Genomic DNA, 55,595 nt, shown 5'->3' on the forward strand with positions numbered 1-55,595 from the left:
CCGAGGTGCCCTGCGAAGCGACGCCGACATGGCCCTCCCTGACCTCGGCCTCGAGGCCGTTGGCGGACAACCATTTGCCGATATGGACGGAGCGACCGATGGTTTCGTGGCCATGGTCCGAGCCGACCACGAGCAGCGTGTCGAACCGGTCCTCGTGGGCCTCGATGGTCTCGATGACCTGCGCCACCAGTCCATCCGTGACTTCCAGGGCACGGATATGCTCGGGCGAACCCAGCGGATCGTGATGCAGGGTGAGATCGGGATTGGCGAGCCACAGGATGGCCAGCCTGAAATCCGCCGACGGGACGACCTCTTCGCAGAAGCGCCGGGTCATCTCGATGTCGCCGTCGAGATCGTGGCTCACGTCGAGATGGGCGGCGCCCGTCAACGGCGCGCCGCCAGCGCCGAAGGACCCGGCGCGATGAAGGACCGTCCCGAAATGATCGGGGTCGAGGAAATAGGCCGCGCCCGGCGAGACATTCGAATAGGCGACCTGCCCGCCCGACGACGCCAGCCGCTCGGCCATCGTCGGGACCCGCAAGGTTCGGCCGGTCACGCGGCGCATGGTCTGCCGGAAGGACGGCGCGCCGACATTGTGGACGACGACCTTTCCATCCTCGACCAGCGCCATCTGGTTGCCTTCGAGGCCGTGGCGGCCGGGAAAGCAGCCCGTCGCGATCGAGGCCGCAGAGACACGCGTGACCGAGGGGAACACGGCGCGATGGTCGTTGGCGCGGCGATGACGGGCCAGCAGGCGCGCTAGGGTCGGCGTGCGGGCCTCGCTGATCCATTCGGCGCCGAGGCCATCGCACACGATCAGGATCGCCCTTTGGGGCCGGGAACCGTTCATGAGGCCATGATAGACCATGCCCGCCCTCAGGGAATCGTCATTCCGGCTGGATGCCTGCCTGCGAAACGATGCGATCGCTCTTGGCCACCTCGTCGCGCACGAACTGGCGGAACTGATCGGCGGTGGAACCGACCGGCACCGCGCCCTGGTCGCGCAGCGCCGCCTGAACGTCGGCGGCTGCAAGCGCGCCAACGAGGCCCTCGCGCAGCCGCTCCACGATCTCCTTCGGCGTACCCTTCGGCACGGCGACGCCGACCCATGTGTTGAACTCGTAGCCGGCGAAGCCCAGCTCGGCCATCGTCGGCACGTCGGGCAAGGCTTCCGATCTCTGCGCGGACGTCACGGCGAGTGCGCGCAGCTTGCCCGATCGCACCAGCGGCACGGCCGGCGGCACGCTGCTCACCGCCATGTTGATGTGGCCGCCGACGGCGTCCTGCACCAACGGGCCCGAGCCCTTGTAGGGGATGTGCACGAACTTGGCCTTCGCCATGCTCGACAGCAGTTCGGCCGCGAGATGCTGCGGGCTGCCGCTGCCGATCGAGCCGTAGCTCACCGCATCGGGCTTGGCCTTCGCGACCTCGATAAGGTCCTTCAGCGACTGCGTCGAGGATGCCGGCGCCACGAACACCAGCGGGAAGGTCGCGACCAGCATCACCGGCTCGAAGTCGGTGCGCGGGTCGTAGGTCATGTTCTTGAACAAGCTGGCGTTGATCGCCATCTCGCTCGCCGCGCCGAACAGGACCGTGTAGCCATCGGCCGGCGCTTTCGCGACTCCCGCCGCGCCGATCATGCCGGTGGCGCCGGGCTTGTTCTCGATCACCACCGACTGGCCGAGAGATTCGGTTAGACGCTGCGCCATCGCGCGCCCGGTGATGTCGGTGCCGCCGCCCGGCGGATAGGGAATGACCAGCCGCACCGGCTTGGTCGGATAGGTGTCGGCCCGCACGGACAGGGGCGTCGAGAAGGCCAGGAGAAGGGCCGCAAGCGAGTCACGGCGCGAGAAGGGTCGCTGGGGGGTGTCGCTTTTCATGCCGGCCTTATCCCGGCAACTGGTGACGCCCCTATTACAGTTTAGACATAGCGCCGAATGAAGCCGCCGCCCAGGACGCGGCTGCCCGTCGCAGCGTCGTAGACCACGCAGGCCTGCCCGGGTGACACGCCGATCTCGGGCTCGAAGAAGCGCACCACCGCGCCCTCACCCGTCAGCTCGATTTCCGCCGGGCGCAGCGCCTGGCTCGATCGCACGCGGACCTGAACCGGCAGAGGTCCCTCGGTGGGAGCATCGAGCCAGTTCACGTCGTAGAGCTTGATCTCATCGCGGCCGAGCGCGGCCCGGGGGCCGACCACGACGCGGCGCGTCTCGGGCTCAAGCCGTACGACATAGAGAGGGTCGTTTGCGGTGCCGTCGCGCTCGCCCAGCGCCAGACCGCGCCGCTGCCCGACGGTGTAGCGCACGATGCCCTCGTGGCGGCCGACCACGTTGCCAGCCATGTCGACGATCTCGCCGGGCTCAACGGCTTCCGGCCGGAGCTTTTGGACGACCGACGCGTAGTTGCCGTTGGGCACGAAGCAGATGTCCTGGCTGTCGGGCTTGTCGGCGACGGCTAGATCGAAGCGCCCCGCCAGCGCGCGCGTCTCGCTCTTGGGCAGGTCGCCCAGGGGGAAGCGCAGGAAGTCGAGCTGGTCACGCGTAGTGCCGAACAGGAAGTAGCTCTGGTCGCGCGCCGGATCGGTGCCGCGATGAAGCTCGGGCCCCGCCTCGCCCATCACGCGGCGGACATAGTGCCCGGTTGCCAGCGCCTCGGCACCAAGCTCCCGCGCGGTCTTCAGCAGGTCCCGGAACTTCACCGTGCGATTGCAGGCAATGCACGGCACCGGCGTCTCGCCGCGCGCATAGGCATCGGCGAACGAGTCCATCACCTCGGTGCGGAAGCGGCTCTCATAGTCGAGGACGTAGTGCGGGATCGACAGGCGCTCGGCGACATTCCGCGCGTCCTGGATGTCCTGGCCGGCGCAGCAAGCGCCAGACTTTCCGATGGCGACCCCGTGATCGTAGAGCTGCAGGGTGACGCCCACGACGTCGTAGCCCTGCTCCTTCAGGAGCGCTGCCGTCACCGACGAATCGACGCCGCCCGACATGGCGACCACCACGCGGGTGTCGCCGGGCGCCTTGTCGATGCCGAGGGAATTGAAGCTCATGGCGGGGCCTATATAAGCCGCGCCTCCCGGTCTCGCCAGCCGGCTAGTCGCGGCGGTAGCCGTTATCGCGGACGACCTTGGCGACGCCGTTGCGGTCGTAAACGATGGAAACCCGGTCGCCCATCTGGACGTCACCGTCGTCAGCCTGCGCCACGGTCACGCGCTGGCCGTCGTCGCGCTGGACGGTCACTTCGATGCCACGACGAGGGGTTTGCTGGTCGATCGCCGTGCCGGCGATACCGCCTGCGACGGCCCCTAAAAGACCGCCAACCACCGCGCCACCCGCAGAGTTCGTGATGGCCCCGCCCGCGACTGCGCCGCCGACGGCACCGATGCCGCCACCGATCAGCGTGCCGTCGTTCATGCCGCGACCACCGCGCACCGGGACTTCCCGGATGGAAACCACCCGGCCGTTCTCGCCGCGGTAGCTCGAGCCCTGCGAGGACGTGTTGACCACGCCCGGCTGGTATCCGGGCTGGTTATTACAGGCGCTGAGCCCGATCGCGAGAAATGCCGGGACAAGAAGGCCGACGCGCAAATTGCCAAACATCTGAAGGAAAACCTTTCGCACGCTTAGATCAATTCAAACTACTGGGTTCAGTCCGGGTTTCGCGACGTTTCTCGCACGACGTGTGCAACGCCACGGCCATCCTGGACGATCTGCACCCGGTCACCAAGTTGGACGTCGCCGTCGTCGCGCTGCGCCACCGTCACGCTTTGCCCGTCGTCGCGCTGGACCGTGACCTCGATGCCGCGCCCGCCGCTGCGCTGGCCATCGGCGATATTGCCCGCGATCGCACCGCCCACTGCGCCCAGGAGAAGGCCCACGACACCGCCGCCCACGGTCTGGCTGGTGATCGCGCCGATCGTCGCGCCCACGCCGCCACCGATGATGCCGCCCATCAGCGTGCCGTTGCCCATGCCGCTACCACCGCCACTGCCCGGTCCGGCCAGCCCAACCTCGCGGATGGAAACGACACGGCCTTGCCCGACTGGCGCGCTGTAGGCGACCTGGGTTGGACCGCCCGCAGGCGATCCCGCGTAAGGGCCGCTTGCGACCGGCGCTGTCGAACTCACAATGCCCGGCTGTACCGCATTCGACGCGCAGGCACTCAACCCTGCTGCCAGCACCAGCGGCAACAGCAGACGACGCACTCTCGTCGCGATCATGATGGGACCCCTCCCGGATGATCGTATATTGCCCATATTTCCGGCCAAATTACGGCGTCTGGCAAGCGCCCGGGCTAGTCGCGCTCGTCGATCCAGGCCGCCTGGATGGCCTCGAGGATCTTCTCGTTCGAGCGTGCCGCGTCGTCCTCGAAATCCGGCAGTTCCATCACCCAGCGATGCAGGTCGGTGAAGCGCAGGTTGACGTTGTCGACGTCGGGATGGCGCTCCTCGAGTTCGATCGCGATGTCCTGAACGTCGGTCCAGCGCAGCTTGCGGGCCATCGGCCTCTCCTACTTGTCGACGCTCATGTTGCGGGTCGCCGCCGGCAGTTTCACGACCAGCCCATCGAGCGCCTCCGTCATGCGGATCTGGCAGCCCAGGCGCGACGTGTGTGTGAGACCGAACGCAAGGTCGAGCATGTCTTCCTCGTCGTCGCTGGCCGGCGCGAGCTTCTCGAACCAGACGGCCTCGACCACGACGTGACAGGTCGAACAGGCCAGCGAGCCTTCGCAGGCACCTTCGATATCGACATGATTGTGATGCGCGATCTCGAGCAGAGAGAGGCCGATCGGGGCATCGACTTCCTTGCGCGTCCCGTCCCTCAGAATGAACGTCATCTTCGGCATCGCTTGCTCTCGCTCTTCTACTCGCCGACCCGGTTTTCCAGGTCGCCCATCGACATGCCCGACAGCGCCTCGCGGATGCCGCGGTCCATGCGCCGCTCCGCGAAGGGCTTGGAAAGCGCCTCGAGCGCTTCGGCTGCCGCATTGATCTCGTCCCGGCTCTCGCCGGCCATTGTCGTTTCCAGCCGCGCGCGCGCCGCATCGATCGCCGCGCGCTCCTCGTCCGACAGCAGCTTGCCGTCCTTGACGAGCGCCGCGTCCAGCGCGAGCAGGCCGCGACGCGCCTCGACCCGCGCTTCGGTCAGCAGCCGCAGGTTCATGTCGGCCTCGGCATTGTCCATGCTGTCGTAGAGCATGTCGGCCATGTCCTCATGGCTCAATCCGTAGGACGGTTTCACCTCGACCCGCTGCGCCACGCCGGTCGTGCGCTCCTCGGCCGAGACCGTCAGCAACCCGTCGGCGTCGACGGCGAAGCTCACGCGAATGCGCGCGGCGCCAGCTGTCATCGGCGGGATACCCAGCAATTCGAAACGCGCCAGGCTGCGGCAGTCGGCGACCATCTCGCGCTCGCCCTGGACGACATGGATCGCCATCGCGTCCTGGCCGTCCTGGTAAGTGGTGAAGTCCTGCGCGAGCTGCGCGGGGATCGGCGTGTTGCGCGGCACGATCTTCTCGACGATGCCGCCCATGGTTTCGAGGCCGAGCGACAGCGGCGTCACGTCGAGCAGCAACGTGTCTCCGCCGCCGGTCAGCGCCTCCGCCTGCAGCGCGGCGCCCAGCGCCACCACCTCGTCGGGATCGATGTCCGTGAGCGGCGGCTTGCCGACCATCTCGGCGACTTTGGCACGCACCAACGGCACGCGCGTCGAGCCGCCTACCAGCACCACGCCTTCGATATCTCCTGCGATCATGTCGGCGTCGGCCAGCACGTTGCGGCTGATGTCTAGCGTGCGCGCGACGTAGGCGCCGATCATGGCGTCGAACTCGGCAACAGTGAGCGCGTGGAAGGACGGAACGCCCGCGATTTCCAAGCGACCCGAAGTCTGGTCGCGGTCGGAAAGCTGTTCCTTCATCTGGCGGGCCAGCGCGAGGGCTGCCTTCACGGCCGCCCCGTCGACTTGGTCACCAAGACCGTCGCGCTTGCGTTCGGCCAGCATGCGTTCGGCGACGGCGCGATCGAAATCGTCGCCGCCCAGCGCCGTGTCGCCACCGGTCGCCAGCACCTGAAACACACCCTTCTCCAGGCGCAGCAACGAGAAGTCGAAAGTACCGCCACCCAGATCGTAGACCGCGTAGAGCCCCTCGGAGCCCTTATCGAGACCATAAGCCAGCGCAGCCGCCGTAGGCTCATTCACCAGCCGCAGCACTTCGAGCCCCGCCACGCGCGCGGCATCGCGGGTCGCGGTGCGGGCCGCATCGTCGAAATAGGCCGGCACGGTGATGACCGCGCGTTCGACCGGCTTCTCCAGTGCCGCCTCGGCGCGGGTGCGCAATGCCTTCAGAATCTCGGCGGAAATCTCGACCGGCGAGCGCGCCTTGCCGCCGATCCGCAACTTGACCATGTCGGTCTGACCGGTGCCCGGCTCGACTTCGTAGGGCAGCACGCCGGCCACGGCATGAAGATCGGCGGCGCCCCGACCCATCAGCCGCTTGATCGAGGCCACGACATTGCGCGGCTCGCTGGCCGCGAATGGGCGCGCATCGTCGCCTACCACCACGCCACCCGCCACCGGATAGGCCACCACCGACGGCACGAGCGCCTTGCCCGTCTCGTCGTGCAGCGCCGCCGGCTTGCCGTCGCGTGCGATGGCGACCACGGAGTTGGTCGTGCCGAGATCGATGCCGACCGCCAGCGAGCCCTCGCCGGCATGCGGCAGGGGCGTTTCGCCCGGCTCGTGGATCTCCAGCAAGGTCATGCGCTCGACCGATCAAGATTCATACGTCGTGCCCGCGCTTCCTCGGCGAATTTATCGAGGTAACGCAGGCGAAGGAGCGCCTTTCTGATGGCGGCCCTGTCGTTTGCCAAGAACAAACTAGCGAGCCCCGCCAGCGCTTTCTGCACGTCCCGGCGCGCTTCTGCAGCCAGACCGTCGACCGCTTCCGGGGTTGTGGCCTCATGCAGCGCCTCGCGCGCCTCCATGGCTTCCATCAGCAGTTCCGGATCGTCGATCGTCTTGCCGTCACCCGGCATCTCCACCCCGGCCCGCTCCGCCATGTAGAAGGCGCGGTTCAGCGGATCCTTCAGGGTGCGATAGGCTTCATTCAGAGATGCGGCCTCGGCCGAGGCTTTCGCCCGCTCGGCGGGTGGCTTGGAGACGAAGCGGTCGGGGTGCCACTGGCGCTGGAGCGCGAAATAGGCCCGGTCGAGCGCGGCGGCATCGAGATCGAGCGCCGCCGGCAGTCCCAGCCGCGCGAAATGATCCATGATCGGTCTTCAGACGTGGAAGGATTCGCCGCAGCCGCAGCGGCCCTTCTCGTTCGGATTCCGGAACACGAAGCCCGACTTCAGCTTCTCTTCCTCGTAGTCCATCTCGGTGCCGATCAGGAACAGCGAGGCCTTCGGGTCGACCAGCAGCTTGACCTCGCCGGCCTGGATGACCTCGTCCATCGGCTCCTGCTTGTCGGCGAACTCCAGCGTGTAGCTGAGACCCGAGCAGCCCTTGGTGCGCACGCCGATCCGGATGCCCGCCGTCGGCTTGCCGCGGCCATCGATCATCGTCTTGATCCGCTCGGCCGCAAGCGGCGTCACCGTCATCAGCTGCGGACGCGGACGGCGCGGGCGCGGCGCGGCCGGCGCTGCTGAGGGCGCCGTCGGCTTCGGGGTCTCGGTGGTCGTGGTCATACGCTGGCTCCGGAGTGCGCTACTCGGCCTTCTTGGTCGCCTTGGCGCGATAGTCGGCGATCGCCGCCTTGATCGCATCCTCGGCGAGGACCGAGCAGTGGATCTTTACCGGCGGCAGCGCCAGGTGCTTGGCAATGTCGGTGTTCTTGATGGTCTCGGCCTCGTCGATCGTCTTGCCCTTCACCCACTCGGTGACGAGCGAACTGGAGGCAATCGCCGAGCCGCAGCCGAAGGTCTTGAACTTGGCGTCCTCGATCAGGCCATCGGCGCCGACCTTGATCTGCAGCTTCATCACGTCGCCGCAGGCCGGCGCGCCGACCAGACCGGTACCGACATCCTCGGCAGTCTTGTCGAACGAGCCGATGTTGCGGGGGTTCTCGTAGTGATCGATCAGCTTTTCACTGTAAGCCATGACACTCTCCTCAAACTTTTAAGCGGCGCCCTTAGTGGGCAGCCCACTCGATGGACTTAATATCGATGCCTTCCTGGGCCATTTCCCAGAGCGGGCTCATCTCGCGCAGCTTGGTCACGTGGCGGACCAGCTCGTCGACCGCCGTGTCGATCTCGTGCTCCGTCGTGAACCGGCCAAGGCCGATGCGCAGCGACGTATGGGCCATGTCTTCCTCGACGCCAAGGGCCCGCAGCACGTAGCTGGGCTCCAGCGAGGCCGAGGTGCAGGCCGAGCCGGACGAGACCGCCAGGTTCTTGATGCCCATCATCAGCGACTCGCCTTCTACATACGCGAAGCTGATGTTGAGGTTGCCCGGGATGCGCTGCTCCAGGTCGCCGTTGACGACGATGTCCGTGAGCTTGGCGCGCAGCCCGCTCAGCATGCGCTCCTGCAGCTTCTTCAGTCGCTTGGCCTCGGCATCCATCTCCTTCATGCAGAGCTCGGCGGCCTCGCCCAGGCCGACGCAGAGCGGCGTCGGCAGGGTGCCGGACCGGAAGCCACGCTCCTGCCCGCCGCCGACGATCATCGGCACAAGGCGCACGCGCGGCTTGCGGCGGACGTACAGCGCGCCGATGCCCTTGGGCCCGTAGATCTTGTGACCCGAGATGCTCATCAGGTCGACGTTCAGCGCCTCGACATCGAGCGGGATCTTGCCGGCGGCCTGGGCCGCGTCGGTGTGGAAGAAGACCTTCTTCTCACGGCAGATCTTGCCGATCTCGGCCAGCGGCTGGATGACGCCGATCTCGTTGTTCACGGCCATCACCGAGACGAGCACCGTCTTGTCGGTGATCGCCGCGCGCAGCACCTCGAGATCGAGCAGCCCGTCCTGCTTCACCGGCAGGTAGGTCACTTCGAAGCCCTGCTGCTCGAGATGGCGGCAGGTATCGAGCACGCACTTGTGCTCGGTCATCGTCGTGATGATGTGGTTCTTCCGGTCCTTGTAGAACTCGGCCACGCCGCGGATCGCGAGGTTGTTCGACTCGGTGGCGCCGGAGGTGAAGATCACTTCCTTCTCGTCGGCGCCGATCAGCTTGGCGACCTGGGCGCGCGCCTTCTCGGTGCCTTCCTCGGCTTCCCAACCATAAGCATGGCTGCGCGAGCCCGAATTGCCGAACTTGTGGGTAAAATAGGGCATCATCGCCTCGAGAACCCGCGGGTCCATCGGCGTGGTGGCCTGATAATCCAGGTAGATCGGCTGGTCGTTGCGCCGGATTTGGGTAATGGCTGTCATGCTAACCCCTTGAAACTCCTACGCTGCCCTAGCCCTAGACTCGGTGTGGGAAATATCCGACTGTCGTACTCGGATATATAGGTTCTGCCATGCGGTGATCAAGCGTTCGATGTCGACTGCTTGCGTATTCCAGCCCAGGCTTATCCTGATCGCCGAAGCCGCTTCTGCGTCGGGTGCGCCCATTGCCGTGAGAACCGGCGATCGCTGTACCTTACCCGACGAACAGGCCGCCCCCGCGCTGATGCAGACACCAGCAAGATCGAGCGCCATCACCTGAGTTTCGGCAGGAACGCCCAGCATCGAAACGCATGTCGTATTGCCCACCCGCGGCACCCTCGCGCCGAAGATCGTCGAGGCAGGAGAAATCTGGACGAGAGAAAGTTCGAGCTGGTCGCGCAATCCCGTCACATCGAGCCCACGGGAGGCTTCGACAGCGGCGGCGCCGAAGCCCGCGATACCGGCAACGTTCTCTGTGCCCGCGCGACGATTGGATTCCTGTCCGCCTCCCGCCCGGTCTGGCGAGAATGGCGCACCGTGGCGCACCAACAGGGCGCCGACGCCTGTCGGACCGCCGAGCTTGTGCGCGGACAGGCTGAGATAGTCGACGCCGAAACCATGGAAGTCGACCGGCACCTTGCCGGCGCCCTGGACGGCATCGCAGTGAACCAACGCGCCCGCCGCCTTCGCCAGACGCACGACCTCGGCGACGGGCTGCAGCACGCCGGTCTCGTTATTGGCCAGCATCACCGATACCAGAGCCGGTTCAGCCGACGCTGCGAGCGCGGCTTCGAGAGCCGCCAGGTCGAGAACGCCATTGCCGTCGACGGGAAGCACTTCGGCTTGCGGCACGACGCGGCGCACGCTGTCATGCTCGACAGCCGACACCAGAATCCGCCGACGCCCGGCACCCGACAAAGCCAGGTTGTTGGCCTCGGTGCCGCCCGACGTGAAGATCGTCTCGGTAGGCTTGGCCCCCGCGAGCGAGGCAACCTCGCGACGCGCCTTGTCGACGAACGCCCGCGCCTTGCGGCCGGCCGAATGAACTGACGAAGGATTGCCGCCTGCCCACAACGCCTCGACCATGACATCGAACGCCGCCGGCCGCAGCGGGCTGGTGGCGTTGTGGTCGAGGTAGGCGGTGGCGGACATGGAGGCGATCCGGACCTAGCTGGCAGCGGCCATCGAGTCGGAATTCGCTGCCGCGGGCGCCTCGAGGAAGCGCGGCGCGAGCTTGCGCTCCAGCACGTCGAGCAAGGTCACCGAGCTCAGGAACAGGTGGATCTGGTTTCCGAGCTCTTCCCACAGGTCGTGGGTCAGGCACTTGCTGCGGTCGGCCCGGCAGCCGGTCGCGCCCATTTCGGTGCAGCGCGTGGCGCTGATCGGCTCGTCGACCGCCAGGATGATTTCCGAGACCCGGGTATCGGCCGAGCCCCTGGCGAGGCGATAGCCGCCGCCCGGACCGCGGACACTCTTCACGAGACCGGCGCGCCGCAGACGGGCGAAAAGCTGCTCGAGATATGACAGGGAGATTTCCTGACGGGTGGCGATATCCGACAGGGAAACAGGCTTGGCTTGCGCGTGGCGAGCCAGATCAACCATCGCCATGACGGCGTAACGTCCCTTGGTGCTGAGCTTCACAGCATCCTCCTCACGGCCGGAATCGGCCTGTCTTCACTACGGAAACGCCTAAAGTTCTTGTAAACCAAGGCGTTACTACGATATGCCAGCGCCCCAGACAGGGGTTCTGGATAAAACCAACTGCGTTGCTCGGATTTAATTAATCCCAGTAGGTTGGTCAAGTATCAAGAATCCACCCCAAAACCTTTGCCAAATCGGTTACGACCGGGGGTCGAATAGGGTGACAAACCGGAGTCTCGATGCCTGACGTGATGTTTACCGGCCCCGAGGGTCGTCTCGAGGGTCGCTATCACCAGAGCAAGGAAGAACGCGCGCCGATCGCGCTGATCCTGCATCCGCACCCGCAATATGGCGGGACGATGAACCACAAGGTCGTCTTCTCGCTGTTCCACGTCTTCGTGAATCGCGGCTTCTCGGTGCTGCGCTTCAACACGCGCGGCGTCGGCCGCAGCCAGGGCCGCTTCGACAACGGCATGGGCGAACTGTCCGACGCGGCCGCGGCGCTCGACTGGCTGCAGGGCATGAACGCCGACGCCAAGTCGTGCTGGATCGCCGGCTACTCGTTCGGCGCCTGGATCGGCATGCAACTCCTGATGCGCCGTCCCGAGATCGACTGCTTCATCTCGGTGGCGCCGCCGGCCAATTCCTACGACTTCGCCTTCCTCGCCCCCTGCCCCTCTTCGGGCCTGATCGTCGGCGCGGAAAAGGACGAGGTCGTGCCGCAAGCCGACATCCAGAAGCTGGTGGCGCGCCTGTCGCTGCAGAAGGGCATCACCGTCGAGTCGCGCACCATCAAGGGCGCCAACCACTTCTTCCACGACTCGCTCGACAAGCTCGCGGTCGATGTCGACAAGTACGTCGCCAAGAGCCTGCTCAATCCGCCGGGCCGCGCGACGAGCAACAAGGAGCCCTGATCAGGGCCCTTGATCAAGGCTCGTTGAGCCGGCCGCCCGTCATCGGACGCGGCGCGCCGGTCGTTCCGGGAAACGTCAGCGGCAGGCCGCGCAGGGAACGCACCGCAAGGAATGCGAAGGCCTGCGCTTCCAGCGCATCGCCGTCCCAGCCGAGATCCGCCGCCCGCACGACCTTGCCGCGCGTCTCCTCGGAGACGGCGCGCAGCAGCGTGGGATTGTGCGCACCACCGCCACAGATCACCCATTGCGACACCGGCACAGGAAAATGCTTCGCTGCGAGAGCGATAGCGCGGGCCGTGCCGCGCGTCAGCGTCGCCGCACCATCGGCGACGCTCAGCCCATCGGCCCAAGCATCGTTGAAGTCGCCGCGATCGAGTGACTTGGGCGGCGCCTTCGCGAAGAAGAGATGCTCGCTGAAGCGCTCCACCCTGCCGCGATCGACCGTACCCGCCGCCGCCAGCGCGCCGTCCTTGTCGTAACGCTGGCCGGCGCGTCGCGCGCACCAGTCGTCGATCGGTCCGTTGCCCGGACCTGTGTCGAAGGCCAGCAGCGAATCGTCGGCGCCGATCCAGGTGACGTTGCCCACGCCGCCGATGTTCACGACGGCGAGCGGGCGCGGCAGGTCGCGTACGAGGGATGCGTGATAGACCGGGACCAGCGGTGCGCCCTGCCCGCCTGCCGCCACATCAGCGGTGCGCAGGTCGTTGACGACACGGACACCGAGGGCACGCGCAAGCGCGGCGCCATCGCCGATCTGCCAGGTGAAGCGCTTCTCCGGCCGGTGCGTGATGGTCTGGCCGTGGAAGCCCACGAGATCGAGGCTCGCCAGATCTACGCCCCGCTCGCTCGACCAGCGCCGGACGGCAGCCACGTGCGCGGCCGTCACGGCAAGCTCCGCGGCCTGCGTCGCTTCCGAGGGCTGCTCGGCACCAAACGCCGCACGGATCGTGCGCCGGACCTCGTCGGGATAGGGAACGGTCAGGCTGGGACCGAACGACGAGATTCGCTCGCCGTCGGTTTCGATCAGCGCCACGTCGACACCGTCGACCGAGGTGCCGCTCATCAGGCCGAGGGCCCGCAGGAAAGATGAAGCCATGGGGGGAATGTGTTACACCCCCGGCGCCTTCAGGGACAATCAGCCAAGCAACGGACCGAGCGGAAGATGTCGGGTTTCAAGTCGGATTTCATGCGCATCGTGCACGAGCGCGGCATGGTGCATCAGTGCAGCGACACCGCACGCCTCGACGAGTTGCTGTCGAGCGGCGCCCGTACGGCCTATATCGGCTTCGACTGCACCGCCGACTCGCTGCATGTCGGTCACCTCCTCCAGATCATGCTGCTGCGCTGGTGGCAGAAGAGCGGCCACAAGCCGATCGCGCTGATGGGCGGCGGGACGACCAAGGTCGGCGATCCCTCGGGCCGCGACGAGACCCGCCAGCTCCTCACGCCGGAGCGGATCAACGAGAACATGGCGAGCATCAAGAAGAGCTTCGCCAACTACCTCACCTTCGGCAGCGGCGCGACCGACGCGGTCATGGCCAACAATGCCGAGTGGCTCGACGACCTCCTCTACATCCCGCTGCTGCGCGACGTCGGCCGGCATTTCTCGGTCAACCGCATGCTCACCATGGATTCGGTGAAGCTGCGGCTCGAGCGCGACCAGCCGCTCACGTTCCTCGAGTTCAACTACATGATCCTGCAGTCCTACGACTTCGTGGAGCTCCACAAGCGCTACAACTGCATCGCGCAGATGGGCGGCTCCGACCAGTGGGGCAATATCGTCATGGGCGCCGATCTCGGCCGCCGCATGGAAGGCGCCGAACTGTTCGCGCTGACCTCGCCGCTGCTCACCACCGCCTCGGGCGCCAAGATGGGCAAGACCGCGGCGGGCGCCGTGTGGCTCAATCCCGATCGCCTGTCGCCGTACGATTTCTGGCAGTACTGGCGCAACACCGAGGACGCCGACGTCGGCCGCTTCCTGAAGCTGTTCACCGACATGCCGCTGTCCGAAGTCGCGCGTCTCGAGGCGTTGCAGGGCCAGGAGATCAACGAGGCCAAGAAGATCCTGGCCACCGAGGTGACGATCCTCGCGCACGGCCGACAGGCCGCCGAGAGCGCGGCCGAGACCGCGCGCCGGACCTTCGAGGAAGGCGCCAAGGCCGACACCTTGCCAACCGTCGAAATGCCGCGCGCCAAGCTACAGGCCGGCATCCCGGCGTTCGAGTTGATGGTCGAAGCGGGTCTTGCCGACAGCAAGAACGAGGCGCGCAAGCTCATCAAGGGCGGCGGCGGCCGGCTGAACGACAAGCCGATCGCGAGCGACACCGCGACAGTCGGCGAAGCCGATCTCGATTCGGAAGGGACGCTGAAGCTCTCGGCCGGTCGCAAACGGCACGTGCTGGTCCGCGCCGTCTGATCGCGGATATCAGGGCGCGCGCTGTTGCGTACTGGGCGGTGGCGCGGCGCCGCCGTTTGGCGTGTTGAAGAGATCGCGCAGCGCGCCCGGCGTGACCGCCGACATCATGTTCACGTCGGTCTTGAGATCGTCCAGCGGACCATGAAGCTGGTAGGAGATGGCGAACAGCCCGCCATCCTTGCCGCCGGTCAGCAGTGGTCCCAGCAGCGGCACGTTCGACAGAAGATTGTTCAACGCAAAGGCCGGCACGACGACGCCGTTCAGCAGCGCCGTGTCTTGGCCAATATCGATGGTGCCCTGTGTCGTGAGGCCGATCGACTGGCCGCTGGTCCGGCCGTTGCGGACCTGGATGCGATCGCCGGCTTTGACCAGGTTGGCGCTGAGACTGTCGAACTGCTGCAGGGCGTTTCCCGCCGCATTCAATCCATCGATCGCCGAGTTGAGCGTGCCGATGTCACGCCGGGCCTGCACGCGCTGCAGCCGGTAGGGGCCCATCTTGAGCGTGCCTTCGAGCGGCGGATCGGCCCAGGTGTCGTTGAACTTGCCGTCGATGCTGAGATAGCCGCCGACCAGCCCGTCGATCCAGCCGGCTTCGGTCAGAAGCTGGCCGAAGTCGGCGACATAGAAGGCAAGGGCCCGGCCCTGTGGCGTTGGCGTCACCCGGAACGTCGCACCCTTGCCGCCGCCCATCGTGAGATCGGCCGAGGCGACCCGGTCACCGACGAATTCCATGCGGCCGTTCAGGTAGCCCAAAGATCCACGCTTCAGGATGACGTTCTGTAACTGCACCGTGGCCTTGGTGCTCATCCTGGAGACCGCGGCTGTGCCCTTGGGTTCGCGCGCTGCAACATCGTTGCGGGCAGCCATCATGTCGCGGATCCGCTGCAGTTCCAGCGACGCCCCCTTGACCGAGATGTCGATGCCGCCCGGATGGCGCCTCCAGTCGACGGCCATGTCGGTCTGGCCGATCTTGACCTGCTGGATGCTGATCTGCTGGACGCTGCTGTCGGCGCCGAAGCTTACCTGCCCCTTGCCCTGCAAGCCGCCGCCGCGGCCCTCGAAGTCAGCCGCCGTCATCTTGCCCCCGACGGCCAGCTTCATCGTCGTGTTCACGAGGGCGTCGACACCCGCTTCCTTGGTCCAGGCCAACGGCAGTACAGCCAACTTCGCGGCCTTCAGGTCGAAGCGGCCGCCGACCTCGCCGGTGCCGTTGGTGGCGACCTGGTAATGCAGCGTCGTACCGACCGGACCGACGACATACGGTTCGATCGAGGGGAACCCCGCCTTCTCGACGAGGGCGGACGGCACCGTACCCTTCACGTCATAGCGCCGCCGGAAGGGCGCCTTCGCCGCGAACATCTCGCGCCACGAGATATCGACCGAGTTGCCGTCGAACTTGCCCTGCCCGACCACGCTCAGTTCCGAATTGCCGTACTTCACGCGCGCGGTCGCGTCGGTGAGGTCGACATCGCCCAGCACGTCCTTCAGCGAGAAGGAGGTGAGCTGCGCATCGGCGGCGATTTCGAGTTCGGCAACGGTCAGCGCGTTGATCAGCGGAAAGCCCAGCGAGACGTCGACCGCGACGTTGCCGCCCAGCCGGCGATAATCATAGAGCACCTCCTTCGGCAGGCCGAGCCGTGGCCGCGCGAGGAAGCGGATAACGTCCTGGGCCGAACCGGTGATCGGCAATTTGATCGCCGCCATCTGCACGGGCTTGTCGAGGTCCGTCAGGTCGATCGTACCGTCCGTGACCGTGAGATTGACCGCGTTGCCGCGCTTCACGTCGAAATGCAGGACACCGCCTTCGTAGCGCGCCTTGCCCGACACATCGCGAATTTCAGGCATGTGCGGCATGTAGCGGATCGTCAGACCGCCATAGTCGAGGAAGGCCGCCATCCGGTCGATCTTCATCTCAGCGATGTTGTCGACGGGCGCGCTGAGCGCGAACTCCGCGGCCACATCCACAGTGCCGTTGCTTACATTGGCGACCGACCACTGCCGGCCGCCCTCCGCGAATTCGAGGGGCCAATAGTCACCCAGCTTGTCGACGGGGATCTGGCGGACCTCGGCTCGGCCGGCGAAGTGGCGCTTGTCGTCCGACCGGTGGCCCGCGCCCGTGACGACGACCTTTGCCGCGCCGAAATCGAAGTCGACCCGCTCGATCTTGGACGTGTGCTGGACGTTGTCGACACTGAATTGCGCCGCCATCGCGTGGACCTGGTGGGTCGCCGGGAGAATCCCGGGCAAGGTGACGCTGCCATTGCCGCCGGTGATCTCGACACCCACCGTATTGACCTCGCCGCCGCCGGTGCCCTCGATCTGCAGGCGGCCGGACAAGGCGATGTCGACGCCCCGCAGGATCGCGAGATCCGGCGACAGATCGGCAAAGACCCAGGGCTTGAACCCCGCGATCTTCGCTTCGAGAGAGATGCGACTGCGATCGCGCGTGTAGACGCCGGCCAGGGAAAGATCGACCGGATCGCCGTGCCCGACGAAGCGCGCATTGGCCGTGATGAACACGCCGGCGGCATCGCGCCGGAGCTGCGCGCTGGCGTCAGGTGCGTTCCAGGTCAGGCCCGATTTCAGGTCCCGAATGGTGACGTTCGCCCGCTCGATCAGCACCGAGTCGAGCTGGCCGATCAGCGATTTATAATTCGGCTCGGCCAGAAGCTGGTCGACCAGGATCGACACCGCCTCGCCCTGCGCTCCGCCCTCCTGCGAGGTGAAGATGCGCTTGAACATCCCACCGTCGCGCGCAATGTCGGCCTCGATGACCGGTCGCGAAATGGTGATCGACGTCGGCAGCAGCATGCCCTGCACGACAGCGCGCGGCTCGAAGGTCAGCGCCGCTTCGGGCGCCGTGGCGATCACCTGCTTCTGGCCGTTGGTGAAGCGCAACCCCGTGAAGGCCAGCCGGATGGGCCGGCTGATGCCGCTCCACTCGAACGATATTCGGTCGAAGTCGGGGTAGATGTCGTTGCCCGGAACGTCGATCAGTTGGGCAATGCGCGGCTTCAGAAAGTCGAGATCGACCGGCCCGGCCATCAGGCGCAACGCCACAACGACGACCAGCGCGGTCAGGACGAGCACGACACCGACCGTTACACGTGCGACTACCCGGCAGGTCCGTCTGACCACACTCTACTCTTTCCGTTCCTTGACGATGACGGCGCGCTTGGGCAAGCGTGCCGCTTACGATGAGAATTTACCTGTCGACGCACTGAATGTCTTGGCTTTCGACTGCTCGCCTTCCTCGTCCGCATGATCAGGAGCGGCGAGCCGTGGCGTGGGCGCGCTGGGACGAGCGCGCATCACGTCCAGACGATTCTTCAGGCGTCGCACTCCTCGACGCTCTGTTCGGCAACAGCCCCTACCTGACGGAGACGGCTCTACAGAACCCGGTTTTTATGACCGATCTATGGCGTCGCGGACCTGACGCGGCGATGTCGGATCTGGCGTCGGAACTTGCAGCCGTGCAAAGCGACGCGACGACAGGCGCCGCGCCGGCCGACGTCGCCTCCAGACTTCGCCGCCTCAAGCGCCGCGTGGCCCTGGCCATCGCCGTCGCCGACATCGCCGGCGCCTGGCCGCTCGACCGCATAACCGGCCATCTCAGCGATTTCGCCTCGGGCTGCCTGCGCGCCCTCACCGATTCGATCCTCCTCCAGCTCGAACGCGACGGTCAGCTGTCACTCGGCGGAAAGCCAGACGCGGCAGCCTTCACCGTGCTGGGCATGGGCAAGCTGGGCGCCGGCGAGCTCAATTATTCGAGCGATATCGACCTCATCCTGCTCTACGACCGCGATGCCCCGGCGCTCGCCGGAAACGAGCAATTGTCGCGCCACTTCGTGCGCGCCGCGCGGCTCCTCGTGCAGCTGATGTCGGAGATCTCGGTCGACGGCTACATCTTCCGCACCGACCTCCGGCTGCGGCCCGACCCCGGCTCGACGCCGCTCGCCATGTCGGTCCAGGCGGCAGAACTCTATTACGAGAGTGTCGGGCAGAACTGGGAACGCGCCGCCATGATCAAGGCGCATCCCGTCGCCGGCAACGAGGCCGTGGGAGCGTCCTTCGTCGCCGACATGACGCCCTACATCTGGCGCAAGCATCTCGACTTCGCGGCGATCCACGACATTCACTCGATCAAGCGCCAGATCGACGCCCATCGCGGCGGCGGCACGGTCAAGGTGCTGGGCCACAACGTGAAGCTCGGCCGCGGCGGCATCCGCGAGATCGAGTTCTTCGCCCAGACGCAGCAACTGATCTTCGGTGGCCGCAATCCCTCGCTGAGGGGCCGGGCCACCTGCAACACCTTGCGGGCGCTGGCCGCTGCCGATCACATCACCGACAAGGCAGCCGACGAGCTGATCGAGGCCTACGGCTTCCTGCGACGGGTCGAGCATCGACTGCAGATGATCGATGACCGGCAAACCCACTCGATCCCGGCCGACGAGCCCGGCGTGGCCGCGGTCGCGACCTTCCTGGGCTACGACACGTCGGAAGCGTTCCAAGCGGCGCTGCTGGAGACCCTGCGGCTGGTCGAGAGTCACTACGCCAACCTCTTCGAGGAGGCGCCGAGCCTCGCCGGGCCTGGCGGTAACCTGGTCTTCACCGGTACCGACGACGATCCCGAAACGCTCGAGACCCTGAGGTCGCTGGGCTTCCGCGATGCCTCGGCGGCCGCTGGCATCGTGCGGCGCTGGCATCACGGCCGTTTCCGCTCGACGGCGACGGCACGCGCGAGAGAACTCCTCACCGAACTGATGCCTGGCCTGCTGAAGGAACTGGGCGGCACGGCCGCGCCCGACCAGGCCCTCCTCAACTTCGACCTGTTCCTCAGCAACCTGCCGGCCGGTGTGCAGCTCTTCTCGCTGTTCAAGGCCAACCCTGCCCTGCTCGAACTGCTGGCGACGATCATGGGCAGCGCGCCCGGGCTTGCCGCCCACCTTGCACGCCGCACCCTGCTGCTCGACTCGGTGCTCTCGCCCGACTTCTATCGGCCCTTGCCGCCAGCGAACGAAATGACGGCGGATCTCGCCGCCATCCTCGCCCGCGTCGAGCACGAGCAGGACATCCTCGACCTCGCGCGGCGCTGGGCCAACGACCGCCGCTTCCAGGTGGGTGTCCAGCAGCTCAAGCGGATCGTGACACCGGCCGAGGCGGGTCTCGCCTACTCCGACATCGCCGCCGCGACGATTTCGGCGCTGTGCGAGCGGGTCGAGCAGCGTTTTGCCGAGACCTATGGCGGCTTCCAGGGCCAGCGGCTGGCGGTGCTGGGCCTCGGCAAGCTAGGCAGCCGCGAGATGTCGGCGACCTCGGACCTCGACCTGATCTTCGTCTACGACATTCCCGCGGGCATGGAGGCCTCCGACGGGCCCAAGCCGCTGTCGCCCATCCAGTACTACACGCGGCTCAGCCAGAAGATGGTGACGGCGCTAACCGCCCACACCAACGAGGGCGCGCTCTACGAGGTCGACATGCGCCTGCGGCCTTCGGGCCGTTCCGGGCCGCTCGCCAACTCACTGGAAGGCTTCGAGACCTATCACGCGCAGTCGTCGTGGACCTGGGAGCATATGGCGCTGACGCGCATGCGCGTGATCCACGGCCCCGAGGCATTGGTTGAACGGCTGACCGAGATCGTGAGGGGCACCCTCTGCCGCACGCGCGATCCGGAGACGCTGGTCCGCGATGTCGCCGACATGCGCGACCGCATCGCCCAGCATGCGCCGCCCAAGAGCTTCTGGGACTTCAAGCATCTGCCCGGCGGCCTCTTCGACATCGACTTCGTGGCCCAGTATCTCGCGCTGCGTTACGCCTGTCCGCACACCGACATCCTTGATCCTCATCCGGCGGAAATGCTGCGTCGCATGGCGGCGGCTGGCCTGATCGATGCGGCGGATACCGAGAAGCTCTGCGCCACCCGGACGCTGCTGTCGGACGTCCAGAGCCTGCTGCGCCTCACCCTGAACGGCGACGAAGCCGCGTTCGACGAGACCAAGGCGCCGGAAGGCCAGCAACGCCTGATCGCTGCCACCGAGGGTGCGACCGATCTTGCCGACCTTCGCGTGCGGATCGACGCCGAAACGAAGACGGTGCGTGCTATATACGAACGCATCGTGGAGGCGCCGGCCCTGGCAGCAGGCTGGCAACCGAGGAGCAGGAAATGAGCGTCGTCGAAGGCAAGAAGGCCCCGGATTTCACCGCCGCGACGGATGGCGGCGGCAAGCTCAAGCTGTCGGACCTGCGCGGCAAGCCGGTGGTCCTCTACTTCTATCCCAAGGACGACACGCCGGGCTGCACGACCGAGGCCTGCGGCTTCCGCGACGGCGCTGCCGCCTTCAAGAAGCTGAAGGCCCAGGTGGTCGGCGTCTCGAAGGACAGCGTCGCCCGCCACGACAAGTTCAAGGCCAAGTACGAACTCAATTTCCCGCTGGTTTCCGACGAGGACGGCAAGGTCTGCGAGAAGTACGAGACCTGGATCGAGAAGAGCCTCTACGGCCGCAAGTACATGGGCATCGACCGCGCCACCTTCCTGATCGACAGCGACGGCGTGGTCCGCAAGATCTGGCGCAAGGTCAAGGTCGCCGGCCATGTCGACGAGGTCCAGGAAGCGCTCAAGGCGCTCTGACCCACGCCGTCAGGTGACCTTGCGGCCGAGGGTTTTCAACGCGCGGATCGTTTCGCGCAAGCCCAGATGCAGGACCTTGTCTCGCCTGATCACGATCGCGAGCTTGCGATAGAGGCGTGGTGACAGCGGCCGTATGACGAGGTTTGTGCGATCGGCCGCGTCATGCACCGCGACGGCCGGCAGGATGGCGCAGCCCAGGCCCGCCTCCACCAGCCGCTTGATTGCTTCGACGCTCCCCAGCGCCATCTTGGGCTTGAGTTCGACACCGCCCTGGAAGAACCACTGATCGGCGACCACGCGCGTGTGGCCGCCGGGTTCGAACATGATGACCGGCAGGCCAGCCATGACCGCCGGCGTGACGCGACGCGGCAACGCCACGCCGTCGCGCGCCGTCACCGCCACGAACTCGTCGTCGAGCAAGGGCGTCACCTCGAGGCCCCGACCCGCCGCCGGCAAGGTCACCAGCCCGATGTCGAGCGCATTGTCCTGCACGCCCTTCACGATGTCCGACGTGTTGCCCGTGGCGATAGTGATCTCCAGCTCCGGCAGGCTGCGGCGCAGGCTGCGCAGCAGCGGCGGCAGGCGGAAGATCGCGGCCGTGGCGCCTGTGCCCAGCCGTACGCGCCCGACCTCGCCGCTGGTGAACCGGGCCAGGCCTTCGAGCAACGACGCCACCGCGCCGTCGATCCGGGCGGCATGATCCAGCAGTTCGCTACCGGCCGCCGTCGGCATGGCGCGACGTCCCATCCGCTCCAGCAATCGCACGCCCAACCGCTTCTCGAGCTGGCCGATCTGCTGGCTGATCGCCGGTTGGGTCAGGTTGAGATGGGAAGCCGCCGCGGAAAACGAGCCCAGCCGCACCACCTCGGTGAAGGCGTTGACGTGATCGAGATTGAGACCGCGCATCGCAAATTTTCTCTTATGGTTTTCATAAGATAACAAGATTTCCCTTATGTCTCCAGCGTCCGCAGATTGCGCCCATGTCGTATCGCAACGGGTTCGGAGACATCGTCATGGAGATCGGTCGCTATATCGGCGGCTCGCCCTGGTCGCGAACCCGCCAGCGCGAGGCACTGCGCAACCTGGACGACCGGCTGCTGTCGGACATCGGCCTGTCGCGCGAGCAGGTTCTATCGGGAGGAACGATGATGAGGACGGCCGTCGATGTCCGCGACGCCCGCGAAGGCGACATGCGCTTCGTGCAGGAAATCTACGCCCACCACGTGCTGCATGGCCTGGCGAGCTTCGAGGAAGCCGCACCCACCGTTGCCGAGATGATCGGACGCCGCGACGCCGTGCTGAAGCTCGGTCTGCCCTATCTCGTGGCCGAGATGGACGGCCGCATCGTGGGTTACTGCTACGCCTCGCTCTACCGGCCGCGCCCGGCCTATCGCCACACGATCGAGGATTCGGTCTATGTCCGAGACGGGTTCGTGGGTCACGGTATCGGCCGGGAACTGCTGTCCGACCTCATCAAGCGTTGCGAGAACGGGCCGTGGCGCCAGATGCTCGCCGTCATCGGCGACAGCGCGAATGCGGGCTCGATCGGCCTGCACGGCAGCCAGGGTTTTCGCCAGATCGGCAAGCTCGATGCCGTCGGCTTCAAGTTCGGCCGCTGGGTCGATTCGATCCTGATGCAGCGGCCCCTTGGGAAGGGCCACCTGGCCCTTCCTTAACTTGAGCGCCAGTTGTCTTTCGTCCGACACGGCAAGTCGTTCTGCTGTCACGCACCGAAACGAAGCATCGCAGTCCTGGCGCATCGACTTGAAAGGCAAACTACCTTCCAGACGACTGTACGGTCGACAGAGGCTGCACCATGACACACACGCGAACGGCACGATCTCCAGCTAAACGCTTGTCGCCCAGACCAAAAGCTGAACCGACATGCGTAGGTCCAGCGTTCAGCACCATTATGGCAGAGAGGCCTGCGAGATCTGGATGCTTCGGATTCGCGACAAGCTCCGCCTTCAATCGCTTTTCCACATCTTGGGCACGAAGCTGAGCAAGCGCCAAATTTGAGTCGTAAAGCTCCCTTGTCTTGGGTGTTAGTGGCGTCTTGTCGGCAGACCCGATGAGCATTAACCCCACAACTTCCTTACCCTTCCTCACCTCTCCGATTTTCTTGATCAGATCTTCCACTGTCTGCGTATCTACGGTCTGCTCCAAAGCGGCAGGCTCTCCCGGAGCAAACGGCCCCACTCTGAGAGCCTGGTTATTTAACTCACAGTGGAATTCGACCTTTGAATTCAACGCTGTTGAACCGACCTCAACTTTGTCTTGAGTGACATTTATTTCGATCGACAGATCGATAGGAGGTTTCGCGTCGGCAGGAGGCTTGTGGTCGATGTCCTTCTTCTTTTCCTCGGGAGGCTGGCGAGACCCAGGAAACTGCAAATGCACGTGCTCGATCTTGAGAAGGCTCCCTCCTTTGAAGAGAGAAAGCCCCGCAGGCACGGCCACAACCGAGGTCGTCACTGTAACGGCAGCCATGGCAGCCGCTTTGGCAATTGGTGATGAAATCCGCGATGCAATGTAAAAGCATCCAAATGCGGCCCCTAAAAAGATAGCCACGCCACCAAAGCCCAACCAAGTTGGGAAAACGCTACCTGGTGAAACCGTGACGACATCGCTCGTCCGAGGCACTCCGCCGCCCGAGAGTACCGCTCTAATGAATTCGGCCTGCTGGCTTTGGATCGTCCGCGCAAGTTCTTCCAATGCCGGTGCAGCGACGACAACTGTATTTGGAGACTCAGGCGGAGACTCGCTCAGCCACCCAATCAAGGGAGAAAGGAGTGTTCCGACAAGCACAACCACCAAGGTCGCGATCGAAAATCGACGCTCCACTCGGCGAGCCTCGTCCATTCTCTCAAGCTGAAGTTGAGAGTTGACTAAAAGCGCGGCGATGCTGATGTCTTGTTTACTACGTCGTTCCACGAATCGCTGATTCGGTCTATCCCGCGAGGCTGATTGCCTCTTGAAAAAAGCCCAAAGCTTACGGCGAAACGCTTCGATCGATTCGAACATAGATATTCTCCCCCGAGTTGTGGCAAGATACCACACGCATGGGGAGAGTTTCCAAAATCATCTCTAGCGGGAATTTGGGTGGCGGGCCTCTCGATGGAGGATTCCCCCACCGAGAGGCCGTGAATTTTTCTGACTTAAATCCTACTTCTTCGGCGACCAGCCGTAGATCTTCTGCAGCGAACCGCCCATCAGGGTCGCGCGATCGCTGTCGGAAAGGCGGTCGGTAACACGGAAGGAATCGACACCTTCCTTGTAGGTGAGCAGCGCCACGGCGCGGGTCCAGTCGGTGCCCCACATGCAGCGATCGAGGCTGAAGGCGTCGAAGATGCGGCCCAGCGGATCCCAGATGTCCTTGTAGGGGAACTTCTCGTGGCTGAGCGTGCAGGCGCCGGTGATCTTCACGACGACGTTCTTGTGCGGCGCCAGTGCCAGCAGTTGCGGCAGCTCGTGCCACGGTTCCTTCGGGGCCGGCGGCGCCATCGGCTGCTCGAGGCCGAGATGGTCGATCACCAGCGTCGTGTTGGGGTTGCGCTTGGCAAGCTCGGCAACCTGCGGCAGGCGCCCGCGTGCCATCAGGTTCACCGGCAGGTCGTGCTTGGCCGCGGCGGCCAGAACGCGGTTGATGCCGGGGTCGGCGGCGTCGGTCGAGATTTCCGGCGTGAACATGATGCGGATGGCGACCGTGCCGTCCATCGCGGCCCAGTCGGCGATCGTGCCCTCGACCTTGGGATCGTTGGCATTCACCGGCTTGATGACGCCGAATCGGCCGGGATGCGCCTTCTGGACGCCCACGGCATAGCTCTCGTCCCAGCGATACATCGTGTAGACCGACACGAGCAACGCGCCATCGACGCCCACGGAGTCCATCGCCTTGATCATATCCTCGGCGGTGACCTCGGGCGGTCCTGCAAGCACTGCAGTCCACGGGCGTCCCGGATGGTTGCGCTCGTAGCAGTGAACCTGGGCGTCGATCGTCGGCATGCGTTTCTCCCGTGGTGAGTTGGCGGACGGTACCGCCACCACTGCATTTGTCATGGAAATTCGGGCGGCCCCCTCACCATGCGATACGATTCCCACATGGCGAAGCGAGCATCGCTCCCGTAAGAATCGCGGGCTCGATCAACCCTCTTCCCTCGGAGGATGTTGCAATGGCCGTCAAAGGCAAGCAGTCGATCGGACAGATCGGCATCACTCTCATCGTTCAGGACGTGGCCGCCGCGGCCGACTTCTATCGCGACGTGATCGGCGCCGAGGAGATCCGGCGTAGTTACTCGCACAACCCGGGCGATCCGCCGGGCCAGGAATTGCTCGGAGCCGAATTCTGGCTCGCCGGCGCCTGGCTGATCGTGGCGAAGGAAAATCCGCGCTGGCGTGACGCCCCTCGTGCCGACTGGCCGCGCTCACCGCTCTCGGCCGGGGCATCGTCGGGATTCCTGATCGTCTATGTCGACGATGTGGACGACGTGTTCGCGCGCGCAATCGCTGCCGGCGCCACGTCGCTGGCCAAGGACCAGGGGCCTGAGGAAACCTATTGGGGCGACAAGGTCGTCCGCATCATCGATCCTTTCGGGCATGGCTGGGTCATCCAGAGCAGGCTTGAGGACGTCGCGGAAGCCGACCTCGCGGCTCGCTTCGAAGCCCAGCGCGCCCGTATCCGCGCAGAGAGGGCGGCGCAGGCCACATGACCGTTGAAGCCGTGCGTGCGTTCCTGTCGGCGCACGCACCTGATCTGGAGATTGTCGAACTCGACGCCAGCACCGCGACGGTCGAGATGGCCGCCCGGGGCCATGGTGTCGCGCCGGCGCAGATTGCCAAAACATTGTCGCTGCGCATCAAGGATCGCACCTTGCTGATCGTGACGTCGGGTGATGCCCGCCTGAACAACCGCAAGATCAAGGATGTGCTGGGCGGCAAGCCCCGCATGCTGGGCGCCGACGAGATCGTGGCCCTGACCGGCCATCCGGTGGGCGGCGTCTGCCCGTTCGGGTTGGCGGCACCGCTTCCCGTCTATTGCGACATCTCGCTGAAGGCCTTCGACGAGGTCGTTCCCGCGGCCGGCTCGACCAACTCGGCGGTACGCATTGCACCGGAACGCATGGCGTCTCTCGTAAACGCCGAATGGATCGACGTCTGCGAAAGGCCGGAGCCGGCATGAAAGTCTTCAGCGCGATCGCCGTTCAGGGCGTGGTCGAACAACTCGTTCCAGCGTTCGAGAAAGCGCACGGCTGCACGCTCGATTTCACCTGGGCCACGGCGCCGCTGCTCCTCAAGCGACTGCAGGCCGGCGAAAAGGCCGATGCCTTGATCCTCAATCGCGCGGTGACCGACACGTTGCTGGCCTCGGGCGGGATCGTCGCCGGGTCCGACGTCGTGATCGCGAGTTCCGCGACCGCCATCGCGGTCAAGGCGGGCGCGCCCAAACCCGACATTTCCACCCCCGAGACGTTGAAGCGCACGCTGCTGGAGGCGAAGGCGATCTCCTACACCGATCCCGCGGCCGGTGGGGCGAGCGGCATCTACTTTGCCAAGCTTCTGGAACGGATGGGAATCGCGGACGAGATCAACGCCAAGACGAAGTTCCCGCCGCCCTCGGGTTACTCGGGTATGTTCCTGCCGACCGGCGAGGTCGAGCTGGCCGTCCAGCAGGTGCCGGAACTGCTGCACGTTCCTGGTATCGAGATCGTCGGACCGCTGCCCGGCGATCTGCACATGGTCACGGTGTTCGTGGCCGGCATTCCTACCGACAGCACGCAGCCTGCGCTGGCGAAGGCGCTGATCGAGAGCCTTCGCACGCCGGAGGCGAAGGCTCTCTTCCGTTCGAAAGGACTGGAGCCGGGCTGACCCGGCTCAGGCCTTCACGACCTTCTGCTCTTCCAGGCGATCGGTGGCCGGCGGCGGCGTACGCGACAGAGCAGCGATCTCGGCGTGAAGCTCCGGCGTCATGGCGACGTTTACCGAATCCAGAGAGGCCTTGAGCTGGTCGAGATTGCGCGCGCCGATGATCGGCGCGGTGATCGCGGGATGCGCGCCCACCCAGGCGATGGCGGCACTGACCGGATGCAGGCCCTTCTGCTTGCAGAGCGCGACGTACTTCTCGGCCGTGTCGAAGGCCCAGTCCTCGCCGTAGCGCGCCTCGTACATCTTGTTGGTCTTGAGACGTCCCGAGGCCTCGCCGGAATACTTGCCCGACAGGAGACCGGCGGCGGCCGGGCTGTAGGGGATGACGCCGATGCCGTTCGCGGCTGCCATCGGCAGCAGCTCGACCTCGGCCTGGCGCTTCACCAGGTTGTACATCGGCTGGATGACCTGCAGCCGCGCCCAGTTGTTGCGCTCCTGGATGTCGACCGCGCGCTGCGTCTGCCAGGCCGACCAGTTGCTGACGGCGGGATAGATCACCTTGCCCGAGCGGACGAGGTCTTCCAGGCCGCGCATCATCTCGTCGATCGGCGTCACGGCGTCGTAGCGATGGAGGAACAGCACGTCGATGCGATCGGTCTGCAGGCGGCGCAGGCTCGCTTCAACCGCCTGCACGACATGGCGGCGATTGGCGCCGCCGGCGTTCACGTCGGGACCGGTCTTGTTGAAGCACTTGGTGGTGATCACCAGGTCGTTTCGATGATCCTTCGCCAACCGGCCCAGGATCTCCTCGGACTTGCCCTTGTTGTACTCGTTGGCGGTGTCGAAGAAGTTGATGCCGGCGTCGCGCACCGCATTGTACATCGAGGCAGAAGTGGCTTCGTCGGCGTCGCCGCCGAAGGACATGGTGCCGAAGCAGAGCTGGGAGACGGAGATGCCGGTACGGCCGAGGAGCTTGGTTTTCATGGCCGCCTTCTAGCACGGCGCCGGACGATTTTGCAGCCGCCATGGAAAACCATCCGGCTTCGCTTTATGAGGGGCGCGACGATTTCCAGCAGAGTGTGTCGTGGCAAGAAAGACAATCGCCAGGAAGCCGAAGCCCGCCGCGCCGCGGCGCAAGAAGGCGAACCGCCCGAACCTGCCGGAACGGATTCTCGATGTGGCCGAGGAACTCTTCGGTCGCGTCGGCTATGGCGGCGCTACCACCCGGGCCATCGCCAGCCGCGCCCGCGTGAATGTCGGCCAGCTCCACTACTATTTCGAGTCCAAGCGCGCGATCTTCGAAGCAGTCGTCGCACGGCATGGCACCGAGGTCACCGAGCGCCGCCGGCAGCTCCTGCTGGAAGCCCAGGCCCGCCACCCGCGCGGCATCGTCCCGCTCGAAGTCCTGGTCGATGCGCTGGTCCGCCCCCTACTGATGGCCGAGCCGCGGGCCGGCGGACGGCGCCGTGCCTCGATGCAAATGCACGCGCGCCTGTTCACCGATCCCGACGACACCGCGAGCCTGGTGCGCGCCGACATCTACGACGAGACCAACGCGCTCTATGTCGACGCCATCCAGCGCGCTCTGCCCGGCATTCCGGCGAAGACGCTCTACTGGCGCTACTACTTCATGATGGGCGCCTATGTCTGGACCCTGCTCCAGCCCGGCCGCCTCGAATCGATCTCGCAGGGAAGTTGCGATCCCGCAGACATGGAAACCGCCATCCGCGAGATTGTGCCGTTCGTCTGCGCGGGCCTCGCCGCGCCGGTGGAACGCTAGGCCGACTTCACGCGGCTCTTCAGCCGGCAGCGGCATTTGTCGAACTGGTGGAGCTCCACCATGTTGCCGCACGGATCGTTGAGGAAGAGCTGTTCGGCATCGGGCCCCGTCGCACCCTTGAGCGACCAGTAGCTGGCGCCGAGCCGGTCGAGCTCCGCCTTGGTCTCGACGATGTTCTCGACGGCCAGCGCCACATGCGGCGAGGTCGGATCCTTGCCGGGTCCTTGCGCGAAGCGCGACGGCAGGTCGCCGCCGATCAGATGGATCTGCCCGACATCGCCGATGTTGATCCACATGCCCGGGATGCCCGGAATCTCCGGGCGACCGGTGTCGTGCTCGAGGCCGAGCACGCCTGTGTAGAAATTCTTGAGGTCTTCGATCGTCTTTTCACCGGCGTCGATGCGCACGCCTTGATGGTGAAGTTCGAGCACCTTGATGGCCATCTTCCGCTCCTCCCGAGAGCCGTTTCGTTGGCTCGAAGTATCGCCGACAGCGGGTCGATCGATCAACAAATTAGGTCACTTGACCTGAACGCGTGACGCAAGCATCGTCACGACAACAAACAAGCGCCCAGGCGCCGGAGGAAATTCGATATGCGGACCAAGCGGGCCGCCGACTGGACACCGTCGGCGACGTTGCCCAGCACGCCCGTCTCGTTCGCGGGCGTCACTTACGCAGAGATGCTCGACCGCGCGCGTGCGCTGGCGCCGACGATCGCCGCCCGCGCCGAGGCCTGCGAGAAACTGCGCCGCCTGCCCGACGACACCGAGCGCGACCTGCACCGCACCGGCCTCTTCCGCATGGTCCAGCCGGCGCGCGTCGGCGGCGCCGACCTCGATATCGGCATCCTGGTGGATACCTGCGCCGAGATCGCACGCGTCTGTCCGTCGACCGCCTGGAACCTCGGCAATCTCGGCAGCCATCACTGGATGCTGGGCTACTTCCATCCCGAGGCGCAGGACGAGATCTGGGATGCCTCGCCCGACGTGCTGATTGCCACCTCGCTCATCTTTCCGGCGGGCCGCGGCCGCAAGGTCGAGGGCGGCTACGAGGTCACGGGTCGCTGGCCGCTCTCTTCCGGCGTCGACAATTCCGACTGGAACATGCTGGGCTTCATGGTGCGCGAGCGCGACGACGGCCCGCCCGTTGACCAGCGCTTCGCCCTGATCCATCGCTCGCAGTACGAGATCATCGATACCTGGCATGCCGTCGGCCTCTCGGGCACCGGCTCAAAGGACGTCGCGGTCAAGAACCTGTTCGTGCCGGACGTGCGGACGATCTCGGCCTGGTCGATGAACGGCAAGCCGCACGCCGGCTCGACCGTCAATACGTCTCCCTTGTTCCGCCTGCCCATGCTGGCGCTGGGCCCCTACGTCCTGTCGGGCGTTCTTCTGGGCTGTGGGCAGGGCGCCTACGAGACGGTGGTCGGCGCGGCGCGCAAGCGCAACGCGACGACGACGGGCCAGCCCTTCGGCGCCAGCCAGCCCGTGCAGATCAAGGTCGCCGAAGCGAGCGTCCGCATCGACACCGCCGAAATCCTGATGCGCCGCGCCTGCGAGCACGCCATGGGGGTCGCCCGGTCCGGCACCGATCCGACGCATGACGACAAGCTGCGCTACCGCCGCGACGCCTTCTTCTCCGCCCGCCTCTGTCTGGAGGCCGTCGACATATTGATGGGTATTGCCGGATCGAGCGGCCTCTACCTCAGCGGGTCGATGCAGCGGCTGTTCCGCGATGCGCATGCAGCCAACGCGCACGTCATGTTCTCGACCGACATTCAGGGTGCATTGTTCGGACAACACGCGCTCGGCATGGCCGGGCCTCCGCCGCTGCTCTAGCGCAGTGACGGACACAAAGAAGTTCAACGAGCGGGAGGAAAACAAAGTGTCACTGTCATCGTTCATCGCAAAGTTAGCCGGCGCCACGGCGCTGGTCGGATTGTCGGCTCTCGGCGTCCAGGCGCAGACCTCGGGTGAGCCGGTCAAGATCGGCGCCATCGTTTCCGTCACTGGCGCCGGCGCCGGTCTCGGCGTGCCGGAGCGCAATGGCTTGCTGCTGGCCGAGAAGGACATCAACGCCAAGGGCGGCATCAAGGGCCGGCCGATCAAGATCATCGTCGAGGACGATGCGTCCAATCCCGACACCGCGCTCAGCAAGGCCAATGACCTGATCTTTGGGCAGAAGGTCCAGGCGCTGCTCGGCCCGTCGCTGACGGCCAGCACCGTTGCCGTCGGCGGCGTCACGCACGCCAACAAGATCCCGCAGATCGCCTTCACCGGCATCGGCCCGGCGGTCGAGCGCGAGCGCAAGTGCCTGGCTCACGTGCTGCCGCCGCAGCGCCTGAACGCCACCGCGCTGCTCGAATACGCCAAAAACATCAAAGCGACGAAGATCGGCGTGCTGCATGACGCGGGCTACGGCAACGTCGTGATGGCCGAGCTGAAGCCGCTCGCCGACAAGTACGGCGTCAAGCTGGTCGCGGTCGAGAAGTTCGAGATCGGCGCCACCGACACCACGACCCAGGCGGCCAAGATCAAGGCGTCGCAGCCGGATGCGGTGTTCATCATCGCCACCTCGGCAACGCCGTTCCGCAACGTCAAGCAGATCCAGATCACTCAGCCGGTAGTCGCCGCGATCGGCTCCTCGTCCTACGAGTACGTGAACGCGATGGGCCCGGCAGCCGACAACATCACGATCCCCGAGTTCCTGGTCGGCGAGGATCCGCTGCCGCACCAGAAGGCGTTCGTCGAGCTCTACAAGCAGACCTACAACTCGACGCCGAAGAACTACGAGGCGGCGGCCTGGGATGCGGCGCACATTATCGCCGCGGCCCTCAACAAGGCCGGCGCCGACGCCACCGGCGAAAAGCTCTGCGAAGCCATGAAGGCGCCGTACACCGGCGTGCTGGCCAACTACGACTTCTCGGCCGACGACATGACGGGCATTCCGATCTCGAGCTTCGTCTTCTCGAAGCTCGTCGGCGGCAAGTACACGCGCACGCCGTTCCGCGTCGCGCAGTAGCGACCCTAAGCGGCGCAGGTCTCCTCGCGAGCCCTGCGCCGCGCCTTCTTTTGCGCGGAAGCATCTCTTCATGACACTGAGCCTGGTCCTTCAGGCCCTCTTCGCGGGCGTGACGAACGGTATCGTCTATGCGCTCGTCGGCATGGGCCTGTCCGCGATCTTCAAGGGCAGCCGCGTGATCAACGCCATGCAGGGCGAGTTCGCGGTGATCGGCGCCATGACGACGGTGCTGCTGCTGACCAAGGCCGGTTGGCCCTATGCCGCCGCCATCGCCGGCGGTGCGATCGCGGGTGCCCTGGTCGGCGCCTTCATCGAGGTCGCCTTCGTCCGTTACATGGCCAAGAAGAACGCAAGCGAGGACAGCTTCCTGCTGCTGACCATCGGCCTCGCCCTCTCGCTTTCGGCCAGTGTCCTGTATTTCGTCGGCCGCGACGGCCACCTGCTGCCGCCACTCGGCGGCGAGGGCGTGCTGATCGTCATGGACGCGGTCATCCAGTTCCATGCGTTGTGGCTGATCGCCATCGGCATCGGCGCGACGCTGGCGCTGCGCGCTTTCTATCACCGCACCACGATCGGCCTGTCGATGATGGCGGCCTCGATCGACGCGGACGGCGCGGCCACCACCGGCATCAACGTGGCGCGCATGCGCACCTTCACCTTCGTGCTGGGCGGCCTGCTGGGCGCTCTGGGCGGCATCCTGGTGACCCCGCTGATCTCGGTCGACTACACGCTCGGCCTCAATCTCACCCTCAAGGGCTTTGCCGCCGCGGTGCTGGGCGGGCTCACCAACCCGCTGGGCGCCGCCGTCGGCGGCATCACGCTGGGGCTGGTCGAGTCGCTCGCCATCATCGGCATCTCCTCGAGCTACAAGGACGTCGTCGCCTTCTCCGTTCTCATCATCATCATGATCCTGATGCCGCAAGGCATCCTCGGCCGCGCCGGCCGGCGGGGAGGCTGAGCGTATGAACTCGCGCACCCTCCTCTGGCTGGTTCCCTGCCTGATCGTCTGGGCCGTCCTGCCCTTCGTCGTGCCGCGCAACATCGCGGACCTGCTGGTGTTCACCGGCATCTACACGGTCGCCGGCCTCGGCATCGGCCTGCTGCTGGGCCATTGCGGCATCGTCAACCTGGCGCAGGCGACCTTCTATGGGCTCGGCGCCTATGCCAGCGCTTACTGCACCGTGATGATGGGCCTGCCCAGCATCGTGGGCTTCGTGGTCGGCGCGGTGATCAGCATGGCGCTGGCCTATGTCATCGGCCGGCCCATCCTGCGTCTCACCGGCTACTTCCTGGCGCTCGGCACCCTCGCCCTCAGCGCCATCGCGAGCGCATTGTTCTTCGAATGGGACTGGCTGACCGGCGGCACGCTGGGCATCGGCGGCATTCCCAAGCTCGACCTGCTCGGCTTCCTGCTCGACCGGCCGTCGCGCTACTACTTCTTCGTCTGGATCGTGGCCTTCGCCTGCATGGCGGTGGCGCACAAACTGGTCGACAGCCGCACCGGCCTGATGCTGCGCGCCATGCGCGATTCCAGCACCGCCGCGGCTGCCCTCTCGATCGACCTCCAGTCGCTGCGCACGCGCGTGTTCGTCGTCTGTGCCCTGTTCGGTAGCCTCGCGGGCAGCCTGTTCGCCCACCATGCCTCGTTCGTCAGCACGCAGAGCTTCACCGTCGACCGCTCGATCAGTTTCCTGCTGATCCCGGTGATCGGCGGCGCAACCTCGATCCCCGGCATCGTGGTCGGCGCCCTGTTCATCACCTTCCTGCCCGAGCTGCTGAGCAAGCTGGGCGACATCCACCAGATCCTGTTTGGCCTGGCCCTCGTGGCCGTCGTGGTCCTGATGCCGGAGGGGCTGGTCGGCGCGTTCGGCAAGCTGCGGACGCGGCTGGCCAAGCGGGAGGGCGGCAGCAATGGCTGAGCCCCTGCTCGCCCTCAAGGAGGTCGGCCATTCGTTCGGCGGCCTCTCCGTTCTGCGCTCCGTCACCTTCGATGTCCCCGAGGGCGGCATCATCGGTCTGATCGGGCCCAACGGCTCGGGCAAGACCACGCTGTTCAACATCGTGACCGGCTACATCCGGCCGCTGGCCGGCACCGTCACCTATCGCGGCGCCATGCTCGGCCGCGACACGATCCAGCAGCGCGGCCTGCGCGGCCTCGTCCGCACCTTCCAGACGCCGCAGGTCTTCGAGCAGATGACCGTGCTGGAGAACGTCATGGTCGGCTGCACCAAGCTCACGAAGACGACCATGCTGCAGGACCTTCTGCGCACCCCCGCCGCGCGTGGTCAGATGCGCGAGATCCGCGAGCGTGCCGAGGCCGCCTGCGAGCGCTTCAGCCTGACGGCATTGCGCGACCTGCCGGCCGCCAGCCTCACTGCCGGCCAGCGCCGCATCCTCGAGATCGCCCGCGCCGTGGTCGGCGAGCCGCGCCTGTTGCTGCTCGACGAACCGTCTTCCGGCCTCAACGTCCAGGAGATCGACGATCTGCGCGACTGGATCGTGCGGCTGAACGAGCAAGGCATCACCATCCTGCTGGTGTCGCACGACATGGGCCTAATGACCGTGGCCCGCACCGTGCACACGCTCTATTTCGGCGAGATCATCGCCAGCGGCGACATGGCCACCATCCAGCGCGACCCGCGGGTCCGCGAAGTCTATCTCGGGGTCTGAGCCGTGCTGGAAGTGACCTCCCTCTCCGCCGGCTACGGCGCCCTCACCGTCTTGCGCGACGTCTCGCTCAAGGTCGGCGACGGCGAGGCCGTGGCCCTGGTCGGCGCCAACGGCGCTGGCAAGACCACTCTCGTCCGCACCGTCTGCGGGCTGTTGCGCGCCCGCGGCGGTCGCATCGTCAAGAATGGCACTGACATCACCGCGACGCCGGCACATGACCTTGCCCAGCACGGGCTCGCTGTCGTGCTCGAGAACCGCCGCCTGTTCGGCGAACTTTCCGTGCGCGAGAACCTGATCCTGGCCGAGACGGTCGGCCGCAAGGTGCGCGGCGCCCATATGCGCTTCTCGTGGGACGAGGTTACGGCCCTCTTCCCGGTGGTGAAGGAGCGGCTCGCCTCGCCGGTCGAGCTGCTGAGCGGCGGCCAGCAGCAGATGGTGGCGATCGCCCGCGCGCTCCTGCTGCAGCCCGACCTGCTGATCATGGATGAGCCCTCGACCGGTCTCGCGCCCAAGGTCGTGAAGGACATCCTGCTGGTCATCAAGGCGCTGCGCGAGCGCGGCATGGGCCTGCTGCTCATCGAGCAGAATGTCGGCATCGCCTCGGAGATCACCGACCGCGCCTATGTCATGTCGGTCGGCAGCATCGTCCACGAGATCGGCCCGGGTGAATGGCAGTCGTTCCTCACGGACGAGCGGCTGATGAAGGCCTATCTCGGCTGACAGAGCCACGCTAGGCTTCCCCAAAACAATCGGGGGAAATGGCGTGCAGGACGAAGCTTCGTACGATTTCATCGTGACCGGCGCGGGCTCGGCCGGTTGCGCCGTCGCCGGACGGCTGAGCGAGGATGGCCGCTTCTCGGTGCTGCTGCTCGAAGCCGGACCGCGCGACACCTATCCCTGGATCCATGTGCCGCTCGGCTATCACAAGACCTTCAACAATCCGAAGGTCAACTGGATGTTCGACAGCGAGCCGGAGGCCGAACTCAACAACCGCATCATGTACCAGCCGCGCGGCAAGGTGCTGGGGGGCACCAGCTCGATCAACGGCATGGTCTATATGCGCGGCAATGCTGCCGACTACGACGAATGGCGCCAGCGCGGCTGCGAGGGCTGGGACTATGCGTCGGTGCTGCCCTACTTCAAGCGCGCCGAAGACCAGGAGCGCGGCGCCGACGAGTTTCACGGCACGGGCGGCCCGCTGAAGGTGCAGGACCATCGCTGGCAGCCGACGCTCGCCCGCGCGATGCACGATGCGGCCGTGCAGGCGGGCATCCCCGCCAATCCCGACTTCAATGGCGCCACGCAGGATGGCGTTGGTTTCTACCAAACCACCATCAACCGAGCGCGCCGCTGGTCGTCGGCCCGCGCCTATCTTGGCGCCGCCAAGGGCCGCCGCAACCTCACGGTCGCCACCAATGCGCATGCGACCCGGGTACTGATCGAGAACGGCCGCGCCACCGGCGTCGAATACCGCACACCCCAGGGTCTCGTGCGCGCCCGCGCAAAGCGCGAGGTCATCGTCTCGGGTGGTGTCTATGGCTCGCCGCAGCTGCTGATGCTGTCAGGCCTCGGCCCGGCCGATCACCTGAAGCAACACGGCATCGAGGTCGTGCGCGACATGCCGGGCGTCGGCAGCCACCTGCACGACCATTTCAACACCTACATCGCCTATCGCTGCAGTCAGCCCGTCACCATGAACGACCTGGCGCTCAGCCTGCCGCGCCGGCTGATGGCCGCGGCGCAGTATGCGTTCGGCCGTACGGGGCCGCTCGCCAGCATGGGTCTGTTCGTCGGCGCGCTGGTGCGCAGCGACAAGCGTCTCGAACGGCCCGACCTGCAGATCAACATGTTCGCCTGGGCGATCAAGGACCGGAACAAGTCCGGCATCGTTCCTCAGCCCTTCTCGGCCTTTGGCCTGAGCCCGGTGCATCTCACGCCATCGGGCCGCGGCACGGTGCGGCTGAAGTCGGCCGATCCGATGGCCGCGCCGGAGATCAAGTTCAACTTCCTTAAGAACGCTTCGGACTTCGATGCCCTGCTGCACGGCATGCGGATCTGCCGCGAGATCGCGAGCCAGCCGGCACTGAAACCCTTCATCGTCGAGGAGATCCTGCCTGGCGCCAGCGTCACCAGCGAGGCCAACCTGAAGGCCGACATCCGCGCCCGTGGCGTCTCGAACCTGCACCCCGTCGGCACCTGTCGCATGGGCCGCGAGGTCGATGCCGTGGTCGACCCGAAACTGCGAGTCCACGGCATCGCCGGCCTGCGCGTCGCCGATGCCTCGATCATGCCGTCCATCGTCGCGGGCAACACCAACGCTCCCGCCATCATGATCGGGGAGAAATGCGCCGACATGGTGCGCACCGCCGCAACGGCCTGAAGGCCTCTATCGCCGGCGAATGCCGGGATTGAGCGCGACGGTTTCACCGGCCGCGCCACCGGCATCATAGGCTTCGGGCGAGATCATGCGCCCCGGCCCCTGCTCGACCGTGCGCAGCTTCAAGCCAAGCTTCTCCAGTTCCGTATCGACGACGGCGGCCTTGAGCACGACGAGCCCGCGGCCACTGCTCCGGATCACGCCATCGCGCTCTGCCTTCATTGCCATCAGCCGGTCGGCAATCGACGCGCACATGCCCAGGGTGAAGGACGCGTTGGCGAGGTGCCGCTCCTGATGCATGAAACGCTTGTACTCGGCCGAGACCTTGTAGCGGCCGAGTTCGGTGCGGACCGTGCCGTCGATCAGCTCGGTCAGGTAGTGCGCCACCTCGACGTCGGCCGGCAGGCCGAAGAAGACGTAGCGCGCCTCGCCGGCCGCATTCTTCTCGCGCCAGACGCGACAATCGCAGAAGGCGGCGATGGCGCCGATGCATTCGTCGATCGGGATGCGCTTCTTGAGATGGGTCTCGTAGATCCGCTCCTCGCACTGCGTCTCGCGGATTTCGATGTCGGTGAGGGAGAGTTCGTAGCGGTCGAGCAGTTCCGCCACCTTGGCCGCCGCCGCCAGCGCCTCGCCCTCCGTGCAGCCATTGTCGATGGTCTTGGCCCGCAGCGCCTGGATACGTGTCCTGAGCTTGTCGAGGGCCGAAGGGTCCGCGACCGTCACGGCTTCACGGCCGGCGTCATGCGCTTTTTGCGGAAATGCCGGTACAGCGCAAAGGCGACGCCGATCGCCAGGCCCGGCAACGCCGAAGCGATGGCGAGGGACGCCACGCCCATCTCGCAGCCACCCGAATCGCCCGGCGTGCCGCAACGGGAGTCCAGACTGTATGCGAGAGCGAGAACCGTGATTCCGACCACGATGGGCGTCACGACGAAGCCGAGCAGGCCGAATCCCATGATCCGCAGGGTTAGCCCCAGCATCAGCCGGCCGCCCGCCGCGTTGCTTCCTCGAAGCGCTGGCGGCGCATCTCGACCCGGGGATCGTCCATCTCGGGTCCCGTGGGCTCGGGCACCCAACCGTCGCGGCCGGGGACGTAGGCACGATTGGTCTGCAGCGGATTGCGATTGACCAGAGGCCGCGCATAGAGCGGATGGCGCAAGCTGCGGATCTCGTGCTCGATCTCGAACAGCTCCTTGCCGCTCGACGGATCGGCGATGTGCTGGAAGCGGTACTGGTGCTGGTTGCTCTCCTCGGTCAGCAGCCCGCGCTCGATCAGCCGCCGATGCGGGCCGGAGAAGTTCGCGACATAGACCTGGATGTGATGCCCGTCATAGGCCTCGGGCGCACTGTCGCTCTCGCGGAAGATCAACTCCTGCCCGATGCCGACCGAAACATGCGCCGCCTCTCCTTCCACGCGCGTCCCGGTCGCGAAGACGTCGCGATAGAAGTCAGCGATTCCCTTGGCCGCGCCACGCGGCACGTCGAACTCGACATAGGCCATGCCCAGCGCCATGCCGTCGAAGCGCGCCGACGGATCGTGGCAGAGGATGCGATTGCCCCAGGGGCAGGTCGTCTCGACATGATCGTCCTGCTCGGCGAAGGCGAAGCGCGTATCGCCCAGCATGCCCTTCACCCGGCCGAGCCGTTGCAGCAGCGCTTCGCGGTCGGGGATTACGAGGCCGATCCGGCCGCGCAGACGCTGCGGCTTGGCCATGGTCGGCAGGTGGAACTGGCTGCGGCCGACATTGACCCACATATTATCGATGCTGGTCATCATGTACGGATCGCGCGTGATGCCGAGCCCGCTCATGTAGAAGACCGTCGCCAATCCCTGGTCGGCGATCCCGAGATTGACGTGCTCCAGCGCCACGATGTTGCCGAGGTCCTCGGCGCTGCGGTCGTACTGTTTGCCACCCGGCTTGGTCATGACCTGCCCTCCTCAACCGGCGCCAGTATAGGCGCCGGAGGGCCTGCCTGTCAGACGGCGATGCGGCCGGTCAGATCTTGATGTCGGCCGTCTTGATGATCTCGCCGAACGACTTGCGCTCGCGCACGATCGTCTCCTGGAATGTCGCCGTGTCCTGGAAGCTCGAATAGTTGCCGCTGGCTACCAGCTTCTCGTTCAGCGCCGGGTCCTTGACCGCCTCGCCGATCGCCGCGGACATCTTGTCGATGGCGCCTTGCGGCGTGCCCTTGGCCGCCAGGATGCCGTACCAGGCATCGCCGCCAATCTTGCCCAGCCCCTGCTCCTTGAGGGTCGGCACGTCGGGCTTGCCGGGCCAGCGCTTCTCGCCCAGCACGGCGAAGCACTTCAGTCGGCCGGCGGCGATGTGCGGCAGGGTCGTCGGATCGAACTGGACCTGGATCTGGCCAGACAGAAGGTCGTTGGTCGCCGGCGCGCTGCCCTTGTAGGGCACATGGACCATCTTCACGCCGGCCTCGATGTTGAAGATCTCACCGTAGAGCTGGGTGATGGTGGCGAGGCCCGCCGAGCCGAAGTTGACCTTGCCCGGATTTGCCTTGGCGTAGGCGATGAACTCCTGGAGGTTGTTGGCTGGCACCTGCGGGCTGATGCCCATGCCCATCCACGAGGTCGCGGTGCGCGCCACCGCCACGAGGTCCTTGGCCGTATCGTAGGGCAGCGGCTGCAGATGCTCGGTGATGCAGACCATCGCCGTCGTCGTGGTCAGGAAGGTGTAGCCGTCCGCCGGCGCACTCTTGATGACATGCTCGGCGCCGATCGCCCCGCTGGCGCCGGCCTTGTTGTCGAACAGGATGCTCTGCCCCAGCAGCGAGCCGGCGCGCTCCAGCACGATGCGTGTCGTGACGTCGGAAGGCCCGCCCGGCGGATAGGGAATGACGACGCGGATCTGCTTGTTGGGCCAATCGTTCTGCGCCGACACGATGGCCGGCGCCGCGACGAGGCCCGCAGCGGTGCCGCCGAGAAAAAGACGTCGTCCTACCTTCGCCGGAATCTTCCTGCGGTCGTCCATGGTCGTTTGCCCTCCCAGGCACTTGTTTTGCGGGAAGGCTACACCAAACGTCGGGAAAGGCCAGATACCGGTACTTCGCCGTTGCGTTCGAACATGAACCGGTCTCGGATGCAGCGGTTGAAGTACTCGCCTTTGGAAGGCGCTGCCTCCATCGCGTCATACGTTTCCTCTGGCACGCCGAGATAGGTGTAGCGGCGGCGCGACTGGAAGACGATGTCGAGCGCCCGCCGCCGGCGGTCGTAACGATAGGAGCGGATGACGGCCGAGGGCATGATTGGATAACGCCGGAGGCCCTCCGGGGATGCGCAAATGCCGCGTCCCGGACTAAGCTCGGCGGACCGTGCGGGAGAGGGAAGCATGACTTTGGAGTCCGACGGCCGCCTGCCGACCATATTGCCGACGGGGCCACTCCGTCCGGACTTCCCCGTCTGGGGCCTGTTCGGCCGCGCGCTGCTGTACGTCATCGGCCAAGTCCTGATCGTTCCGGCGCCGTGGACCGCAACGGGCCTGTACAAGTTCCTCAGCGAACACGTGTCGCTGCCCGATGGAAGACGCTTCCGCTTCGTCGGTCAGCCGGGCGACATCTGGTACATCCTGATCGGGCTCGCCGTGCTTGGATGGCTGCATCAAGTTCATCATGCCGGCGTGAGCGCTGCGGCAACGCTTGTGACCGCATTCCTGGTCGTCCCCGTGCTGCGGTGGTTCTGCGCAAGCCTGCGCACCGAGGATGGCCAACTCACGCTCTCCTTCAAGGGCGAGACACTGGCCTACCTCGGCTGGAACATCCTGTTCATCGTCTCGCTCCTCACCATCATTGGCTGGGCCTGGGTCCTGAGGGCGACGATGCAGTGGATGTGCCGCAACACCGATGGCACCGTCGGCTTCACGTTCAACGCGACGGGGCTATCGATCCTCGGTCACGTCCTTCTGCTGATTGTGATGTCTGCCTTCATCATCCCGATCCCGTGGGCGATGCGCTGGTACGCCAACTGGTTTGCCAGCCAGTTCTCAGTAGTCGCGCCTAGGGCCGGCGCCTGACCTGCCGCCACAGGCCGAACAGGCCCACGCCAAGCGCCAGGGTTGCGCCAATGAGGAAGCCGGCGGCATAGCCACCGGTCAGCGACAGCGCCGCACTGAACAGCAGCGGCAGGACCAGCGCGCCGGCATCGCCGAAGGCCAGCACGGCCCCCGTGGTGGCGCCGATGCGGCCGACCGGCGACAGGCGCGCCACTTCGGCCAGCAGCACGCCATGCCAGCTCACGCCGGTCACGCTCAAGGCCGTGGCGATCACGGCCGCGATCCAGGTCGGCCAATCGGGATCGATGGACGCCGTGAGAACGGCCGCGACCGCCATGCCGATACCAAGGAAAGCCAGCAGGGTCGCTGGCGGCACGAATCGCGAGGCGAGCCAACCCCATCCGATGCGCGCCGGCACCGCGACGACGATAGCGATGGCAAAGACCTGCCCCGCTCGCTCGAGATCGTACCCCAGGCCACGCACCAGATAGAGCACGAAGAAGCCCGTGAAGAGCGACTGCAGCCCGACGAAGCTGAACATCGCGACACAGAGCGTGCGCAGAGAGGAATCGCGCAGAACACCGACGACATTCGCCCTGATGTCGGCCGGCGAAAGCGGCTGGGCGGGATTGCGGTCCACATCGAACCCCGCGCGCAGCGGCTGAAGCGCCAGGACGATAAGGGCGCAGATCAACGCGATGACCAGCAACGCCACTCGCCAGCCGGCCTCGACCACCAGCGCCGGCGCCACGACGCCCGCCAGCATCAGGCCCACCGGCACACCGCACTGCTTGATCGAGAAGACGAGCGGCGCCAGGTTTCGAGGCGCCAACCGACCGAGCAGATGCGAACTCGACGGCGTCGAGACCGCCTGCCCCAGCCCGCCAATGAACGCGCCCGCCGCGAACAGCGGCAACCAGCCCGCAGTGGTGATGGCGAGGCCGATGCCCAATGCTGCCATGCCGACCTGGGTCATGCGCACCGCGCCGTAGCGCAGGATGAAGCCGCCGCAGCCGAGGGTCGTGAGAAAGGCAGCCACCGAGCCGATGGCGAGATAGACGCCGACCAGCGCCGCTTCGATGCCGAGATCGACCACGATGGCGGCCGCGATCAGCGGCACCGTCGACCGGCCCAGGGTCGCGAAGGTCTGCTGAACCGTCATGGCGCCGAGCGCGACGTAAAGAGGACTGGCGATGAGGCGGCTCCGATGAGGCTTTCGTCAGAGTGCCGCCGGACGCTCAGAATGCAAACAGATTGTCGCGAAAATGCGCGTGCGCGTACGCAGTGCGAACGAGGCCGCGTCGCTGCAATTCCGGCACGAGTCCGTCGGTAATCTCGGCGACATAGCGGCGGCTGAGCGGCCCGTTGAACATGAAGCCGTCACCCCCGACCTCTTCCATCGTCTCTTCCATGACATCCGCGACGCGCTGGACCGTTCCGACCACGGGACTTTCGAAGCCGAAGCTGTAGTTGCTCGCGACTTCGCGCAAGGTGCGTCCCTGCGCCAGGAAGCGCTTCAACGTTCCCTGCTGCCCGTTGGTCGTGAGCTCAGCCAGCGGCGCGTCGAGATCGAAGGTCGAGAAGTCGATGTCGGTGAGGCTCCCCATCATCGCCAGCGTGACTTCCGGCGCGGCCTCGCGCTGGACCTGACGGCGATGAACACGCTCCTCCGCCTCCAGATTGCTTTCGCCTAGTGTTGGCGCAACGACGAACAGCACCTTGCAGCTGTCGGGATCACGACCTTGTTCGGCCAGACGCTTCCGCATGTCGTCGCGAAACGCCTTCATCTCCGCAACCGTGCCCAGCGCTGCGATCACGATATCCATGTGCCGGGCAGCGAAGGCCTTGCCCTGCGGCGAGCCGCCGGCCTGGACCAGCACCGGCCGTCCTTGCGGCGGCTGCGCGGTGTTCAGGGGTCCGCGCGACGAGAAGAAGCGCCCCTTGAAGTCGACCGTATGCACCTTCGCCGGATCGACGAAAGTGCCACCCTTCTCGTCCATGACGATTGCGTCGGCCTCCCACGACGACCAGAGCTTGGTCGCCAGATCGACGAACTCGTCGGCCATCTCGTAACGCAGGTCGTGCTCGAGATGCGCGTCGAGGCCGAAATTCTGCGCCGCGCGTTCGGCCGTCGAGGTCACGAAGTTGCAGCCGACGCGGCCGTTCGACATCAGGTCCAGTGTCGCGATCAGGCGCGCCAGCAGGAACGGCGGATAGAAGCTGGTCGAGATGGTCGGCACGATGCCGAGATGCTTCGTCGCCTGCGTGATCAGCGGGACCAGCGGCAACGGATCGTTCTTCGGCGCGCGCAGAGCCCGCTTGAGATAGAAATCCATCGAGCTGCCGTAGTTGTCGGGAACGAACAGCGAGTCCTCGAGCAGCAGGCAGTCGAAGCAGGCACGCTCCAGAGCCTTCGCCAACTCGATATGGAGATCAGGCTGCGCCCATTCGCGGGCATCGACACCGGACCAGGGCTGGTTCCAGCCATGCACGCCGAAGCTGTTGCCGAGAAACCAGCCGAGATGGAATTGCCGTGCCGCCAAAATACGCCTCTCCGCCGTTGCTCCGGCGGAGATGCAATCGACGGACCAGCGCGTCAGTCCTTCGCCGTCATGTCGACGGTGCGCGCCTTGTGGGCGTAGAGGTCGACCTTCGCCCACATGCGCGCGGTCGCGACCTCGTCGGCTTCCTTCTCGCTGGCGAAGGGCCCGTGCCAGGCGATGGTGTCGCGCACCGGCTTGTTCCAGTTGGCGCGGCGATCCTCGATCTCATACTCGGCTTCGAACACGAACCACATGGGCGGCCCCTACTCCTTACGCGGCTTCCTTGTCGTTGCCCTCGCCCACGCGGGCGGCGAGCGAAGCAGCCATGAACTCGTCGAGGTCGCCGTCGAGCACCTTCTGCGGGTCCGATCGCTCCACGTTCGTGCGCAGGTCCTTCACCATCTGGTAGGGCTGCAGCACGTAGGAGCGGATCTGATGGCCCCAGCCAATATCGGTCTTGTTTGCTTCAGCTTCGAGACGCTCCGCCTCGCGCTTCTGCAGTTCGACCTCGTAGAGGCGCGCCTTCAGCATCTGGATCGCCTTGGCGCGGTTCTGGTGCTGCGAGCGCTCCTGCTGCACGGCGACGGCGATGCCGGTCGGCAGATGGGTGATGCGCACCGCCGAGTCGGTCTTGTTGACGTGCTGCCCGCCCGCGCCCGAGGCGCGATAGGTGTCGACGCGCAGGTCCTTGTCGATCAGCTCGATCTCGATGTTGTCGTCGACCTCGGGATAGACCCAGACCGAGGCGAACGAGGTCTGACGTCGCGCATTGCCGTCGAACGGCGAGATGCGCACCAGCCGATGCACGCCGCTCTCGGTCTTCAGCCAGCCATAGGCGTTGGGGCCCTCGACCTTGTAGGCGCAGGACTTGATGCCGGCTTCTTCACCGGCGCTCTCTTCCAGCCAGCTCACCTTGTAGCCGCGGCGCTCGGCCCAGCGCGTGTACATGCGCGCCAGCATCTCGGCCCAGTCCTGGGCCTCGGTGCCGCCCGCGCCGGCATTGATCTCGATATAGGCGTTGTTGGGATCGGCCTCGCCCGACAGCAGCGTCTCGAGCCGCGCCGCCTTGGCCTCGCTCGTGGCCTCGCGCAGCGCCGCCTCGCACTCGGCGATGGTGGCCTCGTCCTTTTCGGCCTCGGCCATCTCGATCAGGCCGACATTGTCGTCGACCGCCGCGCGCAGGCGCTTGATCGCACCGATCGATGCTTCGAGCTTCGTGCGCTCGCGCATCACCTTCTCGGCTTCCTTCGGATCGTTCCAGAGCGTCGGATCCTCGGCGCGCGCGTTCAGCTCCGCGAGACGTACGACCGCACGGTCGTAGTCAAAGACGCCTCCTGAGGAGTTCCAGCGACTCCTCGATCTCGTTCACCATCGACTGGGCTTCGGCGCGCATTACGGATCCGTTTCGAACTGACTAATACGTCTCGCCCGTGCCCGAGAGACCCGGACGCCGGGGACTGCCCGCCTGCTGCGGGCCCTGCGTGGGGTCTATAGCGGAATAAGGGGCCGATCCGTCAAGCGGTGTGACCATATAGCCTTCCGAACCCGGCTCGGTGCCCGGCTTGAAGACCTCGTCGATCGTGCCGCCCTCGTAGCTGAAGCGAACCATGCGCAGGCCCGGCGGCACGCGGAACGGCGTCGGCGGCTTGCCCTTGAAGATTTCCTTGGCGATTGCTTCGTAGATCGGCACGGAATTGCCACCACCGGTTTCCTGCGATCCCAGCGTGCGCGGCTCGTCGAAGCCGATGTAGACGCCGACGGTAATGTCGGGCGTGGAACCCAGGAACCAGTTGTCGTGCGAGTCGTTCGTCGTGCCGGTCTTGCCGGCGATCGGGCGACCGAGCGCGGCCAGGCGGCCGGCGGTGCCGCGCGTCGTCACGCCCTGCATCATGCTCACGACCTGATAGACCGACGCGGGATCGTGGAAAGGCTTGCGCGAATCGATCAGTTCCGGCGCGGTGGGCTTGGCATTGCCTGCGGCCTCGCCGCAGCCCCGGCAGGCGCGCGGCTCGTGCCGATAGACGGTCTTGCCGTTACGGTCCTGCACCCGGTCGACCAGCGAGGGCGTGATCTCGAGCGCACCGTTGGCCAGCATCGCATAGGCCATCGTCATGCGGAGCAGCGTGGTTTCGCCGGCGCCCAGCGCCATCGGCAGGTAGGCGCCCATATTGTCGGTGACGCCGAATTCCTTGGCGACGTCGACGACGCGCTTCATGCCGATCTGCTGGGCCATGCGCACCGTCATCAGGTTGCGCGACAGTTCGAGGCCGCGGCGAACCGTGGTCGGTCCCAGCATGTCGCCGCCGTAGTTCTTCGGCGTCCACAGCGGCTGGCCGTGGCCCGGGTCATAGACGAACGGCGCATCGAGCACGATCGAAGCCGGCGTGAAGCCCGCATCCATCGCCGCGAGATAGACGAACGGCTTGAACGACGAGCCCGGCTGGCGGGCCGCCTGAACGGCACGATTGAACTGGCTGCGGCCATACGACCAGCCGCCCGACATCGCGAGCACGCGGCCGGTCTGCGTGTCCATGACCACCACGCCGCCTTCGACGTTCGGGACCTGGCGCAACGCGTAGGTCTTCGGCGGATAGGGCTTAGCGCCGGCACCCGCCGGCTTCTCGATCTTCTCGACGACGATCACGTCACCCACGGCAACGACGTCGCGCGGGCCGCGCGGGCCGGCGCCCAGAGTCTGGTTCTGCAGGGTCGGGCGCGCCCAGGCCATCTCCGCGAACGGCACGGTGCCCTCGCCGTCCGGCAGGCCGACGACCTGGATCGACTGCGCGTCGACCTTGTTCACGACCGCGAGTTGCCAGCCCGACGGACCCGCCAGCGGGCGACGCTGGGCGATGCGGGCGAACTCCTCCTCCCAAACGCTCATGTCGGGGATCTTGGCATAGGGCCCGCGCCAGCCATGGCGGCGGTCATAGGCGATCAGCCCATCGCGCAGCGCATTGTCGGCTACGTTCTGGATGGCCGGATCGAGCGTCGTACTGACGGTTAGGCCGCCTTCATAGAGGCCCTTCTCGCCATAGGCCGCCATTAGGTTGCGGCGCACTTCCTCGGCAAAGAAATCGGCCTGCGCCACTTCGGTGGTGCTGCGCCGGCGGTACTGCAGCTTCTCGGCCTTCGCGGCCTGCGCCTCGGCGGCGGTGATGTAGCCGTCCTCGGTCATGCGATGGAGCACGTAGTCGCGCCGCGCGTAGGCTTCCTTCTCGTTGCGCACGATGTTGTAGCGGTTCGGCGCCTTGGGCAGCGCCGCGAGATAGGCGATCTCCGACAGCGAGAGTTCGTCGAGCGAGCGGTCGAAGTAGTTGAGGGCCGCCTGGGCGACGCCGTAGTTGCCCGAGCCGAGATAGATCTCGTTCAGGTACAGTTCGAGGATGCGCTCCTTCGAGTAGGTCTCCTCGATGCGGAAGGCGAGGATGGCCTCCCGGATCTTGCGAGAGAGCGTCGCCTGATTGGTCAGGAGGAAGTTCTTCGCCACCTGCTGCGTCAGGCCCGACGCGCCCTCCGGACGCTTGCCGGGGTTGGCCACGTTGGCGACCATGGCGCGCACGACGCCGATGAAGTCGATGCCCGGATGGGTGAAGAAGCGCTGGTCCTCGGCCGCAACAAACGCCTCGAGCACGCGCTTGGGCATGGCGGCGACCGGCACGAACACGCGCTTCTCGCGCGCATACTCGGCCAGTAGCTTGCCATCCGACGCATAGAGCCGCGTCAGGGTCGCCGGCTGATAGTCAGCCAGCTGCTTGTGATCGGGGAGGCCATGGCTGAAATGCCAGAAAAGGCCTGCGACGGTGCCGGTCCCGACGATGAGCGCGGCGGTGGCGAAAGCCAGGCAGATCTTGATGAAGTTGAGCACGGTCACTTTCTACGCGGCACCCACGGGGCCTTCAACGTCGCAGAATGGCCCCGACTTATGCCTTTCTTGTGGCGTTTGCCCCGAAATAGGCATCCACCGAAGCCCGCAACGCCCGGGCGAGCGCCATCTGGTGCTGACGAACGGTCAGCAGCTTCTCATCCTGCGCGTTGGACAGGTAACCCAGTTCGACGAGGGCCGCGGGGATCTCGGGCGACGTCAGGACGGCAAATCCAGCCTGCCGGTGAGTGCGCGGCAGAAGCCGTACGCCGTTGCGGGCGAAGGTCGCGACGACCGTGTCGGCGAGCCGACGCGAATCGTTCACGGTGCCACGCTGGCTCATGGCTACCAGGGTCTGCGCCACGTTGTCGGGCTGGTCCGACAGTCGCATGCCCGAAACGACGGCATCGGCGCGGTTTTCCCGCGCCGCCAGCGCCGCCGCCTCGCGGTCGGTCGCCTCCTCTGAAAGCGTATAGACCGAGGCGCCGCGGACATCGTGGTCGCTGTGCGCATCGGCATGGAGCGACAGGAACAGATCGGCCTTGGCGGCCTGCGCCCGGGCGACACGCTCCCTCAGGCCGACGTAGCTGTCGGTGTTGCGCGACAGCAGGACCCGGTAGCGGTTGCCGGCCAGGAGTTCGCGCTGCAGGTCGCGGGCGATGGCGAGGACGACGCCCTTCTCCTGGGTGCCGCGGCCCCCCAGCGCTCCGGGATCGCGGCCGCCATGGCCGGGATCGAGGAAGACCAGCTTCGGCTTGGCCATCGGCACGGTCGGCGTCGGTTTCTTGACCGACTTCTGCCGCTTCGACGGTGCCGCCAGTGCGTGCCCAGAGCCCATTCCAAGCACGCTCACGCCGGCCAGAACGGCGAGCAGGTGACGACGGCGAAAATCGGACATGGCGAACGCCAAGGATCAAAAAGGGATGAATATTATTTGAATATTGTTAATCCAATATCAGAGAAATCCATGTAATTTCAAGTTTTTTCAATAACTTAAAAGATCAAATTCAGACGACACAATCTTTTGATTGTGGGTCTGTTTCTAACCCCGTATGTTGCGTCCGCGAGCAGTCGCCGTCGTTCGTAGCGCGCTTTAGGGTCGCGCTCCGACGGCAGTTTCCGAGCCAGGCTGGGCTCGCGCCTTTGCAGAAATGGGGGCGCGGCCGGTTTGCGGAGAGACTGTCAGGCAGGCGGTGGCTATCAGGAAACTCGAGGTTGGCAGGACCCTGTCGTGGTCCGGCGGCGTGAAGCTTCCCCGTCTTGGCCGGAGTTGGTCGTTCGGCGGGTCGATGACGCACCGCTCCCCTCGCACGACGGAGGCGACATGGCCGCCGGTCGCTCGCGCTGGTTGGGATCGGACGCCTCGGAGCGAGCCCATGGCAAGGCGTATGCTCATCGATGCAAGTCACCCGGAAGAAACCCGGGTCGTTGTAGTCGATGGAACGAGACTTGAAGAATTCGACTTCGAAACCGCGAGCCGCAAGCCCCTGAAGGGCAACATATATCTCGCGAAGGTCATCCGCATCGAACCGTCGCTCCAGGCGGCGTTCGTTGAGTATGGCGGCAACCGGCACGGCTTCCTGGCCTTCTCGGAAATCCACCCCGACTACTATCAAATCCCCGTCGCCGACCGCGAACGGCTGATCGCCGAGCAGCATCGCCTGCACGCCGAGGCGGAGGAAGACGAGCCGCGCCGGCGCGACCGCGTCGACCGCACCGACATCGAGGAAGCCCGCGAAGTGGCCGCGGCCGAAGCCGCCCCTGCCCCCGACACCACGCCCGAACCGATCGCCGGTGAACCCGGCCCCGAGGCGCCCGGCTTCGAGAGCGCCGCGCCAGAGGCGCCTGTCGCCGAGACGACCTCTTCGGAGATCGTGGCCACCGAAACGGTGACCAGCGAGGCGGTTTCCGCCGAAGTGGCGCCGATCAGCGAACCGGAACCGCAGGCCCAGCCGGCGGAAATCCCCGTCGAGCGTCTGGACGGACCGGTTCACGTCGAATCCACCCTCGTCGAAGCACCCGCGGCTGAAGCCGCGCCCGCCGAAACCGCAGAGGCCGCCCCGGCGTCCGAGCCTGCGGTCGAAGGCGAAGCCGTTGCCGCCGAAGGCACCGAACAGTCCGCCGAGTCGAACGGCGAAGCCTCCGTCGATCCGGCCGAAGCGCCTCAGCCCGAGGTCACGGTCGAGACGCTGGGTGGCGACGAGGTGATCGAGGAGCGCGAGACGCGCGAGCGTCGCCGTCGCAACCCGATCCGCCAGTACAAGATCCAGGAAGTGATCAAGCGCCGGCAGATCCTGCTGGTCCAGGTCGTCAAGGAAGAGCGCGGCAACAAGGGCGCAGCCCTCACCACCTACCTCTCGCTGGCCGGCCGCTACTGCGTGCTGATGCCCAACGCCGGTCGTGGCGGCGGCATCTCGCGCAAGATTTCCAATCCGTCCGACCGCAAGCGGATGAAGGAGATCCTGAGCGACCTCGACGTGCCGCAGGGCATGGGCGTGATCCTGCGTACCGCAGGCCTGGAACGCTCCAACATCGATATCAAGCGCGACTACGAATACCTGTCGCGTCTGTGGGATTCGATCCGCGAGATCACCATGCGCTCCACGGCGCCGGCGCTGATCTACGAGGAAGGCGATCTCATCAAGCGCTCGCTGCGCGACATCTACGATACCGACATCGCGCAGGTGCTGGTCGAGGGCGAAGCAGGCTTCCAGGGCGCCGCCGAGTTCATGCGCCAGCTGGTGCCGCACCAGGCCAACAAGGTCGAGCTCTACAAGGAGCCGATTCCGCTCTTCCACCGCTACCAGGTGGAGAACCAGTTCGACGCGATGCATTCGCCGACGGTACAGCTCCGTTCCGGCGGCTACATCGTCATCAATCCGACCGAGGCGCTGGTCGCCATCGACGTCAACTCGGGCCGCTCCACCAAGGAACGGAACATCGAGGAGACGGCGCTGCGCACCAACCTCGAGGCAGCCGAGGAAATTGCCCGCCAGGTTCGCCTGCGCGACCTCGCCGGCCTGATCGTGATCGACTTCATCGACATGGAGGAGACGCGTCACCAGCGCCAGGTCGAGCATAAGGTGAAGGACTCGATGCGCAGCGACCGCGCGCGCATCCAGATTGGCCGCATCTCGGCCTTCGGCCTGCTCGAGATGTCCCGCCAGCGGCTGCGCCCCAGCCTGCTGGAGCACTCGACCGAGGTGTGCCCGCATTGCGCCGGCACCGGCCGCATCCGTTCGCTCGAATCCGCCTCGCTGCATGCGCTGCGGGCCATCGAGGAGGAAGGTGTCCGTCGCCGCGCCAGCGAGATCGCGGTCAGCGTTCCGCCGAACGTCGCGCTCTACCTGCTCAACCAGAAGCGCCATTCGCTGTCCGAGATCGAGCAGCGCTATGGCTTCACGGTCATCGTCGAGGCCGACGAGGACCTGCACGCCGCCGATTGCGAGATCGAGCGCGTGCGCTCGCGCCGCGAGGATCATCGCGGCAACGACCGACCGGCTCCCGAACTGGCGCGCGCCAGCTACGAGGAAGCCTCTGCCGACGCAGCGCCGGGCGATGACGCCGAAGGCGTCGAGGCCAGCGATGGTGACGAGCGCGGCGAGCGCGCCGAGGATCGCGGCAGCGACGAGGAAGGTGGCGAGGGTCGCGGCCGTCGCCGCCGCCGCCGCCGTCGTCGCGGTGGCCGTCGCGAGGATGGTGAAGGCGCCGATCGGCAGCAGGCTGCCGGTGAAGCCAGCGAGGGTGACGAGGCCCGCTCCGACGAGCGCGTCAATGGCAGCGCCGAAGACGATGCCGAGGGCGATGACCGCGATACGGCCCGAGCCGACGATGACAGCGCCGAGGGCGCCGAGGGTGATCGTCCGGAAGGCGAACGCAATGGCGAGGGCGACGACCGTAACGGCGATCGTCGTCGTCGACGCGGCCGCCGCGGTGGCCGCCGCCGCCGTCGCGAGAACGGCGAAGGCGAGCCGATGCAGGGTGAAGGCCAGGCCACGGAGGGTCATGCCGAAGGCCAGACCGACTCCCAGGGCGAAGAGCGTGCCGAGAACGGCCACGACACGAGCGAGCAGAACGGCAGCTACGAGCCGCCGGCCTCGCCGCCGACGCCGCTGGAAGCCATGCCGGTCGAGCACATGCCGGTGGAACAAGCTCCGTTCGATCCCGGTCCGCCGGTGAACGTCGAAGCGGCCCCGCCTCCTCCGGCACCGGCACCGGAACCTGTCGTCGCTTCGGCGCCGCAGCCGATCGCGATCCCCGAGCCGGAGCCTGCTCCCGCGCCGCCCCCGGTCCCCGTGATCGAGGCGCCGCCGGAGAAGCCCAAGCGCGGCTGGTGGCGCCGCTAATTAGGCCCGCCCCATGCGCCGTCGTCTCCTGATCGCCGGCGCTGCTGCGCTGCCCTTTGGCAGCGCAGCGAAAGCAGACACATTTCCGAACGGCCCGTTTCGCATCATCGTGCCGTTCGGCGCGGGCTCGGCCACCGATCAAAGCGCCCGCAACGTCGCCGATGGCCTGAACAAGGCCTTCGGCGTTCCCGCCGTCGTCGAGAACAAGCCCGGCGCCAACGGCGCGATCGCCGCCGAGGTCGCGGCGAAGGCAAAGCCCGACGGCCAGACCATCTTCGTGTGCTCCAACACCGCGGCGGCTTCCAATGTCGCGCTGATGAAGTCCCTGCCCTACGACCCGTTGAAGGACTTCGAACCGGTCACGATCATCGGCCGCGCGCCTGTGTTCATGATCGTGAACGCAAAGGTCGAAGCACGGACGGCGGCCGAGTTCGTGGCGCTGTGCAAGCGCCAGCCGGGCAAGATCAACTTCGGCTCCGGCAGCGCCTCGACGCGCATCTCGGGCGAGCTGCTCAAAGCCAAAGCCGGTATCGACATGCTGCACGTGCCCTACAAGAGCACGCCGGCCGCCCTGCAGGACACGATGGCCGGCCATGTCCAGATGTGCTTCGCCGATCCGGTCACCAGCCTGCCGCAGGTCAAGGCGGGCACCGTGCGCTGCCTCGGCGTCGGCAGCCGCGGCCGCTATCCGCTCACGCCCGACATCCCGACCCTGATCGAACAGGGCATCCCCGATTTCGAACTGATGACCTGGACTGGCATCCTCATGCCCCGCGGCGTGCCGCGGCCCGCCATGGCGAGGCTGCGCGAGGCCATGCTCAAGGCCATCACCGATCCCGCCTATGTCGAGCGCCAGGCCCAGGGCGGCTCCGAGATCGCCCCATGCTCGTCGGAGGAGATGGGCCGAATCATGGTCGCCGAGATCGAACTCTACCGCGAGATGATGAAGGTCGCCGGCATCGAGCCGGAATGACGACGGGAACCGGGCTTGCCCGGCTGGACGAAGCGTTGTATTCAAAAAGATACAACGACATGTCTACACCCCCGATGGACACCACTGCGGCTGCCGGCCGCCTTCAGGCCCTTGCCAACCCAGCGCGGCTCAGGATCTACGAGATCCTCTCGCAGGCGGGCGAGGACGGGCTGACCGTCGGCTCGGTCCAGGATCTCGTGGGCATCAACGCCTCGACGCTCTCGCATCACCTGAAGACGCTGGTTCTCGCCGGTCTGATTACCCAGACGCGCGCCGCGACCAGCCTGGTGTGCCGGCCCAATCATGACGTGATGGACGGCTTGTTCAGCTATCTCGCACGCGAGTGCCGCCCCTCGCCCAAGCGCAAGACAGCTGCCTAGTTCGCTGAACGGGCTTCCGTCATCTCGAGGATGGTTCGGCCGATCTCGGCCATGCTGTCGCGCGGCAGCGAAAAAGACAGGACCGCGGCCCCGATCTCGACCGTCAGAACGCCCTTGTCGTTCTCATCGAGACCGAGCGACACGCCGTGCAACGGCAGCGGCTGCGCCTGGTAGGTCTCGCTGAAGGCGGCGAACTTCCCCTTGAGGGCAGCCTTGCCGCCCAAGACCAGCAACAGAGTAAGGACATGCTGCAGGTCTATCGTTGGAAACGACAGGTCGATCCGTCCGTCCCGCTCCGTCTCGATGTGTAGTAGGATCCCGCGCCCATCGGGCGTAACGTCGCCCGTGACGTAGGAGACCTGAGGGACTTTCCGGCGTTCGCTGAACGGAAATATGTCGACCAACGGTCTCTTTCCCTTCGTTATGTTCAATTATATATATCGCCGGTCGCAAATCGGCGAGCACTTTCCCAACGAGATTCAAGGGGTCGGACCATGGAGCACGCGAAGCATTTCTACATCGATGGCAAGTGGGTGGACCCGATCAAGCCCGCCCTGCTCGACGTGATCGATCCGTCGACCGAAGAATCCTACGTCCAGATTTCGGTCGGCACCGCCGCCGACGTGGACCGCGCCGTGGCCGCCGCCAAGGCCGCCTTCCCGTCCTTCGCGCGCACCAGCCGTAAGGAGCGCCTCGAGCTGCTGCGCGCCATCCTGGCCGAGTACAATAAGCGCCGGAACGACGTGGGTGACGCCATCTCGCGCGAGATGGGTGCGCCGCTCGAATTCGCTCGCACCATCCAGGCCGGCCGTGGCACCGCGCATCTCGAGCGCATGATCTCGGTCCTCGAGACCTATCCGTTCGAGACGGTGGAAGGCACGACCCTGATCGCGCGCGAGCCGATCGGCGTCTGCGGCCTCATCACGCCGTGGAACTGGCCGACCAACCAGATCGCCTGCAAAGTCCTGCCCGCGCTCGCGGCCGGCTGCACCATGGTGCTGAAGCCGTCCGAGGAGGCGCCGATCGACGCCATCATCTGGACCGAGATCATGCACGCCGCCGGTACTCCGAAGGGCGTCTACAACATGGTCCAGGGCTCCGGTTCGGTGGTCGGCGAGGCGATGTCGAGCCATCCCGACATCGACATGATGTCGTTCACGGGTTCGACCCGCGCCGGCATCCGCGTCGCCCAGGCCGCGGCCGTCACGGTCAAGCGCGTCGCCCAGGAACTCGGCGGCAAGTCGGCCAACATCCTGCTGCCGGACGTCGACTTCCAGATGGCCGTCACCAAGGGCATCAACAGCATGATGGTGAACTCGGGCCAGTCCTGCACCGCGCCCAGCCGCATGTTCGTGCCGCAGGACCGTCACGACGAGGTCAAGGCCATCGCCAAGGCCGCGGCTGAGAAGTTCGTGGTCGGCAACCCGCAGGACCCGGCCACCCGGCTCGGCCCCGTCGTGAACGAGTCCCAGTTCAACAAGATCCAGGGCCTCATCCAGAAGGGCATCGACGAAGGCGCGGAACTGGTGACCGGCGGCGTTGGCCGTCCGGAGAACCTGAACCGCGGCTTCTACGTCCGTCCGACCGTGTTCGCGGGCGTGACCAACGACATGACGATCGCGCGTGAGGAGATCTTCGGGCCGGTCATCTGCATCCTCCCCTACAAGAACGAGGAGGAGGTCATCAGCCTCGCCAACGACACGATCTACGGCCTCGCCGCCTACGTGCAGGGCACCGATCTCGAGCACGCCCGCAAAGTCGCCTCGCAGATGCGCGCCGGCAACGTCCATGTGAACTACCCGATGGGCGACACCGCGGCTCCGTTCGGCGGCTACAAGCAGTCGGGCAACGGCCGCGAGTACGGCAAGTGGGGCATGGAAGAGTTCCTCGAGACCAAGGCGGTCATCGGCTACAAGGCTGCCTAACTCTCAACGATCGAACGAAGCGGCCGGCCCGACTCCCGTCGGGCCGGCCGTTTTCGTGTAGGCTGCCCGCATGTGGATCATGATCGCCGGGCCCTATAGAGCCGGAGCCGCAACGGCCGAGGCGCAAGCCGCCAACCTCAGGATATTGAACGAATCCGCCGTGGCGCTGCACCGCGCCGGGCACGTACCGATCATCGGCGTCAACATGGCCTTGCCGATGGTCGAGGCTGCGGGCGGCACGGCAGCCGCCTATGAAGAGCTGATGGCGCCGGTCTCGCTCGCGCTCGTCGAACGTTGCGATGCCTGCCTCAGGATCGGCGGCCCCTCGCGCGGCGCCGACGACGAGGTCGGGCTGTTCGAAGCCGCCGGCAAACCGGTCTACCGCAATCTCGCCAACGTGCCGGCCCCGCGTCGCTGACAGGCTGCCTACTTGGGAAAGTCGGCGGCAGCGCCCACGTCCGCCCAGGCATTGAGCTCACGCCGCTGCTCGTCGAGTTCGGCGCCGATGCGCTGGAGGGCCGATCGGCCCAGCGCCAACCTGAACGGCGGCGCCTTCGCCTCGACGGCCTTGATGATCGCCTCGGCGGCGCGCGCGGGATCGCCCGGCTGCCGGCCATCGGTGGTGCTGTTCTCCCGCCGTCGCTTGCCGGCTGTTTCGGCATAGTCGTCGATGATGCGAGCCGACTGGTGCAGCGAGCGGCCAGCGAAGTCGGTGCGAAAGCCGCCCGGCTCGACGACGGTCACGGCGATGCCCAGCGGCTTCAGTTCCTTGCGCAGCGCATCGGAAAGCCCGCCGACGGCGAACTTGCTGGCGGAGTAGTAGCCCGAGCCCGGCTGCGCCATACGGCCGGCGACCGAGGAGATGTTGACGATGTGGC

The 55,595-nt window shown here is 66.1% G+C and carries 56 protein-coding genes (2 of these 56 cut by a window edge); 22 read left to right on the top strand and 34 right to left on the bottom strand.

The window, feature by feature from the left end; genetic code table 11:
• The 14 genes from AC1RP5_RS13100 to AC1RP5_RS13165 all read right to left on the bottom strand — a co-directional run.
• On the bottom strand, positions 1-868 hold the 5' portion of the coding sequence (locus AC1RP5_RS13100) for an alkaline phosphatase family protein (RefSeq protein ID WP_493111134.1). The gene continues 416 nt to the left of window position 1, outside the view; 868 of the gene's 1,284 nt are visible here — the first part of the coding sequence; its start codon is at positions 866-868; its stop codon lies beyond the left edge, outside the window.
• A 19-nt stretch (positions 869-887) separates the two neighbouring features.
• A complete protein-coding gene (locus AC1RP5_RS13105; RefSeq protein WP_493111136.1) occupies positions 888-1,880 on the bottom strand; it encodes a Bug family tripartite tricarboxylate transporter substrate binding protein in 993 nt (330 codons plus the stop codon).
• A 41-nt stretch (positions 1,881-1,921) separates the two neighbouring features.
• A complete protein-coding gene (mnmA, locus tag AC1RP5_RS13110; RefSeq protein WP_493111138.1) occupies positions 1,922-3,049 on the bottom strand; it encodes a tRNA 2-thiouridine(34) synthase MnmA in 1,128 nt (375 codons plus the stop codon).
• A gap of 43 nt (positions 3,050-3,092) precedes the next feature.
• Positions 3,093-3,506 (bottom strand): hypothetical protein, encoded by a 414-nt coding sequence (locus tag AC1RP5_RS13115; protein WP_493111139.1) that lies wholly within the window; start codon positions 3,504-3,506, stop codon positions 3,093-3,095.
• Positions 3,507-3,646: 140 nt separating this feature from the next.
• Entirely contained in the window at positions 3,647-4,219 is a 573-nt protein-coding gene (locus AC1RP5_RS13120; RefSeq protein ID WP_493111140.1) for a hypothetical protein, read from the bottom strand.
• 74 nt (positions 4,220-4,293) lie between these two features.
• Positions 4,294-4,500, bottom strand: coding sequence for a Fe-S cluster assembly protein IscX (iscX, locus tag AC1RP5_RS13125; protein ID WP_428683047.1), 207 nt, complete (start codon positions 4,498-4,500; stop codon positions 4,294-4,296).
• A gap of 9 nt (positions 4,501-4,509) precedes the next feature.
• A complete protein-coding gene (locus tag AC1RP5_RS13130; RefSeq protein WP_493111141.1) occupies positions 4,510-4,836 on the bottom strand; it encodes a ferredoxin family 2Fe-2S iron-sulfur cluster binding protein in 327 nt (108 codons plus the stop codon).
• A 26-nt stretch (positions 4,837-4,862) separates the two neighbouring features.
• The gene (gene hscA / locus AC1RP5_RS13135; RefSeq protein WP_493111143.1) at positions 4,863-6,758 is read right to left on the bottom strand and encodes a Fe-S protein assembly chaperone HscA; all 1,896 of its coding nucleotides are present in this window, start codon (positions 6,756-6,758) and stop codon (positions 4,863-4,865) included.
• Entirely contained in the window at positions 6,755-7,267 is a 513-nt protein-coding gene (gene hscB / locus AC1RP5_RS13140) for a Fe-S protein assembly co-chaperone HscB (protein WP_493111144.1), read from the bottom strand. The genes hscA and hscB overlap by 4 nt, the downstream gene beginning before the upstream one ends.
• A 9-nt stretch (positions 7,268-7,276) precedes the next feature.
• On the bottom strand, positions 7,277-7,684 hold the full coding sequence (locus AC1RP5_RS13145; protein ID WP_493111146.1) for a HesB/IscA family protein: 408 nt from the start codon (positions 7,682-7,684) through the stop codon (positions 7,277-7,279).
• 19 nt (positions 7,685-7,703) lie between these two features.
• Complete coding sequence (iscU, locus tag AC1RP5_RS13150) at positions 7,704-8,096, bottom strand: Fe-S cluster assembly scaffold IscU (RefSeq protein WP_493111148.1); 393 nt, start codon at positions 8,094-8,096, stop codon at positions 7,704-7,706.
• A 31-nt stretch (positions 8,097-8,127) separates the two neighbouring features.
• The gene (locus AC1RP5_RS13155; protein WP_493111150.1) at positions 8,128-9,366 is read right to left on the bottom strand and encodes an IscS subfamily cysteine desulfurase; all 1,239 of its coding nucleotides are present in this window, start codon (positions 9,364-9,366) and stop codon (positions 8,128-8,130) included.
• A gap of 18 nt (positions 9,367-9,384) precedes the next feature.
• Entirely contained in the window at positions 9,385-10,515 is a 1,131-nt protein-coding gene (locus tag AC1RP5_RS13160; RefSeq protein ID WP_493111152.1) for a cysteine desulfurase family protein, read from the bottom strand.
• Between the two features lie 15 nt (positions 10,516-10,530).
• Entirely contained in the window at positions 10,531-11,004 is a 474-nt protein-coding gene (locus tag AC1RP5_RS13165) for an Rrf2 family transcriptional regulator (RefSeq protein ID WP_493111154.1), read from the bottom strand.
• Positions 11,005-11,243: 239 nt separating this feature from the next.
• On the opposite strand from AC1RP5_RS13165, the gene AC1RP5_RS13170 reads away from it, so the two are divergent.
• Positions 11,244-11,918 (top strand): alpha/beta hydrolase, encoded by a 675-nt coding sequence (locus AC1RP5_RS13170; RefSeq protein ID WP_493111156.1) that lies wholly within the window; start codon positions 11,244-11,246, stop codon positions 11,916-11,918.
• A 13-nt stretch (positions 11,919-11,931) separates the two neighbouring features.
• Here the strand turns inward: AC1RP5_RS13170 and AC1RP5_RS13175 are convergent, their stop codons facing one another.
• Entirely contained in the window at positions 11,932-13,014 is a 1,083-nt protein-coding gene (locus AC1RP5_RS13175) for an anhydro-N-acetylmuramic acid kinase (protein ID WP_493111158.1), read from the bottom strand.
• A 66-nt stretch (positions 13,015-13,080) separates the two neighbouring features.
• Between AC1RP5_RS13175 and tyrS the strand changes: the two genes are divergently transcribed.
• A complete protein-coding gene (tyrS, locus tag AC1RP5_RS13180) occupies positions 13,081-14,334 on the top strand; it encodes a tyrosine--tRNA ligase (protein ID WP_493111159.1) in 1,254 nt (417 codons plus the stop codon).
• 9 nt (positions 14,335-14,343) lie between these two features.
• Here tyrS and AC1RP5_RS13185 read toward each other — a convergent pair whose 3' ends face one another.
• Positions 14,344-17,424, bottom strand: a complete 3,081-nt coding sequence (locus AC1RP5_RS13185; RefSeq protein WP_493111160.1) for a YhdP family protein — start codon at positions 17,422-17,424, stop codon at positions 14,344-14,346.
• A 134-nt stretch (positions 17,425-17,558) separates the two neighbouring features.
• Between AC1RP5_RS13185 and AC1RP5_RS13190 the strand changes: the two genes are divergently transcribed.
• Positions 17,559-20,501 (top strand): bifunctional [glutamine synthetase] adenylyltransferase/[glutamine synthetase]-adenylyl-L-tyrosine phosphorylase, encoded by a 2,943-nt coding sequence (locus AC1RP5_RS13190; RefSeq protein WP_493111162.1) that lies wholly within the window; start codon positions 17,559-17,561, stop codon positions 20,499-20,501.
• The gene (gene bcp / locus AC1RP5_RS13195) at positions 20,498-20,962 is read left to right on the top strand and encodes a thioredoxin-dependent thiol peroxidase (protein WP_493111164.1); all 465 of its coding nucleotides are present in this window, start codon (positions 20,498-20,500) and stop codon (positions 20,960-20,962) included. The genes AC1RP5_RS13190 and bcp overlap by 4 nt, the downstream gene beginning before the upstream one ends.
• Positions 20,963-20,971: 9 nt before the next feature.
• Here the strand turns inward: bcp and AC1RP5_RS13200 are convergent, their stop codons facing one another.
• The gene (locus tag AC1RP5_RS13200) at positions 20,972-21,868 is read right to left on the bottom strand and encodes a LysR family transcriptional regulator (protein ID WP_493111165.1); all 897 of its coding nucleotides are present in this window, start codon (positions 21,866-21,868) and stop codon (positions 20,972-20,974) included.
• A 74-nt stretch (positions 21,869-21,942) separates the two neighbouring features.
• Between AC1RP5_RS13200 and AC1RP5_RS13205 the strand changes: the two genes are divergently transcribed.
• Complete coding sequence (locus AC1RP5_RS13205; RefSeq protein WP_493111166.1) at positions 21,943-22,638, top strand: GNAT family N-acetyltransferase; 696 nt, start codon at positions 21,943-21,945, stop codon at positions 22,636-22,638.
• 100 nt (positions 22,639-22,738) lie between these two features.
• Here the strand turns inward: AC1RP5_RS13205 and AC1RP5_RS13210 are convergent, their stop codons facing one another.
• Complete coding sequence (locus AC1RP5_RS13210) at positions 22,739-23,986, bottom strand: hypothetical protein (protein WP_493111168.1); 1,248 nt, start codon at positions 23,984-23,986, stop codon at positions 22,739-22,741.
• Positions 23,987-24,127: 141 nt separating this feature from the next.
• Positions 24,128-24,967 carry an amidohydrolase family protein gene (locus AC1RP5_RS13215; protein WP_493111169.1) on the bottom strand — a complete coding sequence of 280 codons (840 nt, stop codon included), beginning with the start codon at positions 24,965-24,967 and terminating at the stop codon, positions 24,128-24,130.
• Between the two features lie 167 nt (positions 24,968-25,134).
• Between AC1RP5_RS13215 and AC1RP5_RS13220 the strand changes: the two genes are divergently transcribed.
• Genes AC1RP5_RS13220 through AC1RP5_RS13230 form a run of 3 tightly spaced genes read left to right on the top strand, consistent with a single transcriptional unit; the run spans position 25,135 to position 26,827 of the window.
• Positions 25,135-25,671, top strand: coding sequence for a VOC family protein (locus tag AC1RP5_RS13220; protein ID WP_493111170.1), 537 nt, complete (start codon positions 25,135-25,137; stop codon positions 25,669-25,671).
• A complete protein-coding gene (locus tag AC1RP5_RS13225) occupies positions 25,668-26,141 on the top strand; it encodes a YbaK/EbsC family protein (protein WP_493111171.1) in 474 nt (157 codons plus the stop codon). The genes AC1RP5_RS13220 and AC1RP5_RS13225 overlap by 4 nt, the downstream gene beginning before the upstream one ends.
• The gene (locus AC1RP5_RS13230) at positions 26,138-26,827 is read left to right on the top strand and encodes a substrate-binding domain-containing protein (protein WP_493111172.1); all 690 of its coding nucleotides are present in this window, start codon (positions 26,138-26,140) and stop codon (positions 26,825-26,827) included. Before AC1RP5_RS13225 ends, AC1RP5_RS13230 begins: the two co-directional genes overlap by 4 nt.
• Before the next feature lie 6 nt (positions 26,828-26,833).
• Here the strand turns inward: AC1RP5_RS13230 and AC1RP5_RS13235 are convergent, their stop codons facing one another.
• Positions 26,834-27,808 carry an aldo/keto reductase gene (locus AC1RP5_RS13235; RefSeq protein ID WP_493111174.1) on the bottom strand — a complete coding sequence of 325 codons (975 nt, stop codon included), beginning with the start codon at positions 27,806-27,808 and terminating at the stop codon, positions 26,834-26,836.
• 100 nt (positions 27,809-27,908) lie between these two features.
• Here AC1RP5_RS13235 and AC1RP5_RS13240 point away from each other — a divergent pair, with 100 nt between their 5' ends.
• A complete protein-coding gene (locus tag AC1RP5_RS13240; RefSeq protein WP_493111175.1) occupies positions 27,909-28,604 on the top strand; it encodes a TetR/AcrR family transcriptional regulator in 696 nt (231 codons plus the stop codon).
• Here AC1RP5_RS13240 and AC1RP5_RS13245 read toward each other — a convergent pair.
• Positions 28,601-29,047 carry a VOC family protein gene (locus AC1RP5_RS13245; RefSeq protein ID WP_493111177.1) on the bottom strand — a complete coding sequence of 149 codons (447 nt, stop codon included), beginning with the start codon at positions 29,045-29,047 and terminating at the stop codon, positions 28,601-28,603. The two genes, AC1RP5_RS13240 and AC1RP5_RS13245, sit on opposite strands and share 4 nt — an antisense overlap.
• A 150-nt stretch (positions 29,048-29,197) precedes the next feature.
• Here AC1RP5_RS13245 and AC1RP5_RS13250 point away from each other — a divergent pair, with 150 nt between their 5' ends.
• The 7 genes from AC1RP5_RS13250 (at position 29,198) to AC1RP5_RS13280 (ending at position 36,675) form a co-directional block, all read left to right on the top strand.
• A complete protein-coding gene (locus AC1RP5_RS13250; RefSeq protein ID WP_493111179.1) occupies positions 29,198-30,442 on the top strand; it encodes an acyl-CoA dehydrogenase family protein in 1,245 nt (414 codons plus the stop codon).
• Between the two features lie 46 nt (positions 30,443-30,488).
• Positions 30,489-31,625 (top strand): ABC transporter substrate-binding protein, encoded by a 1,137-nt coding sequence (locus AC1RP5_RS13255; protein WP_493111181.1) that lies wholly within the window; start codon positions 30,489-30,491, stop codon positions 31,623-31,625.
• A 70-nt stretch (positions 31,626-31,695) separates the two neighbouring features.
• Positions 31,696-32,583 carry a branched-chain amino acid ABC transporter permease gene (locus AC1RP5_RS13260; protein ID WP_493111183.1) on the top strand — a complete coding sequence of 296 codons (888 nt, stop codon included), beginning with the start codon at positions 31,696-31,698 and terminating at the stop codon, positions 32,581-32,583.
• A gap of 4 nt (positions 32,584-32,587) precedes the next feature.
• On the top strand, positions 32,588-33,544 hold the full coding sequence (locus AC1RP5_RS13265) for a branched-chain amino acid ABC transporter permease (protein ID WP_493111184.1): 957 nt from the start codon (positions 32,588-32,590) through the stop codon (positions 33,542-33,544).
• Entirely contained in the window at positions 33,537-34,295 is a 759-nt protein-coding gene (locus tag AC1RP5_RS13270; protein WP_493111186.1) for an ABC transporter ATP-binding protein, read from the top strand. Before AC1RP5_RS13265 ends, AC1RP5_RS13270 begins: the two co-directional genes overlap by 8 nt.
• A 3-nt stretch (positions 34,296-34,298) precedes the next feature.
• A complete protein-coding gene (locus AC1RP5_RS13275) occupies positions 34,299-35,015 on the top strand; it encodes an ABC transporter ATP-binding protein (RefSeq protein WP_493111188.1) in 717 nt (238 codons plus the stop codon).
• A 43-nt stretch (positions 35,016-35,058) separates the two neighbouring features.
• Positions 35,059-36,675 (top strand): GMC family oxidoreductase, encoded by a 1,617-nt coding sequence (locus AC1RP5_RS13280; RefSeq protein WP_493111190.1) that lies wholly within the window; start codon positions 35,059-35,061, stop codon positions 36,673-36,675.
• A gap of 6 nt (positions 36,676-36,681) precedes the next feature.
• Here the strand turns inward: AC1RP5_RS13280 and AC1RP5_RS13285 are convergent, their stop codons facing one another.
• The 5 genes from AC1RP5_RS13285 to AC1RP5_RS13305 all read right to left on the bottom strand — a co-directional run bounded on the left by AC1RP5_RS13285 (position 36,682) and on the right by AC1RP5_RS13305 (position 39,940).
• Entirely contained in the window at positions 36,682-37,398 is a 717-nt protein-coding gene (locus tag AC1RP5_RS13285; protein ID WP_493111191.1) for a DUF7168 domain-containing protein, read from the bottom strand.
• Positions 37,395-37,655 carry a hypothetical protein gene (locus AC1RP5_RS13290; protein WP_493111193.1) on the bottom strand — a complete coding sequence of 87 codons (261 nt, stop codon included), beginning with the start codon at positions 37,653-37,655 and terminating at the stop codon, positions 37,395-37,397. The genes AC1RP5_RS13285 and AC1RP5_RS13290 overlap by 4 nt, the downstream gene beginning before the upstream one ends.
• On the bottom strand, positions 37,655-38,602 hold the full coding sequence (locus AC1RP5_RS13295; protein ID WP_493111195.1) for a VOC family protein: 948 nt from the start codon (positions 38,600-38,602) through the stop codon (positions 37,655-37,657). The genes AC1RP5_RS13290 and AC1RP5_RS13295 overlap by 1 nt, the downstream gene beginning before the upstream one ends.
• Before the next feature lie 70 nt (positions 38,603-38,672).
• The gene (locus tag AC1RP5_RS13300) at positions 38,673-39,668 is read right to left on the bottom strand and encodes a Bug family tripartite tricarboxylate transporter substrate binding protein (RefSeq protein WP_493111197.1); all 996 of its coding nucleotides are present in this window, start codon (positions 39,666-39,668) and stop codon (positions 38,673-38,675) included.
• 38 nt (positions 39,669-39,706) lie between these two features.
• Positions 39,707-39,940, bottom strand: a complete 234-nt coding sequence (locus tag AC1RP5_RS13305) for a KTSC domain-containing protein (RefSeq protein WP_493111199.1) — start codon at positions 39,938-39,940, stop codon at positions 39,707-39,709.
• Between the two features lie 85 nt (positions 39,941-40,025).
• Here AC1RP5_RS13305 and AC1RP5_RS13310 point away from each other — a divergent pair, with 85 nt between their 5' ends.
• Positions 40,026-40,706: a hypothetical protein gene (locus tag AC1RP5_RS13310; protein WP_493111201.1), complete on the top strand. Its 681-nt coding sequence runs from the start codon at positions 40,026-40,028 to the stop codon at positions 40,704-40,706.
• On the opposite strand, the gene AC1RP5_RS13315 is transcribed toward AC1RP5_RS13310, so the two are convergent.
• From AC1RP5_RS13315 to AC1RP5_RS13340, 6 genes are all read right to left on the bottom strand, one after another.
• On the bottom strand, positions 40,690-41,847 hold the full coding sequence (locus tag AC1RP5_RS13315) for an MFS transporter (protein WP_493111203.1): 1,158 nt from the start codon (positions 41,845-41,847) through the stop codon (positions 40,690-40,692). The genes AC1RP5_RS13310 and AC1RP5_RS13315 overlap by 17 nt on opposite strands.
• A gap of 76 nt (positions 41,848-41,923) precedes the next feature.
• A complete protein-coding gene (locus AC1RP5_RS13320; protein ID WP_493111205.1) occupies positions 41,924-43,228 on the bottom strand; it encodes an NtaA/DmoA family FMN-dependent monooxygenase in 1,305 nt (434 codons plus the stop codon).
• 53 nt (positions 43,229-43,281) lie between these two features.
• Positions 43,282-43,482, bottom strand: a complete 201-nt coding sequence (locus AC1RP5_RS13325) for a hypothetical protein (RefSeq protein ID WP_493111206.1) — start codon at positions 43,480-43,482, stop codon at positions 43,282-43,284.
• Between the two features lie 16 nt (positions 43,483-43,498).
• Positions 43,499-44,621, bottom strand: a protein-coding gene (prfB, locus tag AC1RP5_RS13330; RefSeq protein WP_493111208.1) for a peptide chain release factor 2 whose coding sequence is annotated in 2 segments (ribosomal slippage) — positions 43,499-44,551 and positions 44,553-44,621 — 1,122 coding nt in all. Because the reading frame shifts where the segments join, the coding sequence is not laid out codon by codon here.
• 21 nt (positions 44,622-44,642) lie between these two features.
• The gene (locus AC1RP5_RS13335; protein WP_493111210.1) at positions 44,643-47,096 is read right to left on the bottom strand and encodes a penicillin-binding protein 1A; all 2,454 of its coding nucleotides are present in this window, start codon (positions 47,094-47,096) and stop codon (positions 44,643-44,645) included.
• Between the two features lie 55 nt (positions 47,097-47,151).
• A complete protein-coding gene (locus AC1RP5_RS13340) occupies positions 47,152-47,991 on the bottom strand; it encodes an N-acetylmuramoyl-L-alanine amidase family protein (RefSeq protein WP_493111212.1) in 840 nt (279 codons plus the stop codon).
• A 478-nt stretch (positions 47,992-48,469) separates the two neighbouring features.
• Here AC1RP5_RS13340 and AC1RP5_RS13345 point away from each other — a divergent pair, with 478 nt between their 5' ends.
• From AC1RP5_RS13345 to AC1RP5_RS13355, 3 genes are read left to right on the top strand one after another with little or no spacing between them, the layout of a single operon-like run.
• Positions 48,470-51,439, top strand: a complete 2,970-nt coding sequence (locus tag AC1RP5_RS13345; RefSeq protein ID WP_493111214.1) for an Rne/Rng family ribonuclease — start codon at positions 48,470-48,472, stop codon at positions 51,437-51,439.
• Positions 51,440-51,452: 13 nt separating this feature from the next.
• Positions 51,453-52,412, top strand: a complete 960-nt coding sequence (locus AC1RP5_RS13350) for a Bug family tripartite tricarboxylate transporter substrate binding protein (protein ID WP_493111216.1) — start codon at positions 51,453-51,455, stop codon at positions 52,410-52,412.
• Between the two features lie 59 nt (positions 52,413-52,471).
• Positions 52,472-52,792, top strand: a complete 321-nt coding sequence (locus AC1RP5_RS13355; protein WP_493111218.1) for an ArsR/SmtB family transcription factor — start codon at positions 52,472-52,474, stop codon at positions 52,790-52,792.
• Here AC1RP5_RS13355 and AC1RP5_RS13360 read toward each other — a convergent pair.
• Complete coding sequence (locus tag AC1RP5_RS13360; RefSeq protein WP_493111220.1) at positions 52,789-53,196, bottom strand: hypothetical protein; 408 nt, start codon at positions 53,194-53,196, stop codon at positions 52,789-52,791. The two genes, AC1RP5_RS13355 and AC1RP5_RS13360, sit on opposite strands and share 4 nt — an antisense overlap.
• 90 nt (positions 53,197-53,286) lie before the next feature.
• Here AC1RP5_RS13360 and AC1RP5_RS13365 point away from each other — a divergent pair, with 90 nt between their 5' ends.
• Together AC1RP5_RS13365 and AC1RP5_RS13370 are read left to right on the top strand one after the other, a co-directional pair.
• Positions 53,287-54,717 carry an aldehyde dehydrogenase family protein gene (locus tag AC1RP5_RS13365; RefSeq protein ID WP_493111221.1) on the top strand — a complete coding sequence of 477 codons (1,431 nt, stop codon included), beginning with the start codon at positions 53,287-53,289 and terminating at the stop codon, positions 54,715-54,717.
• A 70-nt stretch (positions 54,718-54,787) separates the two neighbouring features.
• Positions 54,788-55,135 carry a DUF1937 family protein gene (locus AC1RP5_RS13370; protein ID WP_493111223.1) on the top strand — a complete coding sequence of 116 codons (348 nt, stop codon included), beginning with the start codon at positions 54,788-54,790 and terminating at the stop codon, positions 55,133-55,135.
• A gap of 8 nt (positions 55,136-55,143) precedes the next feature.
• Here the strand turns inward: AC1RP5_RS13370 and AC1RP5_RS13375 are convergent, their stop codons facing one another.
• Positions 55,144-55,595: the 3' portion of an oxidoreductase gene (locus AC1RP5_RS13375; RefSeq protein ID WP_493111224.1), read on the bottom strand. The gene runs 379 nt beyond the window's last position; only the last 452 of its 831 coding nucleotides appear in the window; its start codon lies beyond the right edge, outside the window; it ends in the stop codon at positions 55,144-55,146.

Source organism: Reyranella sp. GW821-FHT12G01 (assembly GCF_058806575.1).

What these genes read in the sequence shown, in the direction of transcription:
- AC1RP5_RS13105 (WP_493111136.1), bottom strand. Translation starts at nt 1,880, where the DNA reads ATGAAAAGCGACACCCCCCAGCGACCCTTCTCGCGCCGTGACTCGCTT.
- mnmA (WP_493111138.1), bottom strand. Translation starts at nt 3,049, where the DNA reads ATGAGCTTCAATTCCCTCGGCATCGACAAGGCGCCCGGCGACACCCGC.
- AC1RP5_RS13120 (WP_493111140.1), bottom strand. Translation starts at nt 4,219, where the DNA reads ATGATCGCGACGAGAGTGCGTCGTCTGCTGTTGCCGCTGGTGCTGGCA.
- iscX (WP_428683047.1), bottom strand. Translation starts at nt 4,500, where the DNA reads ATGGCCCGCAAGCTGCGCTGGACCGACGTTCAGGACATCGCGATCGAA.
- AC1RP5_RS13130 (WP_493111141.1), bottom strand. Translation starts at nt 4,836, where the DNA reads ATGACGTTCATTCTGAGGGACGGGACGCGCAAGGAAGTCGATGCCCCG.
- hscA (WP_493111143.1), bottom strand. Translation starts at nt 6,758, where the DNA reads ATGACCTTGCTGGAGATCCACGAGCCGGGCGAAACGCCCCTGCCGCAT.
- hscB (WP_493111144.1), bottom strand. Translation starts at nt 7,267, where the DNA reads ATGGATCATTTCGCGCGGCTGGGACTGCCGGCGGCGCTCGATCTCGAT.
- AC1RP5_RS13145 (WP_493111146.1), bottom strand. Translation starts at nt 7,684, where the DNA reads ATGACCACGACCACCGAGACCCCGAAGCCGACGGCGCCCTCAGCAGCG.
- iscU (WP_493111148.1), bottom strand. Translation starts at nt 8,096, where the DNA reads ATGGCTTACAGTGAAAAGCTGATCGATCACTACGAGAACCCCCGCAAC.
- AC1RP5_RS13155 (WP_493111150.1), bottom strand. Translation starts at nt 9,366, where the DNA reads ATGACAGCCATTACCCAAATCCGGCGCAACGACCAGCCGATCTACCTG.
- AC1RP5_RS13160 (WP_493111152.1), bottom strand. Translation starts at nt 10,515, where the DNA reads ATGTCCGCCACCGCCTACCTCGACCACAACGCCACCAGCCCGCTGCGG.
- AC1RP5_RS13170 (WP_493111156.1), top strand. Translation starts at nt 11,244, where the DNA reads ATGCCTGACGTGATGTTTACCGGCCCCGAGGGTCGTCTCGAGGGTCGC.
- AC1RP5_RS13175 (WP_493111158.1), bottom strand. Translation starts at nt 13,014, where the DNA reads ATGGCTTCATCTTTCCTGCGGGCCCTCGGCCTGATGAGCGGCACCTCG.
- tyrS (WP_493111159.1), top strand. Translation starts at nt 13,081, where the DNA reads ATGTCGGGTTTCAAGTCGGATTTCATGCGCATCGTGCACGAGCGCGGC.
- AC1RP5_RS13190 (WP_493111162.1), top strand. Translation starts at nt 17,559, where the DNA reads ATGTCTTGGCTTTCGACTGCTCGCCTTCCTCGTCCGCATGATCAGGAG.
- bcp (WP_493111164.1), top strand. Translation starts at nt 20,498, where the DNA reads ATGAGCGTCGTCGAAGGCAAGAAGGCCCCGGATTTCACCGCCGCGACG.
- AC1RP5_RS13200 (WP_493111165.1), bottom strand. Translation starts at nt 21,868, where the DNA reads ATGCGCGGTCTCAATCTCGATCACGTCAACGCCTTCACCGAGGTGGTG.
- AC1RP5_RS13205 (WP_493111166.1), top strand. Translation starts at nt 21,943, where the DNA reads ATGTCGTATCGCAACGGGTTCGGAGACATCGTCATGGAGATCGGTCGC.
- AC1RP5_RS13210 (WP_493111168.1), bottom strand. Translation starts at nt 23,986, where the DNA reads ATGTTCGAATCGATCGAAGCGTTTCGCCGTAAGCTTTGGGCTTTTTTC.
- AC1RP5_RS13215 (WP_493111169.1), bottom strand. Translation starts at nt 24,967, where the DNA reads ATGCCGACGATCGACGCCCAGGTTCACTGCTACGAGCGCAACCATCCG.
- AC1RP5_RS13220 (WP_493111170.1), top strand. Translation starts at nt 25,135, where the DNA reads ATGGCCGTCAAAGGCAAGCAGTCGATCGGACAGATCGGCATCACTCTC.
- AC1RP5_RS13225 (WP_493111171.1), top strand. Translation starts at nt 25,668, where the DNA reads ATGACCGTTGAAGCCGTGCGTGCGTTCCTGTCGGCGCACGCACCTGAT.
- AC1RP5_RS13230 (WP_493111172.1), top strand. Translation starts at nt 26,138, where the DNA reads ATGAAAGTCTTCAGCGCGATCGCCGTTCAGGGCGTGGTCGAACAACTC.
- AC1RP5_RS13235 (WP_493111174.1), bottom strand. Translation starts at nt 27,808, where the DNA reads ATGAAAACCAAGCTCCTCGGCCGTACCGGCATCTCCGTCTCCCAGCTC.
- AC1RP5_RS13245 (WP_493111177.1), bottom strand. Translation starts at nt 29,047, where the DNA reads ATGGCCATCAAGGTGCTCGAACTTCACCATCAAGGCGTGCGCATCGAC.
- AC1RP5_RS13250 (WP_493111179.1), top strand. Translation starts at nt 29,198, where the DNA reads ATGCGGACCAAGCGGGCCGCCGACTGGACACCGTCGGCGACGTTGCCC.
- AC1RP5_RS13260 (WP_493111183.1), top strand. Translation starts at nt 31,696, where the DNA reads ATGACACTGAGCCTGGTCCTTCAGGCCCTCTTCGCGGGCGTGACGAAC.
- AC1RP5_RS13265 (WP_493111184.1), top strand. Translation starts at nt 32,588, where the DNA reads ATGAACTCGCGCACCCTCCTCTGGCTGGTTCCCTGCCTGATCGTCTGG.
- AC1RP5_RS13270 (WP_493111186.1), top strand. Translation starts at nt 33,537, where the DNA reads ATGGCTGAGCCCCTGCTCGCCCTCAAGGAGGTCGGCCATTCGTTCGGC.
- AC1RP5_RS13290 (WP_493111193.1), bottom strand. Translation starts at nt 37,655, where the DNA reads ATGCTGGGGCTAACCCTGCGGATCATGGGATTCGGCCTGCTCGGCTTC.
- AC1RP5_RS13295 (WP_493111195.1), bottom strand. Translation starts at nt 38,602, where the DNA reads ATGACCAAGCCGGGTGGCAAACAGTACGACCGCAGCGCCGAGGACCTC.
- AC1RP5_RS13300 (WP_493111197.1), bottom strand. Translation starts at nt 39,668, where the DNA reads ATGGACGACCGCAGGAAGATTCCGGCGAAGGTAGGACGACGTCTTTTT.
- AC1RP5_RS13305 (WP_493111199.1), bottom strand. Translation starts at nt 39,940, where the DNA reads ATGCCCTCGGCCGTCATCCGCTCCTATCGTTACGACCGCCGGCGGCGG.
- AC1RP5_RS13310 (WP_493111201.1), top strand. Translation starts at nt 40,026, where the DNA reads ATGACTTTGGAGTCCGACGGCCGCCTGCCGACCATATTGCCGACGGGG.
- AC1RP5_RS13315 (WP_493111203.1), bottom strand. Translation starts at nt 41,847, where the DNA reads ATGACGGTTCAGCAGACCTTCGCGACCCTGGGCCGGTCGACGGTGCCG.
- AC1RP5_RS13325 (WP_493111206.1), bottom strand. Translation starts at nt 43,482, where the DNA reads ATGTGGTTCGTGTTCGAAGCCGAGTATGAGATCGAGGATCGCCGCGCC.
- AC1RP5_RS13340 (WP_493111212.1), bottom strand. Translation starts at nt 47,991, where the DNA reads ATGTCCGATTTTCGCCGTCGTCACCTGCTCGCCGTTCTGGCCGGCGTG.
- AC1RP5_RS13345 (WP_493111214.1), top strand. Translation starts at nt 48,470, where the DNA reads ATGGCAAGGCGTATGCTCATCGATGCAAGTCACCCGGAAGAAACCCGG.
- AC1RP5_RS13350 (WP_493111216.1), top strand. Translation starts at nt 51,453, where the DNA reads ATGCGCCGTCGTCTCCTGATCGCCGGCGCTGCTGCGCTGCCCTTTGGC.
- AC1RP5_RS13355 (WP_493111218.1), top strand. Translation starts at nt 52,472, where the DNA reads ATGTCTACACCCCCGATGGACACCACTGCGGCTGCCGGCCGCCTTCAG.
- AC1RP5_RS13365 (WP_493111221.1), top strand. Translation starts at nt 53,287, where the DNA reads ATGGAGCACGCGAAGCATTTCTACATCGATGGCAAGTGGGTGGACCCG.
- AC1RP5_RS13370 (WP_493111223.1), top strand. Translation starts at nt 54,788, where the DNA reads ATGTGGATCATGATCGCCGGGCCCTATAGAGCCGGAGCCGCAACGGCC.